Source organism: Actinosynnema sp. NPDC050436 (genome assembly GCF_040655415.1).
In the GTDB taxonomy this organism is placed as follows: domain Bacteria; phylum Actinomycetota; class Actinomycetes; order Mycobacteriales; family Pseudonocardiaceae; genus Actinosynnema.
In genome coordinates, this window is the sequence record NZ_JBFAJV010000014.1 from 114,140 (window position 1) to 160,559 (window position 46,420).

A 46,420-nucleotide genomic window follows, 5' to 3' on the forward strand; every position below is an offset into this window, starting at 1 on the left:
GCTGGCCGCGCAGAAGAAGGTGCCGGTCACCGCCGGGACGCTGCCCACCACGGGCCCGTTGTTCGGCACCCTGCTGGGCGGCAGCGTCGTGCTGGTCGCCGCGCTCACCTTCGTCCCCGCTCTCGCCCTCGGTCCCATCGCGGAGGCCCTGCTGTGACCACCACCGACACTCCACGAAGGACTCCCGGCGGGTTCCGGGACCGCACCGCGCGCGACCCGGGCCACCGGGTGTCCGCCGGCGCGTTCACCCCCCGGCAGTTGCTCACGTCGCTGCCCGACGCGCTGCGCAAGCTCCACCCGCGCCACCAGGTGCGCAACCCCGTCATGTTCGTCGTCTGGGTGGGCTCGGTCCTGGTCACCGCGTTCGCCGTCGGCGACCCGAACGCGTTCACCGTCGCGGTCGCCGCGTGGCTGTGGTTCACCGTCCTGTTCGCCAACCTCGCCGAGGCCGTCGCCGAGGGCCGGGGCAAGGCACAGGCCGAATCGCTGCGCAGGAGCAGGGAGGACACCGTCGCCCGGCTCACCGACGGGCGGGTCGTGGCCGGCACCGACCTGGCGGTCGGCGACCTGGTCGTGGTCAAGGCGGGCGAGGTGGTGCCCGGCGACGGCGACGTCGTGGAGGGCATCGCCACCGTGGACGAGTCGGCCATCACCGGCGAGTCCGCCCCCGTCGTCCGGGAGTCCGGCGGCGACCGCTCGGCCGTCACCGGCGGCACCACCGTGCTGTCCGACCGGATCGTCGTGCGGATCTCCACCCGGCCCGGGGAGACGTTCGTGGACCGGATGATCGCGCTGGTCGAGGGCGCGCGGCGGCAGAAGACGCCCAACGAGGTGGCGCTGACCACCCTGCTGTCCACCTTGACGATCATCTTCCTGCTGGCCGTGGTGGCGTTGCAGCCCTTCGCGGTCTTCTCCGGCGGTGAGCAGTCCGTGGTCGTGCTGACCGCGCTGCTGGTGTGCCTCATCCCCACCACGATCGGCGCGCTGCTGTCCGCGATCGGCATCGCCGGCATGGACCGCCTGGTGCAGCGCAACGTGCTCGCCACGTCCGGCAAGGCGGTCGAGGCGGCGGGCGACGTCGACACCCTGCTGCTGGACAAGACCGGCACCATCACCTGGGGCAACCGGCGGGCCACCGAGCTGATCCCGGTGCGCGGCACCCCGCTGGACGTCCTGGTCGACGCCGCGCGGCTGTCCAGCCTCGCCGACGGCACGCCCGAGGGGCGCAGCGTGGTCGAGCTGTGCGCGTCCGAACACGGCCGCCCCACCGGGCCGACCGACGCGGAGCGGGCGGGCGAGTTCGTTCCGTTCACCGCGCAGACCCGGATGAGCGGCGTCGACCTCGACGGCCGGCGCATCCGCAAGGGCGCCGCGAGCGCGTTCACCCTGGACGAGCCGACGCGCGCGGTCGTGGACGGGATCAGCGCGCGGGGCGGCACCCCGCTCGTGGTCGCGGACGGCGCCGACGTGCTCGGCGTGATCCGGTTGTCCGACGTGGTCAAGCCCGGGATCAGGGAGCGGTTCGCCGAACTGCGCGCGATGGGCATCCGCACCGTGATGGTGACCGGCGACAACCCGCTGACCGCCAGGGCGATCGCGGAGGAGGCCGGCGTGGACGACCACCTGGCCGAGGCGACGCCGGAGGACAAGCTGGCGCTGATCCGGGCCGAGCAGGAGGGCGGCCGGCTGGTGGCGATGACCGGCGACGGCACCAACGACGCCCCGGCGCTGGCCCAGTCCGACGTGGGCGTGGCCATGAACACCGGCACCTCGGCCGCCAAGGAGGCCGGGAACATGGTGGACCTGGACTCCGACCCCACCAAGCTGATCGAGGTGGTGGGCATCGGCAAGCAGTTGCTGATCACCAGGGGCGCGTTGACCACCTTCAGCGTGGCCAACGACCTGGCGAAGTACTTCGCCGTCCTGCCGGCGATGTTCGCGGCCGTGTACCCGCAGCTCGACCGGCTCAACGTGATGCACCTCGCGTCGCCGAGGTCGGCGATCCTGTCGGCGGTCGTCTTCAACGCGCTGGTCATCGTGGCGCTGATCCCGCTGGCGTTGCGCGGGGTCCGCTACCGGCCGTCCGGCGCGTCCGCGCTGCTGCGGCGCAACCTGCTGGTCTACGGGCTGGGCGGCGTCGTCGCGCCGTTCGCCGGGATCTGGCTCATCGACCTGCTCGTCCGCCTCATCCCCGGGATCGGGTGACCCACGTGTCCGACTTCGCCAAGCAGGCCCTCGCCGGGCTGCGCGTCCTGCTGCTGCTCACCGTCGTCACCGGGGTCCTGTACCCCGCCGCCGTGTGGTCGGTCTCCCGGCTGCCCGGCCTGCACGCCAACGCCGAGGCCGTCGACACCACCCTGGTCGGCGTCGACCGGGACGGTGACCGGTGGTTCCACACCCGGCCGTCGGCGGCGACGCTGCCCGCGTCCGGCGGCTCGAACAAGGGCGAGCGCGACCCCGGTCACGACGCCGTGGTCGCCGAGCGCCGCACGGCGGTGGCCCGCCGGGAGGGCGTCCCCGAGGACCGGGTCCCCGAAGACGCCGTCACCGCGTCCGCGTCCGGCCTGGACCCGCACGTCAGCCCCGCCTACGCCGACCTCCAGGTGCCCCGGGTGGCCCGCGCGACCGGCCTGGGCGAGGACCGGGTGCGGCAGCTCGTCGCCGACAGCTCCGCCGGGCGGGCCGCCGGCTTCCTCGGCGAGCCGACCGTGAACGTGACCGTGCTCAACCGGCTGCTGGACGCCGAGCGGTGACCCCGGTGGCCGTCAGCGCGCGGCCACCAGCCGCCACAACGACACCACCTCGGCCGCCCGTTGCGCGCCGAACGGCCCCCGGCGCGCGCGGTGCCGGGGCCGGGTGTCGAGCCGGCCCACCGGCACGAGCCCGGCGGCGCTGATCGCGGCGGTGACCTCGGTGGGGGAGCGCAGCCCGAGCCGTTCGGCCAGGTCGGACGGCACCAGCCACCCCTCCCCGCGGGGGGTGGGGTGATCGGGCAGGCCGCGCAGGAAACCGCGCAGCACCGCCGACCCGGGGTCGTGCGCGGCGGCGTCCAAGGACGACACCGGCACGCCCGGCCGCCACGGCGGGTTGCACACCACCAGGTCTGCCCGGCCCGGCGGGAACAGGTCCGCCCGGAGCACCTCGACCGGGTGCCCGGCGGTGTTCTCCCGGGCGCACGCCACCGCGCGCGGCGCCACGTCCGTGGCCACCACGCGCCGTGCTCCCCGCCGGGCGAGCAGCAGCGCCGGCACGCCGGTCCCGGTGCCGATGTCGAACGCCGTCACCGGGTCCGGCCACGGCGCGGTGGCGACGAGGTCCAGGTACTCCTGCCGGGTCGGCGCGAACACCCCGCAGTGGGGGCGGATGCGCGCGCCCAGCGCCGGCACCCACAGGCCCTTCCTGCGCCACTCGTGCGCGCCCAGGACGCCGAGCAGGTCGGTGAGCGGGATCACCAGGTCGCCCGGCGGGTAGACGTGCCGGCACGCCTCGGCGACGTCCGGCGCGTGCCGCAGGGCGAGCCGGTGGTCGACCAGTTCGACGGCCAGGCGGCTGAGCAGGAGCGCGCGCCGCGCGGTGGCCCGCCGGTGCCCGGCGCAGGTGTCCGCTCGCGGTTCGAGGCGGCGTTTCACGGCGGCGAGAACTTGGCGGGCGGTGCGGTAGTCGCCCCGCCACAGCACGGCGCGGTCGCGCGGCCGGCGGAGCAGCCGGTCGGCGCCCAGCTCGTGGGCGGGGTCCAGGGACGCGGGCACCGGGTGGCGGGACGCCCACCGGGCCGTGCGGATCAGGCCGGGTTCCGGCCAGGAGACGAGGGGGTGGTGTTCCACCGGGGGCTCCGGGTGACGGGGAACCGCCTCCGGGAGCTGCGCCGTCCGGAGACGGCTCCGCTCGGGAAGTGGGCGGCCGTCAACAGGACGGGACTCGCCACACCACCGAACCGGGGATCACGCGGTGAGCGTAGCAGCGCCTCGGACGACGCCGGGTCAGGCGTTCAGGTACGCCAGGACCGCCTGCACGCGGCGGTGGCCGCCGTCGTCGTTGGGCAGGTTGAGCTTGGTGAAGATGTTGCGGATGTGCTTGAGGACCGCGCCCTCGCTCACCACCAGGGTGCCCGCGATGGTCGCGTTGTTGTGGCCCTCCGCCATCAGCGAGAGCACCTCGCGCTCCCGCGCGGTGAGCGTGGCCAGCGGGTCGTCGGGCTTGCGGCGGACCAGGAGCTGGGAGATGACCTCCGGGTCCATCGCGGTGCCGCCCTCGGCGACGCGGGTCAGCGCCTCCACGAACCGCTCGACCTTGCCGACCCGCTCCTTGAGCAGGTAGCCGACCCCGCCCGCGCCGTCGGCCAGCAGCTCGGCCGCGTAGCTGTTCTCCACGTACGCCGACAGCACCAGCACCGGCAGGCCGGGGTGGATGCGGCGGGCCTCGGACGCGGCGCGCAGTCCCTCGTCGGTGAACGTCGGCGGCAGCCGCACGTCGGTGACGACGGCGTCCGGGCGGTCGTCGGCGATCGCGGCCAGGAACTCGGTGGCGTTGTCCACGGCGGCGACGATGGTCATCCCCGCGTTGCCCAGCAGCAGCGTGAGCCCTTCGCGGAGCAGCACATCGTCCTCGACGATCACAACCCGCAAGGCAGCTCCACTCGCAACACCGTCGGCCCGCCTGGCGGGCTGCTCAGGTCGGCGTGGCCGTCGAACGCGTCCGCACGGCGCTGGATGCCGACGATACCCGTTCCGAGGTCGCCGTCCGCACCACCCCGGCCGTTGTCCCGGACGGTGATGAACAGCCGGTCGGCCGACGCGTCGAGGCTGACCGAGGCGGCGTCGGCCGCCGAGTGCTTGGTGATGTTGGTCAGCGCCTCGGCGATGATGAAGTACGCCGCCGCCTCGATCGCGGCGGGCTGCCGCCCGATCGGGGCCACCTCCAGCGCGGTCGGCACCGGGCAGCGGGCCGCCAGGGCCGACACCGCGCCGTCCAGGCCCCGGTCGGACAGCACCGGCGGGTAGATGCTGCGCACCACCTCGCGCAGCTCGGCCAGCGCGTCCGTCGCCGTGTCCTGTGCCTTCCTGACCAGCGTGAACGCCGCGTCCGGGTCGCGTTCCCGCATCTGGTCGGCGATGCCGAGCTGCATCACCACGGCGGCGATCCGGGCCTGCGCGCCGTCGTGCAGGTCACGTTCGATGCGCCGCAGCTCCGCCCCGTGCGCCTCCAGCGCGCCCGCGCGCGACGCGGTGAGCTCCGCCACCCGGTCGACCAGCCGCGCGCCCTCCGCCGGCGCGAGCAGCTTGCGCGCCACCAGCGCGTGCCAGCGGGCGAACCGGGGCGTCTGCCAGGCCAGCCAGGCGAACACCAGCCCGGCCACCGGCGTCACGGCGGCGGTCGCCCACGAGTCCACGAGCAGCCCGAACGAGGTCTCCACGCCGCCGGGCACCAGCCACCAGTAAGCAGGGGTGAGCAGGTTGTTCAGCGCGCTGAACGGGGACCCGAGCACCACGCCGGCGAGCAGCAGCCCGCCGAACCCGTGCAGCGCCAGCCACAGCACGTCGCGGCGGTTGGCCGGGTCGGCGGCGGCGGTCGCCACCTGGGTGAGCACCGGCCCGTCGAGCACGTGGTAGGACTCGGGGATCGGCTCGCCGAGGAACCGGGCGGCGCGCTTGCGGTCGAAGGCGACCAGCGGTCGGATCAGCCGCAGCGCCTCGGGCAGGGCGGGCAGCCCGACGCCGACGACGCACAGCGCCAGCACCACGCCCAGCAGGCTCAGCGCGAGGATCGACAGCAATGCCGTAACCGCGCCCACCACCACGTAGCGCACGGCGGTCCACAGGGGAGTCAGCCTGGTCATGCCGTCGATTGTGGCCGACCGACCCCCTTCCGGGCGGTAGTGCAGACGCTACCTCCACTGGCTCGTCAGCGGGATTTGTTCCGGCGCGCCCACCGGTCAGGCTTGGCACCAGCACACTTCGATGAAGGGGAACGTGATGGTGGCAGGAACGGTGACCGTGGACACCGCGTTGCGGTTGGAGTCGGTGAGCAAGGTCTACGGCTCGGGCGCGAACGCGGTCACCGCGCTGGACGGTGTCACGGTCGGTCTGCGCCGTGGCGCGTTCACCGCCGTGATGGGCCCCTCCGGGTCGGGCAAGAGCACGTTCCTGCACTGCGCGGCGGGCCTGGACCGGCCGACGTCGGGCCGGGTGCTGCTCGGTGGCACGGACCTGGCCGGGATGTCGGAGGACAAGCTGACCGAGCTGCGCAGGCAGCGCATCGGGTTCGTGTTCCAGGCGTACAACCTCATCCCGTCGCTGACCGTCGAGCAGAACATCACCCTGCCGCTGCGGTTCGCCGGGCAGCGGCCCGACAAGAACTGGCTGCGCGAGATCGTGGAGCGGGTCGGCATCGCCAACCGGCTGGGCCACCGCCCGTCCGAGCTGTCCGGCGGCCAGCAGCAGCGGGTCGCCATCGCGCGGGCCCTGGTGACCCGGCCCGAGGTGCTGCTCGCCGACGAGCCGACCGGCGCCCTGGACACCCGGACCGGGCGGCAGGTGCTGGAGCTGCTGCGCGGCCTGGTCGACACCGTGGGCCAGACCGTGCTGATGGTCACCCACGACCCGGTCGCGGCGTCGTTCGCGCACAGCGTGGTGTTCCTCGCGGACGGCCGGCTGGCCGGCGAGCTGCACCAGCCGACGCCGAACGAGGTCGTGCGCCGCCTGACCGGTCTCGGGGAGTGGTGATCGTGCGCGGTCTGGCGTGGCAGTTGGTGAAGGCGCGCAAGCTCGCCTTCGTCGGGGCGTTCATCGCCATCCTCTGCGGGTCCGCCGTGGTCGCGGCCTGCGGGATGCTCATGGAGTCCGGCATCCGGTCCGGGGTGCCCACCCAGCGGTACGCGGCGGCGTCCGTCGTGGTCGGCGGCGACCAGTCGATCCGGCCGGAGGGCGTGTCCGCGCTGGAGGCGCAGCAGGTCGGCACGTTGCCGACGGTGTCCGGGGACCTGGTCGGCAAGATCCGGTCGGTGCCCGGCGTGAAGGACGTCGTCGGCGAGACCACGTTCCAGGCGCGCGCGGTCACCGGCGGTGGCCCGGTCGAGGTGCTCGGCCACAACTGGGACGCCGCCGTGCTCGCCCCGTACGAGCTGCGCGACGGCCGGCAGCCGCAGGCGTCGAACGAGGTCGTGGTGGACGCCGCGCTGGCGGGGGTCGCCGTGGGCGGCAAGCTCGACGTGATGACCACCTCGACACCGGTCGCCTACGACGTGGTCGGCATCGCCGCGCGGTCCGGTCAGGACGGTCCGGCCAAGCAGACCGGCCTCTACTTCACCGCCGAGCAGGCCGACCGGCTGGCCGGCACCGACGGCCGCTTCCAGGCCATCGGCGTGTTCGCCGACGGTGACGCCTCGGCCGTCGCGGACCGGGTCGAGGAGGCCCTCAAGGACGACCACGTGCTGGTCGCCGCCGGCAAGGACCGGGGCACGGTCGAGTTCGCCGCGGTCGGGCAGTCGCGGGTCATGCTCATGGCGATCTCCGGCTCGTTCGGCGGGATCGCCATGCTGGTCGCGGGTTTCGTGGTGGCCGGCACCCTCACCCTGGCGATGGACCAGCGGCGGCGCGAGCTGGCGCTGCTGCGGGCGATCGCGGCCACGCCGAAGCAGATCGCCAAGCTGATCGGCTCGGAGACGCTGCTGGTGGCGAGCGTCGCCGCCGCGCTGGGCGCCGGCGCGGGCATCTTCGTCGGGCAGGGCCTGCGCGAGGCGTTCGTCAGGATCGGCGTGATGCCCGAGGACTTCGCGCTCAGCGTCGGCCCCATCCCGCTGGTCGTCGCGTTCCTGCTCGGCCTGGGCGTGGCCCGGCTCTCGGCGGCGGTCGCGGCCCGCAAGCCGTCCCGCATCCCGCCCACCGAGGCGCTCGGCGAGGCGGCCGTGGAACGGCGCGACGTCGGCCGGGTGCGGACCGTGATCGGCCTCGCGCTGGTGGCCGGCGGTGTCGGCCTGGCGACCATGCCGCTCTACCTGCACACCGAGGTCGCCCTCGCCATGGCGGGCATGTCGGCGCTGCTCGCCGTGATCGGCGTCGCCCTGCTCGGCCCGCGCGCCGTCACGCCGATCATGTGGCTGGTCACCGCGCCGCTGTCGAAGCTGGGCGTCACCGGCTACCTGGCCGCCGCGAACAACCGGGCCAACATGCGCCGGCTGGCCTCCGCGCTGACCCCGCTGATGCTGTCGGTGGCGTTCGCCGTGGTGAACTTCTTCAGCCAGACCGTGGCGACGGCCGCCGCCGTGCAGGAGTCGGAGAAGGTCATGAAGCCCGACTACGCGGTCACCGCTCCCGGCGGCCTCTCGCCCGAGGTCGCCGAGGCCGCCCGCCGGATCGACGGCGTGGCCTCCGCCGGGTCGATGGTCCGCACGCAGGTGACCGTGCTCACCGAGCGCGCCGACGCGGACCGGACGATGGTCGCGGAGCGCAAGCCCGCCCTCGGCCTGGACCGGGTCGGCGGCAGCGTCGACCTCGCGGTGCGCGCCGGCTCGCTGGACGACCTGCGCGGCAACACCGTCGCGGTGAGCAAGGACGAGGCGAGCAGCCAGGGCGTCGACCTGGGCGGCGAGCTGAAGCTCTACCTGGACGACGGCCAGGAGGCCCGCCTGAAGGTCGTCGCCGTCTTCGACCGCGCCCTGGCCTACGGCGGCTACGCGCTGCCCGCCGAGCTGGCCCGCGCGCACAGCACGAGCAAGCTGGACAGCTCGGTGCTGGTCGCGCTGGAGCCCGGCGCGGACGGCGCGGCGGTGCAGGCGCAGCTCACCCGGCTCGCCGAGGAGTACCCGGGCCTGACCACCGTCGGCAAGGGCGAGCTGGGACCGGCGGAGCGCGGCGAGCGGTACGTCCAGTTCTGGGTGAACCTGGTCGCGGTGGGCGTGATCCTCGGCTACATCGCCATCGCGGTGGCCAACACGCTGGTGCTGTCCACGGCGCAGCGGCGGCGCGAGTTCGCGCTGCTGCGGCTGGTCGGCGGCACGCGCCGGCAGGTGATCCGGATGATGCGGGCCGAGGCGGGCACCCTGGTGGGCATCGCGATCGCGGTCGGCACGCTGATCGCCGCCGTGCCGCTGGTGCTGCTCAGCATCGGCTTCATGGGCACCCCGGTGCCGTCCGGGCCGATCGGGGTCTACCTGGGGATCATCGGGTTCGCGGCGCTGCTCGGGTTCCTGGCGCTGGGCGTGCCCACCCGGCTCGCGCTGCGGGCCAAGCCGGTGGACGCGATCGGGATGCGTGAGTGAGGACGCGGCGCCCGGCCGGTGCTCGACCGGTCGGCCGTCGTGAGGCGGCCCGGTTCCGACCGGGCCGCGTGACACCGGAAGCCCTCGGCAGCGGGACCTGGTCCCGACGCCGAGGGCTTCGGTGTGCGCGCGGGGCGCGGGGTCGCGCCGCACGTGCTGGTGCGGACCGGCGCGCGCGCTTTCCCAGACCGCGCACCGGTCCACGTCCGAGCGACGACGTGACGGCCGTCGCGGGGGGTTCGTACCCGTCAGGCGACGACGTAACGGCCGTCGCGGGTGAAGCCGAGCACCTTCGCGCCCGCGTCCATCCGCGTCCCCAGCTCCTCCCGGACCCGCAGCCGCCAGCGGGCTGCCTGCTCCGGGTCGCCGGCGCGCAGGGACTCGATGTCGGCCGGCACCCGCACGGTCGCACCCGACCCGGTGGCACCCGAGCCGGTGGCGTCCGGGACGCCGTCGGTCACCGGCTCCGCCGGCTTCCCGGCGCACGCCGCCACGACCTCCGGCGACCGCAGGTCCCACGACGCCAGCAGCCGGTCGCTCGCGTCGACGCCGTTGATCCCGTCGTCCATCTCGCCGTAGAAGTCCGGCAGGTACTCCACCGCCGTCGCGGCGAGCTTGGCCAGGTTGAAGTACGCGTTGCGGCGCACCAGCGGGTCGAACGTCCAGGTGATGGTGTCCAGCCCCCGGTCCAGCGCCCACGCCCGCTGGTGCAGCTTGAGCGCGAACCCGACGGACCGGCCGCGCATCTCCGAGCGCACGCCGGTGACGTGCGAGTGCAGGGTCCGCCCGGCCGGCGCGGCCAAGAACCCCACGGTGGCACCCACCATGCGGTCGCCGACGAACGCGCCCACCACGTAGTTGCCGGAGTGCGCGAGCACCCGCATCAGCTCGTTGGTGATCGGCACGTTCGACGGGCTCGGCCGCCAGATGTCCCAGAACAGCCGGTCGACCTCGGCGATGTCGTCGCCGTCGTGCAGTTCCCGGATGACGATCCCGGACCTGGCCGCCGCGACCTCGGCCACCCGGGCGGGCCCGGTGTCAGGAACGGTCCTCATCCGGCCCTCCGGTGTGCGCGACCACCCAGTCCACCAAGCGCCGGTTGTAGTCCACCCGGTGCGACGGCGTGCCGTCGAGGATGAACAGGTGGTCACCGTCGGGGTAGAGCACCAGCTCGGTCTTCACCCCGTTGCCCAGCAGGGCGTGGTACCACTGCTCGGCCTGGCCGACCGGGCAGCGCTCGTCGGCCGCGCCGTGCAGCACGAGCGTCGGGCTGCTCACCTTGTGCGCGTGCGTGATGGGCGACAGCTCACCCAGCAACCCGGGGTCGCCGATCTCGATCGCGGCGATCATCGTGCCCACGTCCGACGTGCCGCCCATGCTGACCAGGTCGCTGACCACGCCGCCCGCCACGACCGCGCGGAACCGCCCGGTCCGGGTCGGCAGCCAGCACGACATGTAGCCGCCGTAGCTGTACCCGGTGAGCGCCAACCGGTCCGGGTCGACCAGCCCTTCGGCGACCAGGGCGTCGACCGGCTCCAGGAAGTCGTTCTCGTCGGCCGTGCCCCAGCCGCCGATGGCCGCGCGCAGGAACTCCTCGCCGTAGCCGTCGCTGGCGCGCGGGTTGAGCAGCAGCACCGACCAGCCCCGCTCCACCAGGACCTGGTGGTACAGGTGCTCCGCATCGCGCACCGGGCTCCACGCGTTGTGCGGCCCGCCGTGCACGTCCACCAGCAGCGGTGACGGCCCGGTGGTCGCGGGGGAGCGCAGCAGCCAGCCGTGCACCTCCACGCCGTCGGAGACGGTGAACGACCGCGCCTGCGGCTTGGCGAAGCGGACGTCGGCGAAGTCCTCGACGTAGGAGGTGACGAAGTCCAGCTCGCCGGTGGCGGTGTCGACGAACGCGACCTCGCCGAAGTGGTCCACAGTGGACACCACGACGACGGCGGTGTCGCCCGCCACGGACAGGCCGGACACCACCTGGTCGCCGCCGACCAGTTTGCGGATCGCGCCGTCCCGGTGCTCGTAGAGGTGCGTGCACCCGTTGTCCCGTGCGCAGAACAGCAGGGCGGACCCGGTGCTCTGCGGCAGCGCGCCGGGGTAGCCCCCGCCGCCGGGCATGACGTTGCGGTCCAGCCCGGCGGTCAGGTCCACGCTGCCGCGCACCAGGCGGTTGTTGTGGATGCCGGCGGTCGGCGTGGAGATCAGCAGCGGTTCCTCATCGAGCCACACCACCGCCCGCACCGCGCCGTCGCCGACCGTGGTCACGTCCGAGGTGGCCAGATCCACCACGTGCGCCGGCGTGGCGCGGTCGATAGCCGACCAGTCGGCGAACGCCAGCCGCGTCCCGTCCGGCGACCATGCCGGCACGCCCGCGTACTGCGGCCCGTCGGTGACCCGGCGGACCGAGCGGTCGGCCAGGTCCAGCACGTGCAGCCGGGGTTGCGCGCCGCGCAGCCGCCCCGCGCCGTCCATCTTGTGCACCAGCCCGGAGGCGACGATCGGCTCGTCCGGCCCGGTGCCGCCGACGAGGGCGGCGAACGCGATCCGGCCGCCGTCCGGGCTCCACACGGGCACGCCCGCGCCGCCGGCCAGGTCGGTGACCGCTTCCGGCTCGCCGCCGTCGACCGGCAGCAGCCAGAGCTGCCCCCCGCGCAGGAAGGCGATCGTGCGGCCGTCCGGCGAGAACCGGGGCGAGGTGTCGTCCCCGCCCCGGGTGAGCCGGCGCGGCACGCCCTCGCGCCCCACCGACCACAGCGACCGGGTGTTGGCGTCCCCGTCGACCTCGTGCAGGACGTACACGACCCGGCTGCCGTCCGGCGACAGCGCCGGGTCGCTGGGCGAGCGCACCAGCCGCAGGTCGTCGGGCACGTGTGCCCTGGTGGTCTCCCCCATGGTGCCTACTCCGATTCGGTGCGGACCGCGGCCCGGCTGCTGAACAGGTACTCCGCGCGACCCCGGTCGTCCGAGCCCACCAGGGTGAACACCTGGTAGCGCCCGTGCTCCTCCTCCACCGCGATCAGGCTGTTCTCGCGCAGCTTCACGACCTCGAACGTGCGGGTGCCCATCAGGGCGCGCGCCTCGTCGGTCAGCGGGGTGACCGTGATCCAGCCGCGACCCCGCTCGTCCACGGTCACCGCCTGGCCGATCATGGGCGTGTTGTAGACGCCGGCCACCCGGTGGCCGTCCAGCGGCTCGGGGTCGGCCGGGGGCGTCGGGTCGTCGGGGACGTCGGCCCCGGCGAGGTCGCGCATCAGCGGCACCACCAGGTCCTTGTAGACCTTGCCGCCGTCGATGCTGTTGGTCAGCAGGGCCACGGCGACGTTCGCCGTGCCGGAGATCCGCAGGAACGCGGACTGCCCGATGGTGCCGCCGTCGTGGCCGAAGACGTCCGCGCCCCAGTCGAACAGCTCCCAGCCCAGGCCCCACGCCTCGGCCAGGGCACCGATGTAGGGCACGTCGACCTGCTTGACGCGCATGGCCTTCGCGCTCTCCGCAGACAGGATCGGGCCGCCGCCGTCGAGGTGCGCGCGGGCCCAGCCGAGCAGGTCGCGGGCGCGCATCGCCAGCAGCGAGCCGGCCGGCGCGTTGGACGGCGTGAGCGACCAGACCGGCGCGGGCACCTGGCTGCCGCCCTCGCCGGGCACGTGGCCCAGCGCGGCGCGGTGCACGATGGCCTCGTTGGCGTTGGTGGCGAGGTGGGTCAGGCCCAGCGGGTCGGCGATCCGCTCGCGCAGCACCTGCCCGAACGGCTTGCCGCGCAGCACCTCCACGATCCGGCCGAGCACCACGTACCCGCTGTTGCAGTAGGAGAACATCTCGCCCGGCGGGTGGATCTGGGCCGCCTCGGTGATGGTGCCCAGGTACTTCGCCACGGCGTCGTCGCCGCTGCCGGTGTCGTGGAACAGGTCGCCGTCGATGCCCACCGTGTGGTCGAGCAGCTGCCGGGTGGTGATCACGGCGGTGGCCGCCGCGTCGGCGACCCGGAACTCCGGCAGGTACCGCACGACCGGCGCGTCGAGGTCCAGCAGGCCGTCGTCGACGAGCTGCATCACCAGCGTGGCCGTCCAGACCTTGGTGATCGAGCCGATCTGGAACACCGACTCGGTGGTGGCGCGCACCCCGGTGGCCAGGTTCAGCACGCCCGCCGCCGCGTCCAGGACCTCGCCGTCCACCAGCACCGCCGCCTGCGCGCCGGGGATGCCGTGCTCGGCCACCAGCTCGGCGAGCCTGCCCGGCAACCAGGCGGCGATTCTCTCACTGCGCGACATGCGTTTCTCCTCCAGTGCGGGGTGCGGTGCCCGGGATCGAGGCGACGAGCCGGGCGGTGTACGGGTGGGTGGGCGCGTCGAGCACCTCGGCGGTCGGGCCGTGCTCCACGATCCGGCCCCGGTGCATCACCACCACGCGGTCGGTCACCTGCCGTGCGACGGCCAGGTCGTGGGTGATGAACAGCAGCGCGATGCCCAGCTCCCGGTTGGCCTTGCGGAGCACTTCGAGCACCTGCGCCTGGACCGAGACGTCAAGGGCGGCAACGGGTTCGTCGCACACCAGCAGCCTCGGCCGGACGGCCAGCGCCCGCGCGATCGCCACCCGCTGGCGCTGCCCGCCGGACAGCGCTGCGGGCAGCCGCTTGGCGTAGGAGGTCGGCAGGCCGACCAGGTCCAGCAGCTCGTCCACCTCGGTGGCCAGGTCGGTGGCCGTGCGCTGCCGCAGCGCCTCGGTGAGCGCGTACCCGATGGTGTGGGCGGGGTTCAGCGACGAGTACGGGTCCTGGAACACGCACTGCACCAGCCGCCGGGCCTGCGCCCGCTGTGCCTTGCGCAGCCTGCGGTAGGACGTGACGTCCACGCCGCCCAGCGTGATCCGGCCCTCGGTGGCGTCGGTCAGCCCGAGCACCGTGCGCGCCAACGTGGTCTTGCCCGAACCCGACTCGCCCACCACGGCCAGCGACTCGCCCTCGGTGACGTGCAGCGAGACACCTTCCAGCGCGGTGAACGAGGTCGGGCGGAAGCCCGTCGACCGGTAGGTCTTCACCACGTCCACGACGTCCAGCAGGGTGTCGCCGACCGCCACGCGCACGGTCGGGTCCACGTCGTCGTCGCCGACGTGACCGAGGTCGATCTCGTCGTGCCGGCGGCACGCGGTGGACCGGTCGCCGAGGTCGACCAGCGGGGGAGCGTGGTCGGTGCAGGCGTCCTCGACCCACGTGCAGCGGTCCGCGAACGGGCACCGGTCGGCCACGTCGGCGGCGGCCGGCACCGAGCCGGGGATGCCCAGCAGCACCGGCTGGCGGTGCGTCGCGGACGGCACGGAGCGCAGCAGCCCCGAGGTGTAGGGGTGGGCGGGCTTGTCCAGCTCGCCCGACGGCGCGGACTCGACCAGCGCGCCCGCGTACATCACCAGCACCCGGTCGCACGCCGACCGCGCCACCCGCAGGTCGTGCGTGATGAGCACCAGGCCCATCTGCCGCTCGACCTGCAACCGGCGCAGCAGCGCGAGCACCTCGGCCTGCGTGGTCACGTCCAGCGCGGTGGTCGGCTCGTCCGCGATCAGCAGCCCGGGGTCCTTGGCCAGCGCGGCGGCCAGCGCCACCCGCTGCCGCATCCCGCCGGAGAGCTGGAACGGGAAGCGCGCGGCCACCGCCGGGTCGGTGATGCCGACCTCGGCCAGCCGGCGCAGCACCTCGGCCCGGCTCCCGCGCCCCGGCAGGCTCTCCAGGATGTGGGTGCCGATCGTGGTCAGCGGGTTGAGCATGGTGAACGGGTCCTGCATGAGCAGCGACACGGCGTGGCCGCGCACGCCGCGCAGGCCCTTGGCGCCGACCAGCTCCTTGCCGGCCAGCAGCGCCGACCCGCCCGCCCGCAGGCCCGGCGGCAGCAGCGACACCAGCGCCCGCGCGGTCAGCGACTTGCCGGAGCCCGACTCGCCGACCAGGCCGACCGTCTCGCCCGGCCCGACCGAGAACGACACCCCGCGCACCAGCGGGCGGGACCGCCCGTCGTGGACGGTCAGCTCACGCACGTCCAACATCGCGCCCCCTCGCGGCCATCCGGTCGTAGACCCGGTCGCCGATCAGCGTCACGCTCGCCGCGACCACGGTGATCAGCACGGCCGGCGCGGCCATCGCCGCCGGGTTGAGGTCGAGCATCCCCTTGTTCTCGGCCAGCATCCGGCCCCAGTCCGGCGCACCGGTGCCGACCCCGAGGCCGAGGAACGCCAGCGCGGCCAGGCCGACCAGGGCGCTGACGAACGTCAGCAGCAGGTTGGCCACCACGGTCGGCAGCACGTTGGGCAGCAGGTGGGTGAACAGGATCCGCCCGCGCCCCACGCCGACCGTCCGCGCCGACTCGACGTACGCCAGGTTGCGCTGCGCCAGCACGGCGCTGCGCACCATCCGCACGTCGGCCGGCACGCTCAACGCGATCAGCACGCCGATCGCCAGCGGGTACCCGCCGCCGAACACGCCCACGACGACGATCGCCACCAGCAGCGGCGGCACCGCGTAGACCAGGTCGACGCCGCGCATGATCGCCGAGTCCACCCAGCCGCCCCGGTACCCGGCCAGCAGGCCGATCACGGTGGCGAGCACGGCCACCCCGATCGCCACCACGGCCGGCCCGAGCAGCGCGATCCGCGCGCCCGACACCAGCCGGGACAGCACGTCGCGGCCCAGGTCGTCGGTGCCCAGCCAGTGCGCGCCGCTCGGCGGCATGGCCGTGTTGGCCAGGTCCTGCGCACCCGGGTCGTACGGCGCGAGCCAGTCGCCGCCCAGGGCGGCGATGACCACGAGCCCCAGCGCGAACACCGGGATCGCGCCCGGCACCTTCCGCGCGATCCGCGCCCGTGCCCTCATCACGCACCTCCGGAATGCCGGACGCGCGGGTCGAGCCCGAGGTAGCACAGGTCCACCACCAGGTTCACCCCGATCATCAGCGCGGCGGTGAGCAGGGCGAGCCCCTGCACCACCGGGATGTCCTTCGTGGACACCGACTCCACCAGCAGCGAACCCAGGCCGGGCAGCGCGAACGTCGACTCGACCAGCACCGCCCCGGTCAACGACATGGCCAGCACGAGACCGGCCGAGGTGATCACCGGCAGCGCCGAGTTGCGCAGCGCGTACCGGCCCAGCACCACGGAGCGGGGCAGGCCGCGCGCCTCGGCGAAGGTGACGAAGTCCTTCGTCGCCACGTCCAGCGCCGCCGCCCGGGTCTGCCGGGCGACGATGGCGACACCGGCCACCGCCATCGTCACGGCGGGCAGCGTCAGGTGCTCCACCCGGCCGGCGAAGCCCTCGCCCGCGCCGAACACCGGGAACCAGCCCAGGCCGACGCCGAACACGGTCAGCAGCAGCAGCCCCACCGCGAACGGCGGCGCGCTCACCCCGACCAGGGCGGTCAGCGTGACGCCCCGGTCGAGCACCGAACCCCGGCGGATGCCGGCGGACAGGCCCGCCGGCACCGCGATCACCAGCACCAGCAGGAAGGCGTAGACGCCCAGCGCGAGCGTGACGTCCAGCCGTTCCGAGAGCATGTCGGTCACCGGCTGCCCCGACCGCACCGACCGGCCGAAGTCCATCTGCACCACGTCGCCCAGCCACTGCCAGAAGCGGGACAGGAACGGGTCGTCCAGGTGGTACCGGGCGCGGATCGCGGCGATCAGCTCGGGCGTCGGCGGGCGCGAGCCCAGCAGCGTCTGCTCCGGGCTGCCGGGGCTCGCCGCCAGCAGCGAGAACACGACGAACGACGTCACCAGCAGCGTCACCGCCGCGGCGAAGAGCCGCTTGCCGAGGAATGCCAGGATGTACATCGGTCAGGCCGTCGCCTTGAGCCAGCCGACCCAGTTCGCGCCGGCCAGCCACGGCGTCGGCTCGGGGCTGAACACCGCCTCGGAGCGCACCGCGTGCATCAGCTGCTCCTCGAACAGCGGGATGTAGGGCAGCTGCTCGGCGTTGATCCGCATGATGTCGCCGATCGCGCCCTTGTCCTCCGCAATCGCGGCGAGCTTCGCCTCGACCTCGGGGGTGGTGAAGCCCGCGGTGTTCAGGCCGTTGGGGCCGATCGACTTCTTGCCGAACATCAGCGGCAGCATCTCGCCGGGGTACGGCGTGCCGCCGCCCGCGCGCATGATCTGGAGCTTGAGGTCCTTGGCCGCGTAGAGCTGCGCCACCCACTGCTGGTCGGTCATCGCCTTGGGGGTCAGCGTGATCCCGATGGTCGACAGGTTGCGGGACATGTTCTCCAGCGTCAGCCGCGTCCAGTTCTGCGTGGTCGGGTACGGCACCTCGACGCTGAAGCCGCCGGGGTGCGCGGACTTCGCCAGCTCCTCCTTGGCCTTGGCCATGTCGAACTCGTAGGTCGGCAGCGAGCCGGTCAGCTTCTCGGCCTCCTCCTTGCCCAGGTAGGAGGACAGCTGCAAGGTCGCCACCGGGCTGGCCGAGATCCGGCCGCGACCGCCGAACAGGGGTTCGAGCAGGCCCTTGCGGTCCACCGAGTGCGCCAGCGCCTTGCGGACGTGGATGTCGTTGAACGGCGCGGTGTTCACGTCCATCGACAGGTAGTTGATGCCGATGCTGTCCGTGGTGTACATGTTCACGCCCGACGTGCGCTCCCACTTGCGGGCGTCCTGGAGCGGCACGATGAACGTTCCGTCCACCTCGCCGGCGATCATGGCCAGCCGCAGCGCCTCGGGGTCGGGGATCGGCTTGTAGTTCAGCTTCGCCACCTTGGGCTTGGTGCCCCAGTAGTCCTCGAAGCGCTGGAACACCACGCCGTCGGCGGGCGAGAACTTCTCGACCTTGAACGGGCCCGCGCCCATGCCCGGCTTGTCCGGCCCGCCGAGGTCCTTGCCGGCGGCCTCCTGGTACGCCTTGGGCTGCACGATCCAGTTCAGCGCGGCCACGTACTTGAAGGCCGGGTCCGGGACGCTGAGCTTCACCGTGACCTGGGCCGGCCCGGTCACCGAGATCTCCTTGACCGCGTTCATGAACGTCGCGGTCTCCGAAGCCTGCTCCGGGTCGATCTGGCGTTGCAGCGAATAGGCCACGTCTTCGGCCGTCATCGTCGAGCCGTCCCAGTACTTGACGCCCTGGCGCAGCGTGTAGACGTAGGTCAGCGGGTCGGGGCTGTTCCACTCCGTGGCCAGCTTGGGCTTGAGCTCGCCCGAGCCGTCCAGCTCCAGCAGCCCGTCGAACGCGGCGTAGATCGCCAGGTTCGACCGGCTGTCCATGGCGTGGGCGATGTCCAGCGACCGGGGCGCTCCCGGCATGGCCCAGGTCAGCTCGGAGATCTCGGATTCGGTCGCGGCCCGCTTGCCGCCGGCCGGCGCGGGCCCTGATCCGCACCCCGCCAACACGAGCAGCACCACTGCGACCAAGGTCAACCGCATCGCCCTCACCTGCCTCTTCAAGGAATTGCCACATCGTGCTTGTGGGGTAGGTCTCAGTGCTTCGTGCAAAGCGACAACTGTCCGGTCCCCGGTTCGTCGGCTCCGACGACGCGCCGCGCACGGGCGTGGTCGTGAACTGGACGCCGAACCCGTGATGAAGGGAGCGCACATGGCGACCGAGGTGGTCCGCGAGATCCGGCGACGCGCCGAGGAGGTCGGCGTCCGCGCGTGGCTGCACGCCGTCGAGGTGGACGGGACCCGCGAACTCGCCGTCGACGCCGACGACCCGGTGCCCTCCGCCTCGGTGTTCAAGGTGCCCGTCGCGGTCGAGCTGGCCCGCCAGGGCGCGGCCGGCGAGGTGGACCTCGGCGAGCGCATCACCTACGTCGCGGGCACCGGCACGATGTCGCCGTTCGGACTGGCCACCTTCCGCCACGACCTGACCATCTCGTGGCACGACCTGGCCGTCCTGATGATCGGCATCAGCGACAACGTGGCCACCGACCTGGTCGTGGAGCGGATCGGGCTGCCCTCGGTCGCCCGGCTGCTCGCCGACCTCGGTTTCAAGGACACCGCCGTGCCGTTCCACTGCGACGGCCTGTTCCAGACGATGATCGAGGACGCGGGCGGCGAGCTGGACGACGAGCGCTTCTTCGCCCTCACCCGGGAGGAGCTGCTCAAGATGCGCATCCTCCAGCCCGCCGAGACCTGCCGGACCACCGCCGAGGAGAGCACCCGCCTGCTGGGCATGGTGTGGCGCGACGAGGCCGCGCCCGCCGGGGCGTGCGCGGACGTCCGGAACTGGCTGGGCCACCAGGTGTGGCCGCACCGGCTGCGCTCCGGCTTCACCGGCGAGGGCATCCGGGTGTCCGGCAAGACCGGCACGCTGCCCATGGTGCGCAACGAGATCGGCGTCGTGGAGTACCCCGACGGCGGCCGGTACGCGGTGGCCGTGTTCACCCAGGCCCACGACACCCGCGCCCAGGCCCCGGAGCGCGACCGGTTCATCGGGTTCGCGGCGGCCCGCGCGGTCGAGTGGCTGCGGTCGTGAGCGCGCTCGTGGAGCGGTTCACCGCCGCGCTGCCGCACCTGCTGGCCGACATCGGGACGTTGGTGCGCAAGGAGTCCCCGTCCGCCGACGCCCGCGCGGTGGCGGAGAGCGCCGACCTGGTCGCGGACCTGGGCACCGGGCTCCTCGGCGTCGCGCCCGAGCGGATCGGGCCGCACCTGCGGTGGCGGCTGGGCGACGGGCCCGCGCGCGTGGTCCTGGTCGGGCACCACGACACGGTGTGGCCGGTCGGCTCGCTGGAGACCCACCCGTTCTCGGTCGAGGACGGCGTCCTGCGCGGGCCGGGGTGCTTCGACATGAAGACCGGCGTGGTGATGGCCCTGCACGCCGTGGCCGCGCTCGCCGACCGCACCGGTGTCACCGTGCTCGTGACCGGGGACGAGGAACTCGGCTCGCCGTCCTCGCGCGAGCTGGTCGAGGAGTCGGCGGCCGGGTGCGCGGCGGCGTTCGTCCTGGAGGCGGCGGCCGGCACGGCGGTCAAGACCGCGCGCAAGGGCGTGTCGCTGTACGAGGTGCGGGCGACCGGCAAGGCCGCGCACGCCGGCCTCGAACCCGAGCTGGGCGTGAGCGCGGCGGTGGAGGTGGCGCACCAGTTGCTCGCCGTGGCCGCGCTGAACTCGCCCGAGGTGGGCACGACCGTGACCCCGACCCTGACCCGGGCCGGCACCACCACCAACACCGTCGCGGCGACCGGCAGCTTCTTCGTCGACGTGCGCGTGACGACCCTGGCCGAGCAGCAGCGGGTCGACGAGCTGATGCACCGGCTCGCGCCCGTCGTGCCCGGCGCGGAGCTGGAGGTGCTCGGCGGCCCGAACCGCCCGCCGCTGCCGGCGTCGGCGTCCGCCGCGCTGTTCGAGCGGGCCAAGCGAATCGGCGCGGAACTCGGCCTGGAGCCGATCACCGGCGTCGAGGTCGGCGGCGCGTCGGACGGCAACTTCACCGCCGGCGTCGGCACGCCCACGCTCGACGGCCTCGGCGCGTGCGGCGGCGGTGCCCACGCGGACCACGAGCACGTGCTCGTGGAGCACATCCCCGGCCGCACCGCGCTGCTGGTGGCGTTGATGGACGAAGTACTCCGGGAGACGGTGTGAAACTGCGCGAGGTGGAACTGCGGCGGATCAGGATGCCGCTGGTGTCCCCGTTCCGGACGTCGTTCGGGACCCAGACCGGGCGGGACCTGCTGCTCGTGCGGGTGGTCGCCGACGACGTCGAGGGCTGGGGCGAGTGCGCCGCCATGGCGAGCCCGCTCTACTCGTCCGAGTACCTCGACGGCTGCGAGGACGTGCTGCGCCGGTTCTTCGTGCCCGCGCTGCGCGAGGTCGAGGACCTGGACGCGACGGGCGTGGCGCCGGCGCTGCGCAGGTACCACGGGCACCTGATGGCCAAGAGCGCGCTGGAGATGGCGGTGCTCGACGCCGAGCTCCAGGTCCGGGGCACGTCGTTCGCGCGCGAGCTGGGAGCCGAGCGCGACACCGTGCCGTGCGGGGTGTCGGTCGGCATCATGGACTCGGTCCCCGAACTGCTCGACGCCGTCGGCGGCTACCTGGACGCGGGCTACGTGCGGATCAAGCTCAAGATCGAGCCCGGCTGGGACGTCGAGCCGGTCCGCGCGGTCCGCGAGCGCTTCGGCGACGACGTGCTCCTCCAGGTCGACGCGAACACGGCCTACACCCTGGCCGACGCCCGCCACCTGGCCAGGCTGGACCCGTTCGACCTGCTGCTGATCGAACAGCCGCTGGCCGAGGACGACGTCCTGGGCCACGCGGACCTGGCCCGCACCCTGGCGACCCCGGTGTGCCTGGACGAGTCCATCACCTCGGCCCGCACCGCCGCCGCCGCGATCCGCCTGGGCGCGTGCCAGGTGGTCAACATCAAACCGGGCCGCGTGGGCGGCTACCTGGAAGCCCGCCGCATCCACGACGTGTGCGCGGCGAACGGCGTGGCGGCGTGGACGGGCGGGATGCTGGAGACGGGCCTGGGCCGGGCGGCGAACGTGGCCCTGGCCGCCCTGCCGGGCTGCACCCTCCCGGGGGACACGTCGGCCTCGGACCGTTACTACAGCACGGACATCACCACCCCGTTCGTGCTGGAGAACGGCCACCTGGAAGTCCCCACGGCCCCCGGCCTGGGCGTGGCCCCGATCCCGGAACTGCTGGAGGAGGTCACCACCTCCAGCGAATGGCTGACCTGATCCCGTTCGGACCCGGGGCCGGCAGCGGACCTCGCCGCCGGCCCCGGGAATTCGTCGTCACGTGGCTTGGAGTGCGGCCGAAAGGGCCGGGTAGACATTCCGCACCGCCGCTTTGGACAGGTGGTGCCGGAGGATTTCCGACAGGGCCGCGAGATCGGTCCGAATGGTCCAGGAATCGACCTGCGCGCAATCGGCCAGCAAGCCCGGCACCATGGCGCACGCCTGGTCCAGCTCGCCGGCCAGCGCCACCGACACCGTCCGCCTGGCCTGCCAGCGGGCCCGGAACCGGCGGGCGCCGGGTGGCGTGGCGGACAGCTCGCGGTCGAACACCTCGATGGCCTCCCTGCTGCGCCCCAGGTCGTGCAGGCACCACGCGCGGGTCAACCGGACCGGGTTGGCCAGGGTCGTCGACCCCAGGCGCGTGCTCGGGTCGCTGTCGTCCACGCGGTCGAGCAGGGACTCCGCGCGGTCGAGGGCGCGCAGGCACGCCGAGGTGTCGCCGCCGATCGCGTGCCCCTGGGCCTCCCGCTGCGAGGCCAGGCCCCGCACGCGCGGGCTCGCCGCCGGGTGCTCGTAGGCCCGGCGGGCCAGCGCCACCGTGTCGGCGCTGCGACGGGCGTACATCGACACCAGCGCCTGGCGCACCAGGCTGTAGGCCGCCACCTCGTCGTCGCCCCCGGCCTCGGCCAGGTCCACCGCCGCGTCGGTCCACCACAGGGCGGCCTCGGCGCGACCGGCCTCCTGCGCCATCCAGCCCGTGTACTCGGCGTACCGGGACGCGAGGACGAGCAGGTCCCGCCGGGTGCGCCCGGACGCGTCGGCCGCCAGCCCGCGCAGCGTCTGGGTCTGCGCCACCAGCGTCGGCAGCACCACCTCCGGCGTCGACTGCTGGCCCAGCGCCCGGACGTGGCCGAACATGGTGGTGAACGCCGACACCGCGTCCGTGCCGGCCCGGGCGCGCGCCGGCCCCGCCCCGCCCAGCACGAGTATCGACGCGGCACCGGCGGTCAGCGCCTGCCGGCGGCCCATCGGCCGGAACCACAGCGAACCTTGATCATCCATGTGCAGCATCCAATTCCGCCCGGTGTCGTCGACCGGGGAGCGGGTCGGTGTCGTTGGCCGGGTCTCGTCGGACCGGTACCGGGAGATCAGCTCCCCGCCGGCCGCGAGCGCGCCGTCGCACTGCCGGATCAAGGTCGGGCTGGGCGCCTGCGCGCCGTTCTCCACCTTGCTCAGGTACCCCTTGCTGTAGTGCGTCCTGCGGGCGAGCTCGGTCAGCGAGACGTTCTGCGCCATGCGCAACCGGCGAAGCCGCGCGCCGAACGGCATTTCGTCCATTGTGGAGTCCCAACGGTAGTCCGACGACCCTGTGGTCCAGTTCAGTGGGAAACGACCCCCGCCGCAAGCTTCCGGAAACAGGAAACCGCCCGGTCCGCACTTTGCGTGTTTCCCGCCGGTAGCACCGAATGGAAACAGGAAACCCCTTCAGCGCGTCCCGGCGCACGGATACCTTCGAGCCTGTCCCTCCGCCCCCCGGACCGAAGGAACGACCAGGCGATGTGCCGTGTTTTCATCAACTACCGGACCGGTGACGAGGAAGTCTGCGCGGCACTGGTCGACCGTGAGCTCTCCGCCGCTTTCGGCGACGACAACGTCTTCCGGGCGAGCAAGTCCATCCCGCCCGGCGCGCAGTTCGAGGACGGCCTGCTGCGCAACGTCTGGCGCAGCGACGTGCTGGTCGCGGTCATCGGCAAGCGGTGGCTGACCGCCACCGACGCCCGGGGCGAGCGGGCCCTGGACAACCCCGGCGACTGGACCCGGCGCGAGATCACCGAGGCGTTGAACCACCAGGTGGTCGTGATCCCGCTGCTGGTCAACGGCGCGGAGCGGCTCCTGCGCAGCGCGCTGCCGGACGACCTCGTGCCCCTCGCCACCCGCCAGTACCAGCGCCTGGACGTGCGCGAGGTCGACGCCGGCCTGGGCCGGTTGGTCGCGCGGCTCCGGGAGGTGTGCGGCGGGAAGCCGGACCGGTCCGCCGGGCGACCCGACCCGGAGCAGGCCGCGACCGGGAGGCGCGGCGGCATCGGCTCGATCACCGGCCGGGACGTCCAGGCGGTCACCGATCCGTCGGGCCCGGTCAACATGGGGTCGGGTCAGCAGTTCGTCGGCGACCAGGGCGACGGCGCGACGTTCGTCTTCGGCGGCCACAACGAGGCCCGCCAGAAGTTCACCCGGAGGGCGCGGGACGAGTCATGAGCGAGCGGACCGGCGGCATCGAATCCGTCTTCGGCGAGTCGGTGCAGGCCGTCACCGACCCCACCGGGCCGACGAACCTGGGCGGCACCCAGTTCAACATCAACAGCGCCTTGATCGCGACGGCGGTGGAGGCCCGGTCCGTCCGGCGCAGCCCCCGGGTCGTCGCGGAGGACCGGCTCCGGTCGATGGAGGAGCGGTTCGTCGCCCCGCCGAACTTCGGGCCGCTGCGCACGGCCCTGCACCGCCCCGGCGCGGTGCTGCTGTCCGGCGCACCGGGCACGGGCCGCCGGACCGCGGCGATGATGCTCCTGCACTCCTCCGGTGACGGGACGGCGCGGTTCCGGGAACTGCCCGACGAGGACTCGGAGCGCTCGGAGAAGCAGCTCGCCCTGCTGGACCCGGACGCCGTGGAGGCCGGCGAGCGGCTCCTGCTCGACCTGACCGCCGAGGCGGAGTGGGTCGTCCGGACCATCCGGCGCGACCTCGGGGGCTACTTGGCAGCGGTCGGGAAGCGCGGGGCCTACGCAGTCGTGGTGCTGTCCATGCGCACCGTCGGGCTGCTGCCCGGCGACCTGGGCGAGTCCGTGGTCGAGATCGGCCGCCCGGACGCGCGGGCGGTGCTCCAGCGGCACCTGCGCGCGCTCGACGTCGACGGGCCCGTCGTCGACGTGCCGGACCTGGCGCAGCACCTGGACGCCGACCCGATGTCCGAGCTGGCGCGGCTGGCCAGGCTGGTCCGGGACACCAAGGCGGCGGCGGGCGGCCGGGGATCGCTGCGCGAGTGGCTCACCGACGCGGTGTCCGCCATGTCCCTGCGCGTGGACGAGGTCGCCCGGAAGGTGCGCGAGAACCCGGACGGCCGGTTCCGGGCGCTCCTGCTGGCCACGGCCTGCTTCGAGCAGTCCCGGGTGGAGGTCGTGCACCACGCGACCGAGTCGCTGCTGCGCGTGGTCGACTACCCGGAGGACGAGGCGCACCCGTGGGACCGGCCGGACCTCGCGGAGAGCCTGGGGCGGATCGACGCGCGCACGGACGGTGAGCGCCGGGTCCGGTTCGGCTCGGTCACCTACGGCCAGGCGGTCCGTACGCACTTCTGGGACAGCCTGCCCGGCCAGCGGTCGCGCCTGCGCACGTGGCTGGAAATCGCTCTGCCGCACGAGTCCGTGCCGCACCGCGACCGCGTCCGGGTGCTGCGCAGGTTCTCCGCCGAGTGCCTGCGCGTGAACCAACCGGACCACCTGTTCTGGTTGGTGGAACGGTGGAACGCCCACGAGCGCGCGTCGGAGCTGGTGCCGGCGACCGCGCCCGTCCTCCTGGACGGGGTGACGAACCCGCGCCACGGTGCCGTCTTCCGCAAGCAGGTCTACAACTGGGCCTGTTCGAGGTCCCTCACCGGTCCGCTGGCCGGGGAACTCGTCCGGTTGTCCGCCGAGGCGATCGCGCCGACCCGGCCGGACCAGGCGCTGGTGCGCCTGCGGCACCTCAGCCACAACCCGGTGGTCCAGGAGTACGCGCGGAACACGCTGGTCGGCCTGTCCGACGAGGACCCGAGGTTCCTGCGGCGGGTGCTGCACCGGGCCGTCCAGGACGTCGTGCTCCCGCGTCCGAGGGAGGGCGACCTCCTGCTGTTCACGGCGCTGGCCGATCCGGAGCGCCTGCTCAAGGCCCCCCGGCCGCTGCTGGCCGACGACTTCGTCCGCGCCCAGGTCGTCGAGGGCGCCCACCGGGTGATGGCCGCCCGGCCGCACGAGTGGTGGGCACCGTGGGTGCGGCGGTGGCTGGCCGCCCACGACCCGGCCCGGGACGTCGTGCTGGACCTGCTGGTCGACGCGACCGGCAACCGCAGCGACCTGGAGGCCCGGCTGGTCGCCGTGGCCCGCGCCTGGGCCCTGATCGACCCCGCCCACCGCGCCGTCGCCGCCGAACTGCTCCGCCGGATCGACCGGGCGCTGGCCTGGCCGAGTGACGAACCGAAGGGACTTCTCCGATGAAACGCGTCGCCGTGGTCGTCGCGGGCGGGGTGCTCGCCGCCGCCCTGCTGGCGTGGGTGACCGGGCTCGGCGCCTGGCCCGCCTGGGTCGGCGTGCTGCTCACCTCCGTGGTGTTCCTGGTCGTCCTGGCCGTGGTGTGGTCGGCCCGGCCGGCACCGCAGGTCGTCGTGGTGCCGGAACCCGAACCGGCGCCCCCTCCGCCGCCGCCCGCGCCACCCCGGCCCGTCCTGCCGATCACCGAGGTGCGGGTGCCGAGCTCGGACGACGACTACCGGTTCCTGCTGTCCGGGGTGGTGTGCTGGCGGATCAGGTCCAACCCGTCCCGCCCGCTCACCGCCGACCCGGCGGACCTCGCCAAGCGCGAGGTGGTGGCGCGGACGTGCCAGATCACGGCGGACGGTCGGCCGGACGAGTACGACCTGGTCCAGCACCGGGTGGACAGCGCGCTGGCCGCGCCGATGCCCGACCGCACGGGTGCGATCGACGTGTGGGCGCACTCCGTCCTGCTCACCCTCGCCCCGGACGACCTGCGGCGGCAGGCGGAACTGGCGACCGTGCGCAAGGACGAGCAGGTGTGGGAGCACAGCCGCCGCTACCACCGAAACGTCCAGCAGTACCTGCGCAGCGAGGTGCTGGGCGACACCGGCAGCGGCGTCACCTGGTACCTGGCCATGAACCCGGAGCGGATCGAGGAGACGGTCGACAAGATCGGCACCTTCGCCCAGCTCTCGGCGGCGGCGAACAACCGCGAGGTGGACGAGGTGTTCCGCCACCTCGTCTACGAACCCGTCGCCCCGCCCCCGGTGCTGCTCCCCGGATCCTCACCGGTCGACGGTGTCCCCGCCCTGTCCGGCGGGATCGGCAACGGCTTCCACGACACCGCGTACGGCGTACCGCTCACGACGGCCGTCACCGGGACGTCCGACAACGCGGACGGTCAGGACGACGAAGCGGTCGACGGCGCGCGGAAGCTGGTGTCGAGCCTGTTCGGCGGCGCGGACGCCGACGCCCAGCGCAGCCACTTCGCGAGCCGCATGGCGTGGCTGATCGAGCACCACGGGGACAGCGACCTCGCCCGCCGGCTCCGCGACGCTTTCGACGTGCCGGACCTGACGGAGCCGCCCGACCCCGATGTGGTCGACGACGCCGACGAGGATGATCCGTTCACCGTTCCCGATCGGGTGGGCGAGCCGGCACCGGAACCGCAGGCGAACGGCAATCCGGCACCGGCAGAGCAGCCGACTCCGGAGCAGCCGCCCCGCCACGCGTACGACCCGTTCCGCTCGCAGGCGGACCAGGACGACTGAAAGCGGCCTGACGACCTCACCCGAGTTCGACTTCGACGTCGATTTCGGGTGAGGTCGTCTTACGTCGCCGGCGGGGTGATCTGGCACTGTGTGCGGGATGCGGGTGAAGGATGACGTGGGGAACGACGTGGACGCGTCGTTTTCGGTCTCGGGGGACGACGGCCGGTTCGAAATCGTCGTGACCGGTGGGCAACCCGGTGTGGTCGAGGTGCTGTTGCGGCGGCTCGCCGGCTACGACGCCGTGCTTCCCGACGTGGACGGGGGCGTTCGGCTCGGAGATCGTCGGGAGTTCGCCGATCTCGCCGAACGGATCGGCGGGCTTCCTGCGCGGTTCGTGGTCGAGGTGGCCGGGACGTCGGCCGCCGGGCTGGAGCGGGACGTGGCCACCCGGGTGGCGCAGATCGACCGCCGGTTCGGGGTGGACGAGCTGATGGCCACCCTGGGCGACCTGAACCGCTACCAGCGGTCGGCGAAACCCTCTCTGCACAAGCCGCTGGTGCTCGTCTGGGCACTCGGCCGCCTCGCCCAAGGTCACGGCCGCCTCTTCTCCTGGCCCGACTTCCGTAGCGACGTGGAGCCGCTCCTCGGGGAGTTCGGCACCGGCAAGGCGACGCCGCAGTACCCGTTCTGGCACCTCGCGTCCGAGACCGGGCTGTGGGAGACGCACGGACTGACCGACGTGCCCAAGGCCGGTGACCGGAACGCCACCGCCGGGTTCACCGAACGTGCCGCCGAGCTGCTCGCCGACCCCGGGGTGCGGGGACGGGCGCTGGACGTCCTGCGCGTCACCTACCTGACCGAGGTCGACCAGCCCGCCCTGCTCGACCGGGTCGGCCTGCCGGTGCCCGTGCCGCCCGTCGCCGCCGACGTGCTGCACGGGCTGGTCGGCCGGGAGATCAAGACCGTCGCCGGCTACCCGAACCAGGTCCTGCGCGTGGACCCGGACACCGTCCTGGTGCGCACCCGGCGCTCGGCGGACGGCGAACCGGTTCCGGTCAGCGCCGTGCAGGCCGGGCTGGACCTGCTGTTCCAGCGCGGCCGGGTGGCTGCCGACGTGGCGACGCTCGGGCACCGCAGCGCGTTCGTCGCCGCCGTGCTGGCGACGCTGCCCCGGGCCGTCGTGACGCTCAGGCCCGCGTTCGTCTCGTTGGGCAGCGCGCCGACCGCGCCGGACCCGCAGTTCGGGGAGTTGGACCGGACGGCTGTCGCGCGGTACCGGGTCGAGCAGGAGGCCCTCCGGCACGTCCTGATCGGGGACGAGCCGACCGGGCGGTGTGCCTTGTGCGGGCGGGTGCTGCCCGTCGAGTTGTTGGTCGCCGCGCACGTCAAGCGGCGGGCCGAGTGCTCCGACGACGAGCGGCGGGATCTGCGTAACGTGGCCATGCTCGCCTGCCACCTGGGCTGTGACCGGCTCTACGAGCTGGGCTACCTGGCCGTCGGCGAGGACGGTTCGGTGCTCACCGCGCCGGCGGGGGGTGCGCTGGCCGAGCAGCTCGCGCCGCTGGCCGGCCGCACCACCGGTGCGCACCACGGCGGGTCGGCCCGCTACTTCGCGTGGCACCGGGAACGGGTGTTCCGGGGTTAGCGCCGGTCAGCGGCCACGCACCGGCCTGTCGGTGCCCCTCGTTACCATCGCCTGGTGGATTCGCAAGAGGTTCTGCGAAGGGTCTTCGGTTACGACTCCTTCCGCGGCGACCAATCGGAGATCGTGGAGCACGTCGTCAACGGCGGCGACGCGCTCGTCCTCATGCCCACGGGCGGCGGCAAGTCGCTGTGCTACCAGATCCCGTCTTTGGTGCGCGAGGGCGTCGGCGTGGTCGTCTCGCCGCTGATCGCGCTGATGCAGGACCAGGTCGACGCGTTGCGCGACCTCGGCGTGCGCGCCGGGTTCCTCAACTCCACCCAGTACCCGGACGAGCGCGCGCTGGTCGAGGCCGAGTTCCTCGCCGGCGAGCTCGACCTGCTCTACCTGGCCCCCGAGCGGCTTCGGGTGGAGCAGACCGTCCGCCTGCTGGAGCGCGGCCGGATCGCGCTGTTCGCCATCGACGAGGCGCACTGCGTCTCCCAGTGGGGCCACGACTTCCGGCCCGACTACCTCGCGCTGTCGCACCTGCACGAGCGGTGGCCGCAGGTGCCGCGCATCGCGCTCACCGCGACCGCGACCGCGGCGACCCACCAGGAGATCGCGCAGCGGTTGAACCTGGGCGACGCCAAGCACTTCGTGGCCAGTTTCGACCGGCCGAACATCCAGTACCGGATCGTGCCCAAGAACGAGCCGAAGAAGCAGTTGCTGGAACTGCTGCGCACCGAGCACGCGGGCGACGCGGGGATCGTCTACTGCCTCTCGCGCAATTCCGTGGAGAAGACGGCGGAGTTCCTCAACCAGAACGGCGTGCACGCGCTGCCGTACCACGCCGGCCTCGACTCCGGCACGCGCGCCCGCAACCAGGCCCGCTTCCTCCGGGAGGACGGCCTGGTGATGGTGGCGACCATCGCGTTCGGCATGGGCATCGACAAGCCGGACGTCCGGTTCGTCGCCCACCTCGACCTGCCGAAGTCGGTCGAGGGCTACTACCAGGAGACGGGCCGCGCGGGCCGGGACGGCCTGCCGTCCACGGCGTGGCTCGCCTACGGCCTCCAGGACGTCGTGCAGCAGCGCAAGATGATCGACGACTCGGAGGGCGACCAGCAGCACCGCCGCCGGCTGATCGCCCACCTGGACGCGATGCTGGCCCTCTGCGAGACCGTCGAGTGCCGCCGCGTGCAGTTGCTGGAGTACTTCGGCCAGGCGGGCACGCCGTGCGGCAACTGCGACACCTGTCTGGCCCCGCCGGAGACGTGGGACGGCACGGTGCCCGCGCAGAAGGTGCTCTCGACGGTCTACCGGCTGCGCAGCGAGCGGCGGCAGAAGTTCGGCGCGGGCCAGTCGATCGACATCCTGCTGGGGCGCAAGACCGCGAAGGTGATCCAGTTCGACCACGACGCGCTGTCCGTCTTCGGCATCGGCACCGAGCTGAACGAGAGCGGCTGGCGCGGCGTCGTGCGGCAACTGCTGGCGCAGGGCCTGCTGGCGGTCGAGGGCGAGTACTCGACGCTGGCCCTCACCCCCGCCAGCGAGGAGGTCCTCTACCAGGGCCGCAAGGTGCTGATGCGGCGCGAGCCCGAGCGGGCGGCCAAGGTGAGGACGGCCAAGCCGAAGAAGGGCGAGCCGGTCGACCTGCCCGCCGAGGCCGCGCCGGTCTTCGAGCGGCTGCGCGCGTGGCGGGCGGCGCAGGCCAAGGAGCAGGGCGTGCCGGCCTACGTGATCTTCCACGACGCGACGCTGCGGCAGATCGCGGCGAGCGCGCCCGGCACGCTGGCCGAGCTGGGCACGGTCAACGGCGTGGGGGAGAACAAGCTGGCCAAGTACGGGCAGCAGATCCTCGACGAGCTGGTGTCGTGAGCCGGCCGGCGGCAGGGCGGGCGGCGGCGTGGGCCGGGCGGCGGGACGGGGTGGTGGCGTGACCGAGTTGCGCGCCGACTGCGAGCGGTGCTTCGGGCTGTGCTGCGTGGTGCCCGCGTTCTCCCGGTCGTCGGACTTCGCGATCGACAAGCCCGCGCGCACCCCGTGCCGCAACCTGGGTGCCGGGTTCGGCTGCGGCATCCACACCGAGCTGCGGCAGCGCGGCTTCCGGGGCTGCACGGTGTACGACTGCTTCGGCGCGGGCCAGCGGGTCGCGCAGGAGACGTTCGGCGGGCGCAGCTGGCGTGACGCGCCGGAGACCGCCGGCCTGATGTTCGACGTCTTCCCGGTGGTGCGGGAGCTGCACGAACTGCTCTGGCACCTGACCGAGGCGCTGGGCCTCGACGTCCCGGGGCCGCTGCGCGCCGAGGTCGCCGCCGCCCGCGCCGAGGTCGACGCGCTGGCCGGCGGCCCGCCCGAGGCGCTGGCGTGCCTGGACGTCGGGCCGCAGTGGCGCACGGCCGGCGCGCTGCTGGAACGGGTGAGCGCGCACGTGCGCGGCAAGGGAGGCAAGTCGCGCCGGGGCGCGGACCTGGTCGGCAAGAACCTGCGCAAGGCCGACCTGCGCAACGCCGGCCTGCGCGGCGTGCTGCTGATCGGTGCCGACCTCACGCGCGCCGACCTGCGCCGGGCCGACCTGATCGGCGCGGACCTGCGCGGCGCGAACCTCGCCGGTGCGGACCTGACGGGCGCGCTGTTCCTCACCCAAGCCCAAATCGACGCGGCGAAGGGCGACCGCACCACGGTCCTGCCACCCACCCTCACCCGCCCCGCCCACTGGACCTGACGAGCCCTGCCCGCCGGCGAACGAGCCGCACGAGCGCCGAGGCGGGTCACAGGTGGGCCAAAGCCCCGTCCACCACGTCCTCCAGCGCCCGCCGGTCGTGGGTGACCTTGCCCAGCACCCGCAACCCGTAGTACGCGCTGATGAAGAACCTGGTGCTGATCAACGGGTCCACGCCGCGCACCAGCTCGCCGTCGCGCTGCCCGCACGTGATCACGTGGCACACCGCGCCCTCCAGCCGCCCGAACTGCCGCCGCACCTGCTGCGCCACCAGGTCGTCGGTCCCGCCCGCGCCGACCGCCGCGTTCACCGCCAGGCAGCCCCGGCGGGCGGGGTCGGCCAGGTCGACGTCGATGACGGCCAGCATGAGCGCCCGCAGCCGCTCCTTGGCCGCGCCGGGCCGTTGCAGGATCTCCAACTGCTCGCCGAACCCGAGTTCGGCGTACCGGCGCAGCACCCGTTCGTACAGGCCGTGCTTGCTGCCGTAGGCGTTGTACAGGCTGCCGCGCCCCAAACCCGTGCACACGCACAGGTCTTCCGTCGAAGTGGCCTCGTACCCCTTCGACCAGAACACCTCCATCGCGGCGTCCACGACCGCCGCGTCGTCGAAACCCCGTGGTCTGCCCACTCAGCGGAGCGTAGCCGGTCGGGCACGCAGAGATCAGCGGTCGGCACGGCTATCCGCAGGCGGCCCGGGTGCGGGAGGCTGTTCCGTTGTGGGCGAGAAGATCACGGGCTTAACCGTCGCGCAGGGCGCGGCGATGTACGTGGGCGCGGTGCTCGGCACCGGTGTGATCGCGGTACCCGCGCTGGCGGCCCAGGTGGCGGGGCCGGCGTCGCTGCTCGCGTGGCTCTGCCTGGTGCTGGTGTCCGTCCCGCTGGCGGCGACGTTCGCGGCGCTCGGCGCGCGGTTCCCGGACGCGGGCGGTGTGTCGACCTACGCGCGCCTGGCGTTCGGCGAGCGCGCGGCGGCCGTGGTGGGCTGGTGCTTCTTCTTCGCCGTGCCGCTGGGCACAACCGCGTCCGCGCTGTTCGCCGGTTCCTACGTGGCGGAGGCGGCGGGCGGCGGGCGCGTCACCCAGGTCGGCACGGCGGTGGTGCTGATGGCGCTGGTCGCCTCGACCAACTGGGCCGGGCTGCGCGCGTCGGGGCGGGTGCAGTGCGTGCTGTCCGGGCTGCTCCTGCTGCTGGTGTTCGGCGCGGTGCTGCTGTCCGCGCCGATGGTGGACGCGGACAACCTGGAACCGTTCGCGCCCCACGGGTGGGGTGCGGTCGGGTCGGCCGCCGCGCTGCTGGTGTGGAGCTTCGCCGGGTGGGAGGCCATCACGTACCTGGCCCAGGAGTTCGGCAAGCCGCAGCGGGACGTGCCGCGCGCGGTCGGGTGCGCGGTGGTGGTCGTGGCGGTGCTCTACCTGTCCGTCGCGTTCGCCACGGTCGCGGTGCTCGGGTCGGCGGCCAACACGCACGCGCCGCTCGGTGAGCTGCTGTCCCGCGCGCTGGGCGGCAACCTGAAGGTGTTCGCGGCGATCGCCGCCGTCCTGCTGACGGCCGGTTCGATGAACGCCTACGTGGCGGGCGGCGCGAAGCTCGGCGCGGCGCTGAGCCGGGACGGGGCGTTCCCGCGCCGGCTGGCCGTGGGCAGCGTGCGCGGCGAGGTGCCGCGCCGGAGCCTGGCGCTGCTGGTGGGCCTGGCGTTCGTGGTCCTGTCGGTGGTCGTGGCGTCCGGTGTGGGCTTGAAGCTCGTGGTGCTGCTGACGACGGGCCAGTTCGTGGCGGTGTACCTGATCGGCGCGGCGGCGGCGGTGCGCCTGCTGCCCCGGCGCAGCAGAGCCCGCTTCACGGCGGTGTTCGCGCTCGCCGGTGTGGTGCTGCTGCTCGTGGTGTCGGGCGCGTTCATGGTGCTGCCCGCGCTCATCGCCGTGCTGGCGCTGCTGTTCCTGCGCTGGAACCGCCGTCGGCGCGGCCTGCTCGACCAGGACGGCAACCTGTCGTCGGTGGAGCTGCGCAGACGGGCGTGAGCCGACGGGAGCGGGCCGGTCGCCTCCCGTCGACCACTTGGCCGGCACCGCGCTGCCGGCGCTCACGCAGTGGGGCGGGACCCGGTGGGATCGAGGGCGGCACGGCGGCGTTCCACCGTCGCGCCCAGGTCGACCGGGTCGCACTCGGCCAGGTGGTCGCGGACCGCCGCGTGCGGGAAGCGGTGGTCGTCCACGAGCAGCACCCGGTCCCGCGCCGCCTGGAGGACCGCCTTGCGCCGCAACGGGAACTCGTCCAGCGCCAGTGGTTTGGCGAGCAGTTCGGCCACCGGCTCCCACGAGCGGGTGCAGCGCGGGGTGACCGCGAGGCCGACCACCAGCCCGGTCAGCGCGTCGACCGCCTGCCACCGCACGCCCGCGCCCAGCGCCGCCGCGAGCCCGGCGCCGACCAGGCCCGCGACCGGTAACCAGCGCAGGCCGCCCCCTGCCGCCGGCCGGCCGGGCAACGACTCCCACACCCCGGTCAGCCCACCCGCGAGCACACCGACCGCCGCGCCGGCGGCCAGCCCGGTGCCCAGGCCCGCCAGCAGGTCCGCCGACGGCCCGGTGAACACCGTCACCACCGCCGGGACCAGCGCGCACGCCACCGCCCAGTAGCGGTCCCGGGTCAACCCCAGGCCCACCAGGTACGCCACGACCGGCACCACCGCGTACCCGAGCCACACCGGCCACCGCGCCACCAGCCCGCCCAGCCGGTCACCGAGCACGGCGACCGCGCCGACGCCGACCGCGCCGAGCACGAACCCCGCCGCCGCCCACCGGGCTCCCCGCGACCGCGCCACCGCAGGGGCCGCGAACCGGCCCCGGGACAGGCCCGCCGCCGCGACCGCCGCGACACCCGCCGCCACCACGCCCAGCCGCAGCCCCACGACCAGGCACAGCGCCGTCGCGGCACCGGCCAGCGCGCCGGGCACGGCCCGCCGGAACAGCCGCCACACCACGGCCGGGCCGACGAAGTCCAGCCACACCCGCCGGGGCGGCAGGCGGTGCCGGGCCACCAGGTCGACCCGGCGGCGGGCGATCCGGGCCACGAACCGCAGCGCTCGCAGCGCCCGCTCGGCCCGGCCGGGCCCGCGCGCGGCGGACTCGACCAGGTAGGTGTCCAGCACCCCCCGGTACTCGGCGCGGCCGGCCCGGTAGGCGAGCGCGAGCAGGCCGAACGCCAGCGGCGTGCGGACCTCGTCCCACAGGTCGGGGCTCTTGTCCAACGCCTCGCGCAACCCGTCCAGCCGAGGCCCGCACGACGCGATCAGCTCTTGCAGGTCGTTGCGCCGCAACGGTTCCACGTGCACCACGTCATAACGCGGCAGGCGTTCGTAGTCGTCGGTGGAACAGCACACCACGACCTGCGGCAGCTTCAGCGCGGTGATCCACGCCAGGCAGTCCGCGCGGTCCGCCGGGGGCAGTTCGTCCAGTCCGTCGAACAGCACGGCCAGCCGCCGGTCGCGCAGCCAGGTGCGGCCCAGCCGCCCGCCGATCCGGTACCGCCGCGCCAGCGCCCGCACCAGCCACTCGCCGAAGTCGTCGTCCCGCCGCCACGACCCGAGGTCGACCACGACGGGCACCGGCCGGTCCGGGTCGGCGCGGGCCCGCTCCAGCAGCGCCTCGGCCAGGTCGAGCAGCAGCGAGGTCTTGCCCGCGCCGGGCTCGCCGTGCACGACCAGCGGCGCGCGGACGCGGGTCGGCAGGCCGGGCCCGACGCGCGGCACGACGCCCAGCTTGAGCCGCACCTGCTCGGCCAGCGACCCCTCCCGCCGGGCGCGCACGTACCGCTCGACGCGCTCCAGCGCGGCGGTCCGGTTGGCCGGGTGCGCGGGCCGCCGCTGGACCAGCGCCGCGCTGAGCGGGTCCCACGCCGCCAGCGCGGCGGTGATCGCGGTCAGCAGCACCAGTGCCGGCCACAGCCAGGTGGCGTACGGCCCCAGCACGCGCGGCGCGGAACCGCCGGTCGCGGCGTTGAAGGTGATCGGCAGGAGCACCAGACAGGTCACCCCGCCCGCGCCGATCAGGGCGATCAGGCGCGAGGTGCGGGCGAGTCGTCTGTGGTCCATGTGCCCCTTCCGCAGGTCGCCACGACCGTAACGGCGTTCGCGGTCCCGTGGTAGGCAAGTTCTCGCGGACGGGCGGCCGGGACGCGCGTTTGCCCCGAACGGCCGACACCGCACCGGACCCCGAGGGGCGCTCTCCGGGTCAACCCGTCAGGAAGTCCACGAGCAGGCGGTTCACCTCGTCCGGCCGTTCCAGGAAGCCGTAGTGGCCGGCGTCGGCGACCTCCGCGTACCGCGCGCCGGGGATGGCCTCGGCGACCTCGCGGGCCAGGTGCGGCGGCAGCACGCGGTCGTCGGCGAAGCCCACCACCAGGCACGGGCGGGTGATCGCGCGGTAGGCGGGCAGCCGGTCGTCGAACTCGTTCATGTCCATCTGCGCGCGCACGCCGGGCCCGACCGCCGAACCGGTGAACTCGAAGACGTCCAGCCAGTCACCGGCCACGACCGGGTCGCGCAGGGTCGCGGGGGAGAGGTTGACCACGGCGGTGACCGCCGCGTGGTACCGACCGGGCAGGGTGATCCCCTTGTCGTGCAACGCCCGCTCGCCGTGCGACAGCGCGTTCTGCACCGGGTCGTTGCGCCCGGCGGTGGCCAGCAGGACGACGCGGTCCACCAGGTCCGGCCGGGCCAGCGCCAGCTCCTGCACGACCCGCGCGCCCATCGACGTGCCGACCACGTGCGCCGGTCCGCCGCCGAGGTGCTCGATCAGCCCGGCGGTGTCGGCGACGAGGTCCTCGATCACCATCCCGGACGCGCACTCGTCGGTGGGCGGGATGCCCCGGTTGTCGGTGGTGGCCACCCGGAAGCCCGCCGCGCGCAGGGCCGGCACCTGGTGCGGCTGCCACACCCGACCCGGGCTGCCGGTGCCCATGACGAGCACGACCAGGTGGCCGTCGCCTTCGACGTGGTAGCTGAGGTTGATCCCGTTCACGGCGACTGCTGGCATGGCCGGCAGGGTAGCGAGCAGGTCCGCCGGATCGCCACCGCCGGCGTATAGGGTTCGCCGATGAGGCGAGCGATCCTGTCCGGTTCCACGTTCGAAGAGCAGATCGGGTACGCGCGGGCCGTGGTGGACGGTGACTGGGTGCACGTGTCCGGCACCACCGGTTTCGACTACTCGACCATGACCATCGCCGACGACGTGGTCGCGCAGGTCGAGCAGTGCCTCGCCAACGTCGGCGCGGCGCTGGCCGAGGCGGGCTGCGGGTTCGCCGACGTGCTCCGGGTCACCTACTACGTGCCCGACCCGGCCGACTTCGAGCCGTGCTGGCCGGCGCTGCGCGCGGCGTTCGGCGAGTTCCGGCCGGCCGCCACGATGCTGGTGTGCGGCCTGGCCGACCCCCGGATGAAGATCGAGATCGAGGTCACCGCGCGTCGCGGGGCCCGTTAGCCGCCCACTCGATGGCCGGGCAGCGGTCCATCACCACCTCCAGGCCGGCGGCGGTGGCGCGCTCGTAGGCCCGCTCGTCGACCACGTCGAGCTGGAACCACACCGCCTTCGCGCCGATCGACACGGCCTCGTCGGCGAACTGCCCGGCGGCCTCGGAGCGGCGGAACACGTCGACGCAGTCGACCGGGAACGGGATGTCGGCCAGGGTGGCGTAGCCCTGCTCGCCCAGCACGGTCGCCGCGTCCGGGTGCACCGGCACGATCCGCTTGCCGCGCTGCTGGAGGAAGCGCGCCACGCCGTGGGCCGCGCGGTGCGGGTGGTCGGCGAGGCCGACCACGGCCCAGGTGTCGCAGTCGGCCAGGACGCGGCGGATCCGGTCGGTGTCGCCCCACGGTTCGGTCATGCCACCAGCCTAGGTCCCCCGCCGCGCGGGGCGTCGGCGTCGGCCCGGACGGGTGGGTCCGGGGTGGCCGGCGCGCGGCAGTGCCACCGCGTGCCAGCCAGGATTCCAGCGCAGAGGTGGCCGGGGGCGCCGCAGCGGACGGCGGCCCCGGCCACCGCCGCTACGGCCGGGCCAGCCCGCAGCCCGGCGCGACCAGTTCCAGCCGCCCGCCGCCGGGCAGGCACGGCACCATCTGGAAGGTCTGCTGCCCGTACCCGATCCCGCGCCGCACGGTGACCTGGCCGGCCTCGTCCACCTCGCACGGGTTGTTCATCGTGCACCGGCCGCCGTCCTCGTTGCCGGTGTTGTTCACGCCCACGACCTTCCCGGTCGCGGCGTCCACCACGGGCGAGCCGGAGGTGCCGCCGATGGTGTCGCAGGGCTTCGTGTAGCGGATCGAGTCGTGCCACGTCCAGTCCGCCTCGCGGAGCATCAGCACGAACGCCTCGGCGCGGCAGGAGTAGATCTTCTTCCAGTACCCGGAGACCACCCGGATGTCGGTCCCGGCGGTCGGGTGCTGCGGGGACAGCTCCAGGGCCCGCGAGCCCATGCCCTCGACCTGCGCGTAGGTGGCGCTGAGCCGGTAGAGCGCGGCATCGGTGCCGGTCATCGTCGCGTACAGCAGGCGTTCCGCGCGCAGCGTGCCCAGCGTGCCGTTGCCGGCGCGGTTGAGCAGGGTGAACGACCGGGTGGCCGGCTGGTCGACCAGCACCTCGCGGTCGGCCATCAGCTTCACGCAGTGGCCGTTGGTCAGCACCAGGGCCTTCTCCGACGACTTCGCCGTGGGTGTCCGGACCACCGAGCCCGAGCAGTTGTTCAGGGCCACGATCCCGGTGAAGTCCACCGCCGCGGCGTGCGCGGGTGGCGTGAGCACGGTCAGGACGAGCGCGACGATGAGAGCCGCGCCCGGCAAACGCTTGGCCATCAGTTGGAGCCTCCTCGAAGTCCGGGGCATCCAACCAGCAGTGTGTAGCTCCGCGTGCCCGACACGCTACGGCCAGGAGTCGGGATCACCGGTTCGCGGGACCCGGCGGACCGGCCCGGTCCGGCGGCGGCCGGCGGTAGGTGGCCGGGGTGGCGGACAGCCGGATCGGGTTGGCGGGCAGGCGCATCCCGCCGACCTCGGCGACCGGGTCCAAACCCAGCGACTCGGCGAGGGCGAACGCGCCGGCCAGGTCGTTCACCGGCCCGCACGGCACGCCCAGCGGGGTCAGCAGGGCGGTCCAGTCGCCGGCCGGCCGGGTGCGCAGCCGCGCGGCGAGCAGGCCGGACAGGGCGTCCACGTGCGCCACCCGCAGCGCGTTGGTCGCGAACCGGTCGTCCGGCGGCACGTCCAGCGCGGCGCACAGCCGGGTGAACTGCCGGTCGTTGCCCACCGCGAGCGCCAGCGGCGCGTCGGCGGTCGGGAACACCTCGTAAGGCGCGATGGACGGGTGCCGGTTGCCCAGCCGGCCCGGCACCACGCCGGCGAGCGTGTAGCCCGCGCTCTGGTTGGCCATGCCGGACAGCAGGACCGACAGCAGGTCGACCTCGACCCGCTGGCCGCACCCGGTCCGGTCCCGGTGGCGCAGCGCGGCCAGCACGCCCAGCGCCGCGTGCACCCCGGTCAGCACGTCGACCAGGGCCACGCCGACCTTGGTCGGCTCGTCCGCGCCGGTCACGCTCATCAGCCCGCCCACGGCCTGCACCAGCAGGTCGTAGCCGGGCAGCGCGGCACCCGCGCCGCTGCCGAACCCGGTCACCGAGCAGTAGACGAGTCCTTTGTGGACGTCCCGCAGCGACTCGTAGTCGAGCCCGAACCGCCGCATGGTGCCCGGTCGGAAGTTCTCCACCAGCACGTCCGCGCCGAGCACCAGCTCCCGGGCCGCCGCGACGCCCGCCGGCGTGGCCAGGTCGATCGTCCGGGACTCCTTGTTCCGGTTGACCGACAGGTAGTAGGTGGCGTGGCCGTGCGCGTGCGGCGGCCCCCACTCCCGCGTCTCGTCACCGCGCGGGTGCTCGACCTTCACCACCTCCGCGCCCAGGTCCGCCAGCATCATCGTGGCGTACGGGGCGGCGAGCACCCGGCCGAAGTCGGCGACGACCAGGCCGCCCAGCGCACTCACGCGGCGCGGCCCTTCAACCGCATGGCGGCCGGCACCCGGTCCTGCGCGACGGCCCGCGCCGCGTCGTGCGTCGTCGTGCCGCGCTCGGCGCTCTCCGCCACCACGGACGCGGCGTTCGCGCGCAGCTCGCGCGACACCGCGCCCGCCGCGCCGCACCCCTGCACGGCGACCCGCCTGCCCCGCAGGGGCATCACGTCCACCAGGGCCGGCACGTCGGACGCCGTCCTCACCCGTCCAGCCGGAAGTCGAGGTCCGCGTCGACGGCGAGCGTGTCGAGCTGCGCCCTCTGCAACACCCCGGAGTAGTCCCAGTTGAGCGACTGCCACCGGGTGAACTGGTCGAGCACCCACACCCCGGACTGGCGGGAACCGTTGCCCGACTTGCCGTTCCCGCCGAACGGCAGGTGCGCCTCCGCGCCGGACGTGGAGTTGTTGACGCTGACCATGCCCGCGCCGATCCCGGACCGGAACGCGAACACCTTGGCGGGGTCGGTGGTGTAGATGGCGCTGGACAGGCCGTACCCGGGCAGGTTCGCCAGCTCCACCGCCTCGTCCAGGTCGCGGTAGGGGGTCACGCCGACCAGCGGCCCGAACGTCTCGTGCCGGAACACCTCGTCGTCGGGCCGCACGCCCGCCACGATCACCGGGTGGTAGAACAGGCCGCCGTCCGGGTCGCCGAGGAAACCCTTGCGGGGGTTGGACTCGGTGATCCGGCCGACGCCGGTCGACCCGTGCACGGTGTGGTGGTCGCGGATCCAGCCGAGGTACTTCTCGAAGCCCACCGCGAACTTCCCGTCCAGCACCGGCCCGTACAGCACGTCGCCGAACGGGTCGCCGACCACCGCGTTCTCGGTCGCCTCCGCGAACCGGCGGAGGAACTCGTCGTGCACCGACTCGTGGACGATCGCCGTGCCCAGCGACGTGCACCGCTGCCCGCCGGTGCCGAAACCGGAGAACAGCGCGCCCTGCACGGCCAGGTCGAGGTCCGCGTCCTCGGTGACCACCATGGGGTTCTTGCCGCCCAGCTCCAGGCACGGCGACTGGAGGTGCCGCCCGCACAGCTCGCCGACCAGCGCGCCGACCTCCGACGAGCCGGTGAACCCGACCTTGTCCACCAGGCCGCGCTCCAGCGCCAGCTCCAGCCCCCGGTAGGTCTGCGAGCCCTCGGCGAACACCAGGTTCAGCACGCTCTCGGGCAGCCCGGCGGAGGTGAAGATGTCGTAGAGCGCCTGCGCGGACGCGGCGGAGTACTCGGCGGGCTTCCACACCGCCGTGTTCCCGCACAGCAGCGCGGGGATGACGTACCAGGACGGCACCGCCACCGGGAAGTTGCCGGCGGTGACGAACGCCGTCACCCCCACCGGGTTGCGGAAGGTGAACAGCTGCTTGTCCGGCATCTCCGAGGGGACCGTCTGCCCGTAGAGCCGGCGGCCCTCGCCGACGAAGAACGCGCAGGTGTCCACGATCTCCTGCACCTCGCCGCGCGCCTCTGCCAGCGGCTTGCCGATCTCCCTGGTCACGATCCGGGCCAGCGCCTCGGCGTTGGCCTCGACGAGCCTGCCGATGTTGGCGACCACCTGCCCGCGCACGGGTGCGGGCACGCCCGCCCACCCCCGCTGCGCCTGCCGGGCGAGCCGGGCGGCGGCGGCGAACTCCTCGGCACCGACGAGGTCGACGCGCGCGACGACGTCGTTGAGGTCGGCCGGATTCGTGGACACGTAGGTCATGGGCCCAACCCTGGTGTGCCCGGCGGGGGGTGCCAAGCCCCCGGAGGGTGAAACCTCGCTGCGTCGAGCATAAGCTCGCCTGGTGCTCAACCCGGTGCACCTGCGCACGCTGGTGGAAGTGGTGGCGACCGGCTCGTTCGCCGCCGCGGCGAGGTCCCTCGGGTACACCGCCTCGGCGGTGTCTCAACAGGTCTCGGCGTTCGAGCGGGCGGTCGGGGTGGCCCTGTTCGAGCGCGAGGCGCACAGCGTCCGGCCGTCGTCGGCGGCAGTGTTCATCGCCGAGCGCGGCGCGGAGCTGCTGGCCGCGTTGGAGGGCTTCGAGGACGAGATCGCCGGTCTGGTCGGCGGCCGGCGCGGCCGGGTGCGGCTGGGCACGTTCCCGACCGCGTCCGCGCGGGTCGTCCCGCACGCGGTGGCGCTGCTGGTCACCGAGCGGCCGGACGCGGAGATCGGGTTGGACGAGGGCGAACCGGACGACCTGCTGGCGCAGGTGCTCGCCGGCACGATCGACCTGGCGCTGGTCTACGCCTACGACCTGGTGCCGCGCACGTGGCCGGAGGAGCTGACCGCGACCCCGCTGCTGGACGAGGCGTTGCTCGTCGTGCTGCCCGACGGCCACCCGGCGGGCCGCGCGCAGGTCCGGGTGGAGGAGCTGGCCGACGAGCGGTGGATCTCCAGCCGGGACGGCACCGCCGGCGCGACCTGCGCCGTGCGGCTGTGCGCGGCGCACGGGTTCACGCCGAGGATCTCGTTCCGCAGCAACGACTACGGCGTGGTGTGCGGACTCGTCCGGGCCGGTGTCGGCGTGGCCCTGGTGCCGGCGCTCGGCTACCAGCCCACGGCCGGCGTGGTCGGCCGGCCGTTGCGCGGGAAACCGCTGCGGCGGCACGTGTTCGCCGTGCACCGGACCACCAACGCGAACCCGTTGTTGCGGGACGCGTTGGCGGCGTTGGGATCGGCGTGCGACCAGGTCGCCGGCGAGCACCTCACCCGGGTCTGACCTACTCGCCCTTGGCGCCGTCCGCCAGCTCGCGCAGGAGGTCCAGGTGGCCGACGTGCCGGCCGGTCTCCTGGACCAGGTGGGCCAGCACCCAGCGCACGGTCCGGTTGTTGCCCTGGTGGTCGCCGCGCGTCCGGTCGTCCGGGCGCAACCCCCGCAGCGCCTCGGCGGACAGCTCCCACTCGGCGCGGTACTCGGCGACCACCGACTCGACGGTGTCGCCGTCGTGCAGCTGCCACGAGGCGTCCGCGTCCGCGCCCCACAGCGACGGCAGGTCGACGCCGCCCGCCTCGATGGACAGCCACCAGCGCTCCACGGCGGTGAGGTGCCGCAGCACGCCGAGCGCGCTGACCACCGGGGAGGTCGGGACCGGGGTGGCCGAGGCGTGCTCGAAGTCCAGCCCCTCGACCTTCGACACCGCCGTGAGGCGCAGGAAGTGCAGGAAGTCGGTCAGCAGCCGCAGCTCGTCGTCCGCCGCCGCGACCGGCCACGTTCTGTTCGAACTCATGTTCGAACCCTACGGTACCAGCGGGGCGAGGTGGTGACCGGGGGTCGCAGCGCCGCCCGCACCACGATCACGTTCGGCCCGTCGCGCCCGGTGAACTCCGCCAGGCGATCGGGGAACGCGCCGCCGAAACCATCCACTTCGGACGCTTCGACGCCGAAGCTCCGGGCCAGCGCGACGAAGTCCGGGCCGACCAGGTCCACGCCGTGCGCCGGGTGGCCCGCGCCGGCCTGGTCGTAGCGCAACATGCCGTACCCGCCGTCGTCCACCAGCACGACGGTGACCGGCAGCCGCTCCTGGCGCGCGGTCGCCAGGTCGCCGCACGCGAACAGGAACCCGCCGTCCCCGCACACCGCCACGACCCGTCCCGTCAGCGCCGCGCCCAGCGCCGCCGGGAAGCCGAAGCCCAGCGTGCCCCAGCCCACCGGGTAGGCCAGGCCGCGCGGCCGGGTGACCCGCTGGAAGCCGCCGACCCAGTAGCCCGCCACGCACATGTCCGCGACCACGCGGTGGCCCTCCAGCGCGTCCAGCAGCGCGGCGGCCTGCGGCTCGTCGTCCAGGACGGCCGCGCGCACCACGGCGTTCAGCTCGGCCACCCGCCGCGCGGCGCGGCGGGTCGTGCGGCGGGGGAGTGCGCGCGCCAGGGCGTCGGTGACGACCCGGGCGTCGCCGCGCAGCGCCACGTCCGGCGGGTAGTTGCGGGTCGGCTCGACGTTCACGGCGAGCAGCGGGCGCGGCGGCTGGGACCAGTTCTGGGTCATCATCCCGTCGAAGTCGCTGCCGATGCCGATCACCAGGTCGGCGTCGTCCCACAGCGCGCCCACCTCGGGCAGGTGCACCGGCCCGTGCACGACGTGCGGGTGGTCCACCAGGCCGCGCGCCCCGTACGTGGTGACCACGGGCGCGTCCAGCGCGTCGGCGAGCGCCCCGACCGCCGGCCCCGCCCCGGCCCGCTGCGCGCCACCGCCCGCCCAGATCAGGGGGTTCGCGCACCGCCCGACCAGTTCGACGCCCGGTCCGAGGTCGGGCACGGGCCGTTCGGTGGTCGGCACGGGGGACCACGCCCCGGCGTCGGCGGTGAGGAAGTCGGTCGGGACGCCCAGGTAGACCGGTCCGTGCGGGGCGGTGGTGGCGAGGCGCGCGGCGCTGTCGGCGCAGCCGCCGAGGGCGTCGGCGGAGTGCGGCACCCACCCGTCCTTCACGACCGGCAGGAACATCGCGCGCTGGTCGCGGGTCTCGTGCAGGGCGCCCCGGTACTCGCCGGGGCGGCGCAGGGTGGACGGGACGTCGGTCGCCACGACCAGGACGGGGGAGCCCGACGCCCGTGCCTCGCCGGTCGCGGCCAGGCAGTTCGCCGCACCCGGCCCGGTGGTGACCAGCGCGACGCCGAGCCGGCCGGTGGCTCGCGCGTACCCGTCCGCGGCGTAGCCGGCGGTCTGCTCGTGCCGGACGGGGACCAGCCGGACGTCCGAGCGCCGCAGGGCTTCCCAGAGCGGCAGGTTGTGCACCCCGGGCAACCCGAACACGACCTCGACCCCGTGCGCGCCCAACACCTCGACCAACCGCTCAGCGCCGTTCGCCATGCGCCCGAAGCTAGGGACCGCGCCCGGCGGCGGGCAACGGGTGCGCCGCAACCCTGGTGCTCAGCCCCAGCACGACCATCCCTCCGCCCTGCCTCCTCGGACGGTGGTCGGGCACCTTCGCCGAAGGCGGAAGGGTAGGAACGGGAATGGTCGCCGAAGATTTCTGCGCAACGCGCAACGTCGATCACCGAACCGCAATCGGCTCACGCCGAACGTCGCCCACCACCGCCCCGGGAAACGTGTGAACGCCACTCCCCGAACATCCACAACCGCCCACGCCGGCATTCTCAACGTCAACTGTGAACACCTTCCCGCAGCGATCATCCCCACCGCCGCCGACGCCCGATCACCCCCCAGTGCGAAGCGGCCAGGCGTGAACCCCGAACCGCCGACCGCCAACGCGAAGCACCGAGCAAGGAGCACCGAGCACGAAGCGCCGGACGTGAAGCGCTGGGCGTGAAGCGGCGAGCGCCCGAACTGTCGGCCCCCCGTGCGAAAATGGAATCGGGGGCCGGAGGCCACACCTGGTACCGTCGATCCCGGCGTGTGTGGGCAGACGTGAGGCTGGAGCCACTCCCCGGCAACCGGGTGGCGCGATCCGCCGCAGGGTGTAGGCACCCCTGGCCCCGATCACAGCAGTGTTCACTCAACCGTGTGACGCGAGTACGCGTCCTTGTGCGCCGAGCCGGGCGGCGGGAGCGAGGACCGCGATGTCACGTTCGTCGTTGACCGAACAGCTGGTCGACCTCCGCCGGGCCTACACCGGCGAGAACCTCAGCCAGGCCGCACCGGCGGTCAAGCACGTCCTGCACGACCTCCCCGAGGACCGCCGCCACCGCGTGGCCGCCGCCCTCGACACCCGCACCGGGGACCGGGTCGACAGCCGGCGCGCCGGCAGCGGCGCGGGCGACCCTTCCGACGTGCGCGGCCTCTTCCTCCCCGACGCCCGCACCGACGACCAGCGCACGCTGGAGTGCGTCGTGCTGCAGAGCGCGACGGACGCGTCCGCCCACCTCCAGCTCAAGCCGCCGGCCTCGATGCTGCGCCCGGCGCACGTGTTCCGCTCCGTCGAACCCGGCGACGGCCTGCGCGTGCACCTCGCCGAGCACGCCCTCGGCCCGCTGCTCTACGAGGCGCTGCCCCGCCAGGAGGACCGGTGGGTGGCCGGCGTCGCGGGGCTCCGGGTCGAGCGGCACCCGAGGTCGGTCGAGCTCCGGCTGCTCGACCTCGACGCGAGCGTCGTCCTGTCCGGCGTGGACGACGAGGCGTGGGAGGTGGGCATGACCTACGTCCGCACCCTCATGCGGGGTCGTGACCTGCACGGACCTCTCATCGACGGCCCGCTGTCCGACGCCGAGCGCGAGCACCTCGCCGAGCACCCCCGGCCGACCGGCCTGGGCAGCGCGGTGCTGCGCCGCTACCACCTGTTCAGCCGCGTGCCCTGGCTGCGCTCCCTGCCGCAGGCCGACCGGTGGTGGCTGGAGTGGCCGGAGAGCATCGGGGTGGCGTCGGTCGCCGACCGGCTGCTGCACCCGGTGTTCGGGGTGCCGAACGCCGTCGAGACGCCCAGCGCCGCCGGCGGGCTGGGCCTCACCACCGGCTGGTACGACCTCTACCTGCGCGAAGTCGACCCGCCGGACCCGGCCAAGGAGGACGCGCTGGGCGCGTTCGAGTGGCCGGAGGGCGTGACCGGGTGGTGGGAGCCGCCGACCAGGCCCGTCGGGTAGGGCGCGCGGTCACCCGGGAGCGCGCGCCGCGTTCGACCGGTCGGGGGGGGCGGGGGGCCGGGGGGGCCCGCCCGCGGGGGGGGGCCCCGCGGGCCCCCGCGCGGGGGGGGGGGGGGCC

General features: G+C 73.9%; 39 protein-coding genes (1 of these 39 only partly in view). 18 read left to right on the forward strand and 21 right to left on the reverse strand.

Going from position 1 to position 46,420, the window contains the following annotated elements; all coding sequences use genetic code 11:
- The 3 genes from kdpA to AB0I60_RS29185 all read left to right on the forward strand — a co-directional run.
- Positions 1-157 carry the final stretch of a potassium-transporting ATPase subunit KdpA gene (gene kdpA, locus AB0I60_RS29175; protein ID WP_360735229.1) on the forward strand. 1,466 nt of this gene lie to the left of the window's left edge, so 157 of the gene's 1,623 nt are visible here — the last part of the coding sequence; its start codon lies beyond the left edge, outside the window; its stop codon occupies positions 155-157.
- Between the two features lie 71 nt (positions 158-228).
- The gene (kdpB, locus tag AB0I60_RS29180) at positions 229-2,205 is read left to right on the forward strand and encodes a potassium-transporting ATPase subunit KdpB (RefSeq protein WP_360735355.1); all 1,977 of its coding nucleotides are present in this window, start codon (positions 229-231) and stop codon (positions 2,203-2,205) included.
- A gap of 5 nt (positions 2,206-2,210) precedes the next feature.
- Complete coding sequence (locus AB0I60_RS29185) at positions 2,211-2,753, forward strand: potassium-transporting ATPase subunit C (RefSeq protein ID WP_360735231.1); 543 nt, start codon at positions 2,211-2,213, stop codon at positions 2,751-2,753.
- A 12-nt stretch (positions 2,754-2,765) separates the two neighbouring features.
- Here AB0I60_RS29185 and AB0I60_RS29190 read toward each other — a convergent pair whose 3' ends face one another.
- The 3 genes from AB0I60_RS29190 to AB0I60_RS29200 all read right to left on the reverse strand — a co-directional run bounded on the left by AB0I60_RS29190 (position 2,766) and on the right by AB0I60_RS29200 (position 5,836).
- Entirely contained in the window at positions 2,766-3,824 is a 1,059-nt protein-coding gene (locus AB0I60_RS29190) for a class I SAM-dependent methyltransferase (protein ID WP_360735233.1), read from the reverse strand.
- 156 nt (positions 3,825-3,980) lie between these two features.
- Positions 3,981-4,625 (reverse strand): response regulator transcription factor, encoded by a 645-nt coding sequence (locus tag AB0I60_RS29195; RefSeq protein ID WP_360735235.1) that lies wholly within the window; start codon positions 4,623-4,625, stop codon positions 3,981-3,983.
- Positions 4,613-5,836 carry a sensor histidine kinase gene (locus AB0I60_RS29200; protein WP_360735237.1) on the reverse strand — a complete coding sequence of 408 codons (1,224 nt, stop codon included), beginning with the start codon at positions 5,834-5,836 and terminating at the stop codon, positions 4,613-4,615. Before AB0I60_RS29200 ends, AB0I60_RS29195 begins: the two co-directional genes overlap by 13 nt.
- Positions 5,837-5,972: 136 nt before the next feature.
- Between AB0I60_RS29200 and AB0I60_RS29205 the strand changes: the two genes are divergently transcribed.
- Both AB0I60_RS29205 and AB0I60_RS29210 read left to right on the forward strand, forming a co-directional pair.
- Positions 5,973-6,722 carry an ABC transporter ATP-binding protein gene (locus tag AB0I60_RS29205; protein WP_360735357.1) on the forward strand — a complete coding sequence of 250 codons (750 nt, stop codon included), beginning with the start codon at positions 5,973-5,975 and terminating at the stop codon, positions 6,720-6,722.
- 2 nt (positions 6,723-6,724) lie between these two features.
- On the forward strand, positions 6,725-9,256 hold the full coding sequence (locus AB0I60_RS29210; RefSeq protein ID WP_360735239.1) for an ABC transporter permease: 2,532 nt from the start codon (positions 6,725-6,727) through the stop codon (positions 9,254-9,256).
- A 248-nt stretch (positions 9,257-9,504) separates the two neighbouring features.
- Here the strand turns inward: AB0I60_RS29210 and AB0I60_RS29215 are convergent, their stop codons facing one another.
- The 7 genes from AB0I60_RS29215 to AB0I60_RS29245 are packed head-to-tail and all read right to left on the reverse strand — an operon-like array spanning position 9,505 to position 18,640.
- Positions 9,505-10,311, reverse strand: coding sequence for a GNAT family N-acetyltransferase (locus AB0I60_RS29215; RefSeq protein ID WP_360735241.1), 807 nt, complete (start codon positions 10,309-10,311; stop codon positions 9,505-9,507).
- Positions 10,295-12,148, reverse strand: a complete 1,854-nt coding sequence (locus AB0I60_RS29220; protein ID WP_360735243.1) for a S9 family peptidase — start codon at positions 12,146-12,148, stop codon at positions 10,295-10,297. The genes AB0I60_RS29215 and AB0I60_RS29220 overlap by 17 nt, the downstream gene beginning before the upstream one ends.
- A gap of 5 nt (positions 12,149-12,153) precedes the next feature.
- Positions 12,154-13,524 (reverse strand): serine hydrolase domain-containing protein, encoded by a 1,371-nt coding sequence (locus AB0I60_RS29225; RefSeq protein ID WP_360735245.1) that lies wholly within the window; start codon positions 13,522-13,524, stop codon positions 12,154-12,156.
- The gene (locus AB0I60_RS29230; protein ID WP_360735247.1) at positions 13,511-15,286 is read right to left on the reverse strand and encodes an ABC transporter ATP-binding protein; all 1,776 of its coding nucleotides are present in this window, start codon (positions 15,284-15,286) and stop codon (positions 13,511-13,513) included. The genes AB0I60_RS29225 and AB0I60_RS29230 overlap by 14 nt, the downstream gene beginning before the upstream one ends.
- Complete coding sequence (locus AB0I60_RS29235; protein ID WP_360735249.1) at positions 15,270-16,109, reverse strand: ABC transporter permease; 840 nt, start codon at positions 16,107-16,109, stop codon at positions 15,270-15,272. The genes AB0I60_RS29230 and AB0I60_RS29235 overlap by 17 nt, the downstream gene beginning before the upstream one ends.
- On the reverse strand, positions 16,109-17,062 hold the full coding sequence (locus tag AB0I60_RS29240; protein WP_360735251.1) for an ABC transporter permease: 954 nt from the start codon (positions 17,060-17,062) through the stop codon (positions 16,109-16,111). The genes AB0I60_RS29235 and AB0I60_RS29240 overlap by 1 nt, the downstream gene beginning before the upstream one ends.
- 3 nt (positions 17,063-17,065) lie before the next feature.
- A complete protein-coding gene (locus AB0I60_RS29245; RefSeq protein ID WP_360735253.1) occupies positions 17,066-18,640 on the reverse strand; it encodes an ABC transporter substrate-binding protein in 1,575 nt (524 codons plus the stop codon).
- Between the two features lie 169 nt (positions 18,641-18,809).
- On the opposite strand from AB0I60_RS29245, the gene AB0I60_RS29250 reads away from it, so the two are divergent.
- From AB0I60_RS29250 to menC, 3 genes are read left to right on the forward strand one after another with little or no spacing between them, the layout of a single operon-like run.
- Positions 18,810-19,691, forward strand: coding sequence for a serine hydrolase (locus AB0I60_RS29250; protein WP_360735255.1), 882 nt, complete (start codon positions 18,810-18,812; stop codon positions 19,689-19,691).
- Positions 19,692-19,720: 29 nt separating this feature from the next.
- Positions 19,721-20,800, forward strand: a complete 1,080-nt coding sequence (locus AB0I60_RS29255; RefSeq protein ID WP_360735359.1) for a M20 family metallopeptidase — start codon at positions 19,721-19,723, stop codon at positions 20,798-20,800.
- Positions 20,797-21,900 (forward strand): o-succinylbenzoate synthase, encoded by a 1,104-nt coding sequence (menC, locus tag AB0I60_RS29260; RefSeq protein ID WP_360735257.1) that lies wholly within the window; start codon positions 20,797-20,799, stop codon positions 21,898-21,900. Before AB0I60_RS29255 ends, menC begins: the two co-directional genes overlap by 4 nt.
- 57 nt (positions 21,901-21,957) lie before the next feature.
- Here the strand turns inward: menC and AB0I60_RS29265 are convergent, their stop codons facing one another.
- Positions 21,958-23,229 (reverse strand): helix-turn-helix transcriptional regulator, encoded by a 1,272-nt coding sequence (locus AB0I60_RS29265; RefSeq protein ID WP_360735259.1) that lies wholly within the window; start codon positions 23,227-23,229, stop codon positions 21,958-21,960.
- Between the two features lie 228 nt (positions 23,230-23,457).
- Here AB0I60_RS29265 and AB0I60_RS29270 point away from each other — a divergent pair, with 228 nt between their 5' ends.
- From AB0I60_RS29270 to AB0I60_RS29295, 6 genes are all read left to right on the forward strand, one after another.
- A complete protein-coding gene (locus tag AB0I60_RS29270; protein WP_360735261.1) occupies positions 23,458-24,156 on the forward strand; it encodes a toll/interleukin-1 receptor domain-containing protein in 699 nt (232 codons plus the stop codon).
- Positions 24,153-26,147, forward strand: a complete 1,995-nt coding sequence (locus AB0I60_RS29275; RefSeq protein ID WP_360735263.1) for a hypothetical protein — start codon at positions 24,153-24,155, stop codon at positions 26,145-26,147. Before AB0I60_RS29270 ends, AB0I60_RS29275 begins: the two co-directional genes overlap by 4 nt.
- On the forward strand, positions 26,144-27,454 hold the full coding sequence (locus tag AB0I60_RS29280) for a hypothetical protein (protein WP_360735265.1): 1,311 nt from the start codon (positions 26,144-26,146) through the stop codon (positions 27,452-27,454). Before AB0I60_RS29275 ends, AB0I60_RS29280 begins: the two co-directional genes overlap by 4 nt.
- A gap of 97 nt (positions 27,455-27,551) precedes the next feature.
- A complete protein-coding gene (locus tag AB0I60_RS29285) occupies positions 27,552-29,039 on the forward strand; it encodes a hypothetical protein (protein WP_360735267.1) in 1,488 nt (495 codons plus the stop codon).
- 54 nt (positions 29,040-29,093) lie between these two features.
- The gene (gene recQ / locus AB0I60_RS29290; RefSeq protein ID WP_360735269.1) at positions 29,094-30,896 is read left to right on the forward strand and encodes a DNA helicase RecQ; all 1,803 of its coding nucleotides are present in this window, start codon (positions 29,094-29,096) and stop codon (positions 30,894-30,896) included.
- 58 nt (positions 30,897-30,954) lie between these two features.
- The gene (locus AB0I60_RS29295) at positions 30,955-31,743 is read left to right on the forward strand and encodes a pentapeptide repeat-containing protein (RefSeq protein WP_360735271.1); all 789 of its coding nucleotides are present in this window, start codon (positions 30,955-30,957) and stop codon (positions 31,741-31,743) included.
- A 46-nt stretch (positions 31,744-31,789) separates the two neighbouring features.
- Here AB0I60_RS29295 and AB0I60_RS29300 read toward each other — a convergent pair whose 3' ends face one another.
- Positions 31,790-32,368: a TetR/AcrR family transcriptional regulator gene (locus AB0I60_RS29300; RefSeq protein WP_360735273.1), complete on the reverse strand. Its 579-nt coding sequence runs from the start codon at positions 32,366-32,368 to the stop codon at positions 31,790-31,792.
- An 88-nt stretch (positions 32,369-32,456) separates the two neighbouring features.
- Here AB0I60_RS29300 and AB0I60_RS29305 point away from each other — a divergent pair, with 88 nt between their 5' ends.
- On the forward strand, positions 32,457-33,758 hold the full coding sequence (locus AB0I60_RS29305; RefSeq protein WP_360735275.1) for an amino acid permease: 1,302 nt from the start codon (positions 32,457-32,459) through the stop codon (positions 33,756-33,758).
- 62 nt (positions 33,759-33,820) lie between these two features.
- On the opposite strand, the gene AB0I60_RS29310 is transcribed toward AB0I60_RS29305, so the two are convergent.
- Positions 33,821-35,827, reverse strand: coding sequence for an NACHT domain-containing protein (locus tag AB0I60_RS29310; RefSeq protein ID WP_360735277.1), 2,007 nt, complete (start codon positions 35,825-35,827; stop codon positions 33,821-33,823).
- 139 nt (positions 35,828-35,966) lie between these two features.
- A complete protein-coding gene (locus AB0I60_RS29315; RefSeq protein WP_360735279.1) occupies positions 35,967-36,770 on the reverse strand; it encodes an alpha/beta hydrolase in 804 nt (267 codons plus the stop codon).
- A gap of 60 nt (positions 36,771-36,830) precedes the next feature.
- Between AB0I60_RS29315 and AB0I60_RS29320 the strand changes: the two genes are divergently transcribed.
- Entirely contained in the window at positions 36,831-37,214 is a 384-nt protein-coding gene (locus AB0I60_RS29320; protein WP_360735281.1) for a RidA family protein, read from the forward strand.
- Here the strand turns inward: AB0I60_RS29320 and AB0I60_RS29325 are convergent.
- The 5 genes from AB0I60_RS29325 to AB0I60_RS29345 all read right to left on the reverse strand — a co-directional run bounded on the left by AB0I60_RS29325 (position 37,189) and on the right by AB0I60_RS29345 (position 41,487).
- Entirely contained in the window at positions 37,189-37,617 is a 429-nt protein-coding gene (locus AB0I60_RS29325) for a CoA-binding protein (protein ID WP_360735283.1), read from the reverse strand. The genes AB0I60_RS29320 and AB0I60_RS29325 overlap by 26 nt on opposite strands.
- 160 nt (positions 37,618-37,777) lie before the next feature.
- Entirely contained in the window at positions 37,778-38,581 is an 804-nt protein-coding gene (locus AB0I60_RS29330; protein ID WP_360735285.1) for a serine protease, read from the reverse strand.
- A gap of 85 nt (positions 38,582-38,666) precedes the next feature.
- On the reverse strand, positions 38,667-39,761 hold the full coding sequence (locus tag AB0I60_RS29335; RefSeq protein ID WP_360735287.1) for a CoA transferase: 1,095 nt from the start codon (positions 39,759-39,761) through the stop codon (positions 38,667-38,669).
- Positions 39,758-39,991, reverse strand: a complete 234-nt coding sequence (locus tag AB0I60_RS29340) for a hypothetical protein (RefSeq protein ID WP_360735289.1) — start codon at positions 39,989-39,991, stop codon at positions 39,758-39,760. The genes AB0I60_RS29335 and AB0I60_RS29340 overlap by 4 nt, the downstream gene beginning before the upstream one ends.
- Positions 39,988-41,487: an aldehyde dehydrogenase family protein gene (locus AB0I60_RS29345; protein WP_360735291.1), complete on the reverse strand. Its 1,500-nt coding sequence runs from the start codon at positions 41,485-41,487 to the stop codon at positions 39,988-39,990. Before AB0I60_RS29345 ends, AB0I60_RS29340 begins: the two co-directional genes overlap by 4 nt.
- Before the next feature lie 82 nt (positions 41,488-41,569).
- On the opposite strand from AB0I60_RS29345, the gene AB0I60_RS29350 reads away from it, so the two are divergent.
- The gene (locus AB0I60_RS29350) at positions 41,570-42,487 is read left to right on the forward strand and encodes a LysR family transcriptional regulator (protein WP_360735293.1); all 918 of its coding nucleotides are present in this window, start codon (positions 41,570-41,572) and stop codon (positions 42,485-42,487) included.
- A 1-nt stretch (position 42,488) separates the two neighbouring features.
- Here the strand turns inward: AB0I60_RS29350 and AB0I60_RS29355 are convergent, their stop codons facing one another.
- Together AB0I60_RS29355 and AB0I60_RS29360 are read right to left on the reverse strand one after the other, a co-directional pair.
- The gene (locus AB0I60_RS29355) at positions 42,489-42,995 is read right to left on the reverse strand and encodes a DUF664 domain-containing protein (protein ID WP_360735295.1); all 507 of its coding nucleotides are present in this window, start codon (positions 42,993-42,995) and stop codon (positions 42,489-42,491) included.
- Complete coding sequence (locus AB0I60_RS29360; RefSeq protein ID WP_360735297.1) at positions 42,992-44,575, reverse strand: thiamine pyrophosphate-binding protein; 1,584 nt, start codon at positions 44,573-44,575, stop codon at positions 42,992-42,994. Before AB0I60_RS29360 ends, AB0I60_RS29355 begins: the two co-directional genes overlap by 4 nt.
- Before the next feature lie 725 nt (positions 44,576-45,300).
- Here AB0I60_RS29360 and AB0I60_RS29365 point away from each other — a divergent pair.
- Entirely contained in the window at positions 45,301-46,302 is a 1,002-nt protein-coding gene (locus AB0I60_RS29365; protein ID WP_360735299.1) for a hypothetical protein, read from the forward strand.
- Positions 46,303-46,420: the final 118 nt, after the last annotated feature.

Excerpts from the sequence above, each read along its gene's own strand:
- AB0I60_RS29240 (WP_360735251.1), bottom strand. The coding sequence starts at position 17,062 with ATGTACATCCTGGCATTCCTCGGCAAGCGGCTCTTCGCCGCGGCGGTG.
- AB0I60_RS29285 (WP_360735267.1), top strand. The coding sequence starts at position 27,552 with ATGCGGGTGAAGGATGACGTGGGGAACGACGTGGACGCGTCGTTTTCG.
- AB0I60_RS29270 (WP_360735261.1), top strand. The coding sequence starts at position 23,458 with ATGTGCCGTGTTTTCATCAACTACCGGACCGGTGACGAGGAAGTCTGC.
- AB0I60_RS29225 (WP_360735245.1), bottom strand. The coding sequence starts at position 13,524 with ATGTCGCGCAGTGAGAGAATCGCCGCCTGGTTGCCGGGCAGGCTCGCC.
- AB0I60_RS29200 (WP_360735237.1), bottom strand. The coding sequence starts at position 5,836 with ATGACCAGGCTGACTCCCCTGTGGACCGCCGTGCGCTACGTGGTGGTG.
- AB0I60_RS29315 (WP_360735279.1), bottom strand. The coding sequence starts at position 36,770 with ATGCCAGCAGTCGCCGTGAACGGGATCAACCTCAGCTACCACGTCGAA.
- AB0I60_RS29235 (WP_360735249.1), bottom strand. The coding sequence starts at position 16,109 with ATGAGGGCACGGGCGCGGATCGCGCGGAAGGTGCCGGGCGCGATCCCG.
- AB0I60_RS29265 (WP_360735259.1), bottom strand. The coding sequence starts at position 23,229 with ATGCCGTTCGGCGCGCGGCTTCGCCGGTTGCGCATGGCGCAGAACGTC.
- AB0I60_RS29310 (WP_360735277.1), bottom strand. The coding sequence starts at position 35,827 with ATGGACCACAGACGACTCGCCCGCACCTCGCGCCTGATCGCCCTGATC.
- AB0I60_RS29355 (WP_360735295.1), bottom strand. The coding sequence starts at position 42,995 with ATGAGTTCGAACAGAACGTGGCCGGTCGCGGCGGCGGACGACGAGCTG.
- AB0I60_RS29220 (WP_360735243.1), bottom strand. The coding sequence starts at position 12,148 with ATGGGGGAGACCACCAGGGCACACGTGCCCGACGACCTGCGGCTGGTG.
- AB0I60_RS29245 (WP_360735253.1), bottom strand. The coding sequence starts at position 18,640 with ATGCGGTTGACCTTGGTCGCAGTGGTGCTGCTCGTGTTGGCGGGGTGC.
- AB0I60_RS29250 (WP_360735255.1), top strand. The coding sequence starts at position 18,810 with ATGGCGACCGAGGTGGTCCGCGAGATCCGGCGACGCGCCGAGGAGGTC.
- AB0I60_RS29330 (WP_360735285.1), bottom strand. The coding sequence starts at position 38,581 with ATGGCCAAGCGTTTGCCGGGCGCGGCTCTCATCGTCGCGCTCGTCCTG.
- AB0I60_RS29280 (WP_360735265.1), top strand. The coding sequence starts at position 26,144 with ATGAAACGCGTCGCCGTGGTCGTCGCGGGCGGGGTGCTCGCCGCCGCC.
- AB0I60_RS29230 (WP_360735247.1), bottom strand. The coding sequence starts at position 15,286 with ATGTTGGACGTGCGTGAGCTGACCGTCCACGACGGGCGGTCCCGCCCG.
- AB0I60_RS29345 (WP_360735291.1), bottom strand. The coding sequence starts at position 41,487 with ATGACCTACGTGTCCACGAATCCGGCCGACCTCAACGACGTCGTCGCG.
- AB0I60_RS29325 (WP_360735283.1), bottom strand. The coding sequence starts at position 37,617 with ATGACCGAACCGTGGGGCGACACCGACCGGATCCGCCGCGTCCTGGCC.
- AB0I60_RS29320 (WP_360735281.1), top strand. The coding sequence starts at position 36,831 with ATGAGGCGAGCGATCCTGTCCGGTTCCACGTTCGAAGAGCAGATCGGG.
- AB0I60_RS29275 (WP_360735263.1), top strand. The coding sequence starts at position 24,153 with ATGAGCGAGCGGACCGGCGGCATCGAATCCGTCTTCGGCGAGTCGGTG.
- AB0I60_RS29360 (WP_360735297.1), bottom strand. The coding sequence starts at position 44,575 with ATGGCGAACGGCGCTGAGCGGTTGGTCGAGGTGTTGGGCGCGCACGGG.
- AB0I60_RS29215 (WP_360735241.1), bottom strand. The coding sequence starts at position 10,311 with ATGAGGACCGTTCCTGACACCGGGCCCGCCCGGGTGGCCGAGGTCGCG.
- AB0I60_RS29205 (WP_360735357.1), top strand. The coding sequence starts at position 5,973 with ATGGTGGCAGGAACGGTGACCGTGGACACCGCGTTGCGGTTGGAGTCG.